Below are 57,671 nucleotides of genomic sequence, written 5' to 3' on the forward strand. Positions count from 1 at the left end.
TTGACACAGTATCTTACCCTCTTTCCCTCCCCGACGGCCTTCCGATCTGCCCGCGCGCGGCGGCCGCGCCGGCGAGCTTGTGGATCAGCACGGTGCCGGCGATCCCGCGCCGCTGGCCGCGCTCGACGCGGCCGCGCAGCGATACGTCGTCGGCGACGATGACCGTCTCGACCGGAATGCCTTCGGCGCGCGCGAGTTCGGCGGCGAGCCCGAAATTGAGCCGGTCGCCCGTGTAGTTCTTCACGATCAGCAAGGCGCCGTTCGGGCCGGCGCTCGCGCGGATCGCGGCGAGCACGGCGTCGGTGGACGGCGACGTGAATACTTCGCCGCAGACGGCCGCGCTCAGCATTCCTTCGCCGACATAGCCGCCGTGCGCGGGCTCGTGGCCGCTGCCGCCACCGGACAGGATGGCGACGGGGCGTTGCGCGGGCTCGGGCAGCGGCTGGCGGACGAGCACGTGCTCGTCGCCGAGGATCGCGACATGCGGCGACTGCCGCGCGATGCCTTCCAGCATTTCTCGCACGACATCGGACGGGCGGTTGACAAGCTTTTTCATGGCGACGGATTCCGGACGGGTGAACGAGGCTCGGCCGGGCCTACACGGGCGCCGGACGGCCTTTCGTGTTGCGGAGGATCGTGCGGGCGCCTTGTCGTCGGGGGCAGGTGGCCATGTATGGGATGACCGTATGCAGGGGCGAGACGAGGCGCACGCTTCGCGCCACGATACATCAGGTTCGGACGTTGCTGCACGGATCGCGGCGCGATCGTGCCGGAGCGGGGCGACGGCGCGCTCCCATACGTGGCTACTTCATCGCCGCGATTTCCTTCGCGCGAATCAGCCGTGCGCGCAGCACGTTGCGGCTGATGCCGAGCAGCCGTGCGGCCTGGATCTGGTTGCGGTGGCTGAATTCGAATGCGACGCGCATCACGGTGTCCTCGATGCGTTCGAACAGGTTGCCGTGATCTTCGTCGAACAGCTCGCGCAGCGCGCGTTCAAATGCGGCCTGTGCGCCGGCGGCCGGGTCGGGTTCCGGCGCTGACGTATTCAAGGCGGCCGTCGGCACACCCGGCGACGCAATGTGCAGGTCGGCCTCCTGCAGCGAATCGTTGCGGCTCACGAGCAGCGCGTGATGGATCACGTTCTCGAGTTCGCGGATGTTGCCGGGCCAGCCGTGTGCCTCGAGCCGGCGCTCGGCGCGCGGGTCGATGCTGCGCGGCCCGTAGCCAAGGCGGCTCCGGTAGTCGTCGAAGAAGTGGCGCGCGAGCGGCAGGATGTCGCCCGGGCGCTCGCGCAGCGTCGGCACCGCGAGCTGCACGACGTTGAGCCGGTAGAACAGGTCGCCGCGAAACTGCCCGTTCGCGACGGCCTGCTGCAGATCCACGTTGGTCGCGGCGACCACGCGCACGTCGATCGGCACGCCCGTGCGCGAGCCGAGCCGCACGACCTCGCGCTCCTGCAGCACGCGCAGCAGCTTGACCTGCATCGACAGCGGCAGGTCGCCGATCTCGTCGAGAAACAGCGTGCCGCCGTTCGCGGCTTCGAACCACCCGGGCTTTGCGCTGAACGCGCCGGTAAACGCGCCTTTCTCGTGGCCGAACAGTTCGCTCTCGACGAGCGTTTCGGAGAACGCGCCGCAGTTCACCGCGATGAACGGCCCGCCATTGCGGCGGCTGAGGCCATGCACGTGGCGCGCGATCAGTTCCTTGCCGGTGCCGGTCTCGCCGACGATCAGCACGTTCGCATCGCTCGGCGCGACCAGGCGAATCCGTTCGAGCAGCGCGACCGAGCGCGGATCGACGAACACCTGCGCGCGGGCGCGAATGGACGTCGCCAGCGCGGACCGGTCGGGCAGCGTGAGGACGGGCGCGGCATCGGGCCACGCATCGGAAGGAGAGTGGTTCACGAGTAGAAGCCCGGCGTCGGATAGGTTCGCTTGAGCGCCCATTCGCCGATCTCGCGAATCTTGTACGCGAGCGGGTCGTGGAGCGTGTGGGTGCGCAGGTTGCGCCAGTGCCGGTCGAGCCGCAGCGCGCCGTGCGTCGCGCGGGCACCGGCGACGTCGAACATGCGCGTGCAGAGATCGAGCCCGGTGCGCGCGGCCGACACCTTCGCAGCGGCCGTGGCGAGCGCAACCTGGCCGCGCTCCGCCTGCGTGAGCGCCGCATCGCGCGACCATGCGGCGTCGAGCCGGTCCGCCGCGCGGTCGGCGAGCACGCGCGCGGCTTCGAGCCCGACCCAGAATTCGCCGTACTGGCCGAGGATGTACGGATCGTCGCCGGTGCTCGCGACCTGCGCGCCGGGCCACGGCCGCGCTTCGTGCAGCGTGTAGTGCCGCGCGTCATTGAACGCGGCTTCGGCGATGCCGAGATACACGTTCGTCAGCACGAGCTGCGCGACGAGCGGGCGCAGGCACGCGAACGGCGTCGACAGCGGGCCGGGGTCCGTCAGCAGCTCGTGGTCCTCGACGCGCACTTTCTCGAACGTGACCGTGCCGCTGTCGGTCTGGCGCTGGCCGATGTTGTTCCAGTCGTCGGCGATCGAGATACCGCTGCGCTGCGTCGGCACGGCCGCGATCAGGAACGCGCGCGTGTCGGCGTCGTGCGCGGACGCGATCAGCATCTGCGAATCGAGCGCGCCCGAACAGAAGCTCTTCTGGCCGCTGAATTCGTGCCAGGCGCCGTGCGCGCGGCTGAGCGTGCGCTCGTCGAGCGGATTCAGCGCGTTGCCCCAGAACCACTGCTGGCGCGCGGTGCGTTCGAACCACGATTCCCACTGCGCGGGCGCGCCGAACAGCCGCACGGTCGCGAGCATCAGGTGATGGAAACCGAACACGTGCGCGAGCGAACTGTCGGCCGCCGCGAGCACGCGGACGACGTCGAGCGTCGTGCGCCAGCTCGCGCCGAGGCCGCCATAGGCAGACGGGATGCTCAGCGCGAGCAGGCCGCTGTCGCGCAGCTGGTCGCGCTCGGCCTTCGGCGTGCCGCCCTGCTGGTCGCGTTCGGCCGCGGTGCGTGCAAAGCCGGCCGCCAGGCGCTCGGCGGTTTGCAGGGCGTCAGGAGGAACCGGTTCGTCGCGGGACGGCGCGACGACGCGCAGGCCTTCCGCGCGGGGCGATACGGAAATGGGTGTCATGGCGATGAAGGCGTCGGGTTGCTGCACGAAAACGGTCGGGTCGCATAGCGCGTTGCTGACCGGGTGCTGCGTGATCAGCAGAGTGTTCAACGTTTTGCGCAACGCAGGAAACATCGATTTCTGATAACCAATGCGGGAATGCTGCGCTGGACGCAGCCGGGCACGGAGATGTCGCGCAACGTAGCGATCGGCGGCACGCAGGGTGACGATGCAGCAGTCATGTCGGCGCTATTGCAAGTGCGGGACGCGTCACGCTGGCGCATGAACGCGAAAAGCTGGCGCGAATGCATGCCAATGGACGCCACGCACTAGCCGGAATCCGTGTTGAAGCGGAAAGGCGCGAGTGCCGCACGCCGCGCTGCTGATCACGCAGCAGCGCATCAGCAGCGTTGTTTCCCCGAGTTCATCGCGCTGCGGAATATGGTTGTGATGCCATGGTTGGCACGCTTATCAACGTGCGGCGATCGTCTGGGACGCCATGGCAGGCCGTCGATCGCGATGCATTTCGTCATGCAGACGATCGTTTTCGCTCTCGGTCATCGAAATGGCACGCTCCTTGCTGATCCATGACGTAACGGGTGCGTCGGCGCCCGACTCGACAATGGGAATGCAACCGATGAGCAATGCAATCAACGTGGTCGCGATATCGGGCGGCCTGCAGCGGCCGTCGCGCACGCTGGCGCTGACCGACGCGATCGTTTCGGCGCTCGGCGCCGCACTGCCGGTCGAAACACGGCTGATCGAACTCGGTGAAATCGGCGGCCGGCTGGCCGGTGCGCTGACGCGCGCGCAGGTGCCGGCCGACCTCGATGCGCAGATCCGCGCGATCGAGACGGCCGACGCGCTCGTCGTCGCGAGCCCCGTCTATCGCGCGTCGTACACGGGCCTCTTCAAGCACCTGTTCGACCTCGTACATCACGAAGCGCTGATCGACGTGCCCGTGCTGCTCGCGGCCACCGGCGGCAGCGAGCGTCATGCGCTCGTGATCGACCATCAGCTCCGCCCGCTGTTCAGCTTCTTCCAGGCCCGCACGCTGCCGATCGGCGTGTACGCATCCGAAAGCGATTTCGACCAGTACCAGATCACGAACCCGGCGCTGCGCGCGCGTATCGCACTCGCCGTCGATCGCGCGGTGCCGCAACTGCGCCCGCATGCGCTTTCCGTCGCGGCTGCGTAGGCCGCCTGCGTTTCCTCTCCCGACCAGGACACACTCATGAGCCATACCGATTCTTCCGCCGACGGCGTCAAGTTCGCCTACTGGGTGCCGAACGTCAGCGGCGGCCTCGTCGTCAGCACGATCGAGCAGCGCACCGACTGGAGCCTCGAATACAACCAGCAGCTCGCGCGCACCGCCGAGGCGGCCGGCTTCGAGTACGCACTGAGCCAGATCCGTTTCACGGCCGGCTACGGCGCGGAATACCAGCACGAGTCGGTGTCGTTCAGCCAGGCGCTGCTGCATGCGACGACGAAACTCAAGGTGCTCGCCGCGATCCTGCCGGGGCCGTGGCATCCGGCCGTGGTCGCGAAGCAGCTCGCGACGATCGACCACATCTCGAACGGGCGCATCGCGATCAACGTCGTGAGCGGCTGGTTCAAGGGCGAGTTCACCGCGATCGGCGAGCCGTGGCTCGAGCACGACGAACGCTATCGGCGCTCGAAGGAATTCATCCAGGCGCTGAAGGGCATCTGGACGCAGGACAACTTCACGTTCAAGGGCGACTTCTATCGCTTCAACGACTACACGCTGAGCCCGAAGCCGGTGCAGAAGCCGCATCCGGAGATCTTCCAGGGCGGCAGCTCGCGGGCGGCGCGCGACAACGCGGCCAGCGTGTCGGACTGGTACTTCACGAACGGCAATACGGCGGAGAACCTGAAGGCGCAGATCGACGACATTCGTGCGAAGGCGGCGGCGAACAACCATCGCGTGCGCATCGGCGTCAACGCGTTCGTGATCGCGCGCGATACCGAGGAAGAGGCGAAGGCCGTGCTCGACGACATCATCCGGCACGCGCACGTCGAGGCCGTGCATGCGTTCGGAGACGCCGTGAAGCAGGCCGGCAGCGCGTCGCCGGAGGGCGAAGGCAACTGGGCGAAGTCGACGTTCGAAGATCTCGTGCAGTACAACGACGGCTTCCGGACGAACCTGATCGGCACGCCGCAGCAGATCGCCGAGCGCATCGTCGCGCTGAAGGCGATCGGCGTCGATCTCGTGCTCACGGGGTTCCTGCATTTCATCGAGGAAGTCGAGTACTTCGGCAAGCGCGTGCTGCCGCTCGTGCGCGAACTCGAGGCGCAGCGGCAGGCCGTTGCCGCGTAACGCGGAGGCCGGTGCGCGGCAGGCAGTCACGCCCGCTGAGCGCGGGCTGATCGCAGGGGTGACACCGACGATTCTTGCGGGTCATCCTGATTTGACGTTTCGGATACCGAAACAGGAGGCCGGCGGATGCTTCTCGGCACCGCCGGCCGGTTCATGAGCTTTGCCGGAAAAACCATGTCTACGGAAATCATCGAAGAAAACGTGCAACCGCAAGCGGGCGCTACGCCCGTTCCCGTCATCGGCTCGGATGCCGAGGCACTCGACGTCGCGCACCAGGTCGCGGCCCGACTGGCCGAGCACGCCGCGTTGCGCGACCGCGAGCGCAAGCTGCCGTTCGACGAGATCGAGCTGTTTTCGTCGAGCGGCCTGTGGGGCATTACCGTGCCGCGCGAATACGGCGGCGCGGAAGTGTCGAACGTGACGCTCGCGGAAGTGATCGCGATCGTTTCGCAGGCGGACCCGTCGCTCGGCCAGATCCCGCAGAACCACTATTGCCTGATCGAGGACATCCGCCTCGAAGGCAGCGACGCGCAGAAGCGCTTCTTCTTCGATCTCGTTCTCAAGGGCACGCGCTATGGGAACGCGTTCTCCGAGGCGGGCGGCAAGAACGTGCTCGACATTCAGACGCGGGTGCGCCGCGACGGCGATGCGTTCGTGCTGAACGGCCGCAAGTTCTATTCGACCGGCACGCTGTTCGCGCACTGGATTCCGGTGCTCGCGCTCGACGAGTCGGACCAGGCCGTGCTCGCATTCGTGCGGCAGGGCGCGCCGGGGCTGACCGTCGTGGATGACTGGAGCGGCTTCGGGCAGCGCACGACCGCGAGCGGCACGGTGATCGTCGAGAACGTGCGCGTGAGCCCGTTCGAAATCTTCCACACGCAGCGTTCGTACGACCGCCCGACTTTCGCGGGCCCGTTCGCTCAGATCACGACCGCCGCGATCGATCTCGGGATCGCGCGCGCCGCGCTGCAGGACACGATCGCGTTCGTGCAGGAGCATGCGCGCCCGTGGATCGACAGTGGCGTCGATCGCGCGAGCGAGGATCCGCTGACGGTCGCGCAGATCGGCGATATCGCATACCGCGTGCACGCGGCCGAAGCGCTGCTTGCGCGCTCGGGGCGCTTCGTCGACGCGGCGAAGCACGCGCCAAGCGAGGAAACGGTCGCGCAGGCCGCGATCGCGGTGGGCGAGGCGAAGATCGCGACGACCGAGGTGTCGCTGCTCGCGGCGAGCAAGCTGTTCGAGCTCGGCGGCAGCAAGTCGACGCTCGCGAAATACAACTTCGATCGTCACTGGCGCAACGCCCGCGTGCATACGCTGCACGACCCGGTGCGCTGGAAGTATCACGCGATCGGCAACTACTACCTCAACGGCGTGAAGCCCGCGCGCCATTCCTGGAATTGACCGGCTCGCGCCGGCGTATTCAACGCAACGAAACATGGGCAAGGAATTCGGGTGGCCGCACCGGCACCCGCCACCGCCGCGTAGTTGGCCCATGCGTCACCGCTTCATTCCTGACGAGGTAAACCAATGAGTCATCCAGCCAGCACCGCGCAGGCACTCCCTGCGCAAAGCGCCGTGCCGCAGGCAGGCGGCCTGCGGCGCAACTACCTGAGCCTGCCCGAACTGATCGCGCAGTCGATCGGCCTCGTCGGCGTGTCGGGCGGGATCGGCGTACTGATTCCCGCCGTTTTCGCGACGGCCGGCAACGGGACCTGGCTCGCGTACCTGTTCGCGATCGTCGCGCTGCTGTTCGCGTCGTGGAGCATCTCGGTGTTCGCACGCGACTCGGCGTCGCCGGGCGCGCTGTATGCGTACGTGTCGGCCGGCATCGGGCCGGTCTGGGGCGCGATCTGCGGCTGGTCGCTGCTGATTGCCTATGCGGTGGCTGCCGCGGGCATCCTGCAAGGAACGATCAACACGTTTCTGGTGCTGGGCCGCGAAACCGGGCTGCTCGGCAGCGCGACGCCGCTCGGCGCGGTGCTCGGGCTGACGGTCGTCACCGCGTTCGCTGCGTGGTACATCGCGTTTCGCGACATCCGGCTGTCCACGCGCTTCACGCTGTTCGTCGAACTCGCGACGCTGCTGCTGATCGCCGTCGTCGTGATCGGGACGATCGCGTTCGGCGGGCATCCGGTCGATCGCGCGCAACTGACGCTCGAAGGCGTGAAGCCGACGCAACTGCAGCTCGGGATGGTGCTCGCGTTCTTCAGCTTCACGGGGTTCGAGAGTGCGACCGTGCTTGGCGCCGAGGCGCGCGACCCGTTCCGCGCAATTCCGCGCGCGGTGCTGATCAGTGTCGTCGGGCCGGCCATCCTGTTCGTGATCGGCGCGTACGGGATGGTGAGCGCGTTTCACGGGCAGACGCCGCCGCTCGATCAGGTCGACGGGCCGCTCGCGGTGCTCGCACATCGGCTCGGCGCCGGCTGGGTCGGCGTGCTGATCGACGCGGGCGTGGCGTTGAGTTTCTTCGCGGCGTTCTTCTCGTCGATCAATGCGGCGGCGCGGATCGTCTATACGTTCGGGCGGCAGGGCGTGCTGCATGCGTCGACGGGCCAGGCGCACGAGCGGAATGCGACGCCGCATGTCGCGGTGGCGCTGATTACGGTGCTGGCGCTGGTCACTGCACTGGTGTTCACCGCGCGCGGCACCGCGTTGCTCGATTCGTATGGCTATCTCAGCTCGATCGCGACGTACGGCTGGCTGCTTGCGTACGTGCTGGTGGCGATCGGCGCGCCGCTTTACTTGCGCCGGCAGAGTCGGCTGCGCGCGCGGCATGTGGCGATCAGCGTCGTCGCGGTCGTGCTGCTCGCGATTCCGCTGGCCGGCAGCGTGTATCCGGTGCCGGCGGGCGTCTATGCGTGGCTGCCTTATGTGTTCGTCGTGCTGCTGGCGATCGGGCTCGGGTGGTTCCTGGTGCTGCGCGTCCGGTTTCCGGAACGGTTGCGCGAGCTGGAGGCCGAGTTGCTGACGAAGTGACCGAGTCGCATCGACGGCGTGCTTCCTGCATGACGGCCGGTGGGCGACGTCGCCCACCGGCCGCTTCCGTTTCAGTTCAGAGGCGCGCTTGCGGCCGTCAGGCCATTCCCGCCATCTTCGACGCATCGATCACCATCTGCACGCCGAGCCCGCCGAGAATGAGCCCCATCGCCCAGCGCTGCGCGAGCATCAGCGTCGGCCGCCCGTGCAGGAACGTCGCGATGCTGCTCGAACCGATCGCCACCAGCCCGTTCGCGGAAGCGAACGCGGCGATCAGCAGCGAACCGAGAAACAGCGATTGCCCGAGCACGCTGCCGTTCCGGTAGTCGATGAACTGCGGCAACAACGAAATGAACAGCATCGCGAGCTTCGGGTTCAGCACGCTGGTCGTCGCGCCCATCGCGAGCAGCCGCAGCGGGCGCTCGCTCGGCAATGCCTGCACCTCGAACGGCGAGCGGCCGCCGGGCCTGACGGCCTGCCACGCGAGATACAACAGGTATGCCGCCCCGACCACGGCCAGCCCGCTGCCCGCATAGGGCACGCTCATGAACAGCGTCGTGATGCCGAACGCCGCGCCGAACATGTAGAACAGGTAGCCGATCATCACGCCGCCGAGCGAGATGAGCCCCGCCGTGCGTCCTTGCGCGATCGAGCGCGACATCACGTAGACCATGTTCGGCCCGGGCGTGACCGCGAGCATGCCGCCGATGACGAGAAATCCGTAGAGCGATCCGGACGTATGCATGTCTGATGATTCCTGCAACGAGTGAGAGCTGACGGAATGCATTGTCCGACCGTGGAGGAGAACAGTAAAACGGGATAAACTGAATCGATTGATCAGTTTTTCTGAATGCGATGAAAAAGCTCGACCTCGATGTGCTCGCGATGGTGGTGGCCGTGGCGGAATCCGGATCGTTCGCGCAGGGCGCACAGGCCGTGCACCGGTCGCCGTCGGCGGTGAGCATGCAGATCAAGGCGCTGGAAGATGCGCTCGGCAAGCCGCTGTTCATCCGCGACACGCGCAACGTGACGCCGACCGACGACGGCACGATGCTCGCCGAATACGGCCGCCGGATGCTGGCGATGCGCGACGAGGCCTGGGCGTCGGTCGTGCGCCCGGAAATCCGCGGCCGCGTGACGATCGGCGTGCCCGACGATTACATTTCGTCGCTGCTGCCGCAGGTGCTCGGCAAATTCGCCGCGATGCATCCGCGTGTGGAAATACGCGTGATCGGCCAGCCGAGCAGCGCGCTCGTGCCGATGCTGAAGGACAACACGGTCGACCTCGCGTGCCTCACGCGGATCAAGGGCGTGACCGGCGAGCTGATCCGGCTCGAACCGCTCGTCTGGGCCGGGTCGCCGAAGCGCAACGTCTGGGAAGAGCGGCCGCTGCCGGTGGCTTTTTTCACGCACGGCGGCAGCGCGGCGCGCGATCACGCGGTCAAGGCGCTGAACCGGCAGAAGATCCCGTACCGGATGTCGTACGAAAGCCCGAGCCACCTCGGCCTGCTCAGCATGGTGGAGGCCGGGCTCGCGGTTGCGCCGCTGGCGCGCTGCTGCGTTCCGGATCATCTCGTGCAGCTGTCGGAAAGCCACGGGCTGCCGCCGCTCGGTGAAATGGAGGTCGTGCTCGCGCGCAGCGCGCAGTCCGCGCGTCCGCCGTGCGATTACCTGGCCGAACAGATTCTCGGCGAATGGCGCACCTGAGCGCCCCGCCAGCCGCCGCGTTTCAGCACGACTTCAGCAGCCATTCGCGGAACGCGACGAGCGACGGCAGCGTCTCGTTCCCCGGCGGGTAGACGAGGTAGTAGCTGCGCTGGCTGGTGATCGCGTCGCCGATCGACACGAGCTCGTTGCGGCTCAGTTCGTCCTCCACCAGCACCTTCGGCACCAGCCCGATTCCCATCCCGGCCCGCACCGCCTGGATCAGGTGCGACGTCAGCTCGAAGCTCGGGCCGATGCGCATCTGCCGATGGTCGAGGCGGTAGTGCGAAAACCATTCCGCCCATGCCTGCTGGTTGCTCGTCACGCCGAGCAGCGTCTGCTTTGCGGCCCACGCCGGCGTGCGTGCGTCCGCCTTGCGGCGGCTTCCGCTGCCGGTGTCCGGCGGCGCGATCGCGATCAGGAACTCGTTGTACAGCCGGTGCGCGTGCAGGCCCGGCCAGTCGCCCGCGCCGACGGTAATCGCCGCATCGAGGTCGTCGTTGAGGAAATCGACGCCGCCGATCCGCGAATGAAGGTGCACGGTCACGCCCGGATGCGCGGTGTAGAAGTCGTGCAGGTGCGGCAGCAGCCACTTCGAGCCGAAGGTGGGCAGCGTCGCGAGCCGCAGCGTGCCGGCGCCCGCCTGGTGCGACATCGCCTGCAGCGTCGCGCCGCGGATGCGCCCCAGGGCGCCGCTCAGCTCGGCGAAGTAGCGGCGCCCGACCTCGGTCAGCTTGACCGAGCGGCCCTCGCGCCGGAACAGCGGCACGCCGAGCTGATCCTCGAGGGTCTGAACCTGCCGGCTGATCGCGCTCTGGCTCAGCGACAGTTCCTCGGCGGCACGCGTGTAGCTTTCATGCCGCGCGGCGGCCTCGAACACGAGCAGCAACGACATCGACGGGGTGAGGCGACGGTAATTCATGAGTTTTATGCAATATTCGCCGGAGCAGAATTCGTTTGTTTCTCGCGAAGCATCCAAAGATACTGGAATTCCCGGTCGCGTGGAAACTTGCTAAAAAATCATGTTTCGGCCACGCGAGCCGGCCGGTTCCACCCACACTGCCGCTTTTGCCCCATGTCGATCGCCTCGTTGCCCCATCCCGCCAGCCCGCCCGCGCATACGTATCGTGACTTTCTCGCCGCGCTGCGGGCCGCCGGATTCGCCGGGGAAATCCGCGCGGACCATGCGAACCGGACGGTTCAGGCCACCGACAACTCGATCTACCAGCGCCTGCCGCAAGCGGTGATCTGCCCCGCGCATGCTGACGACGTGCGGCTGCTGGCGCGGCTGCTCGCCGAGCCCGCGCATCGCGACGTCGCGGTGGCCGCGCGCGGCGGCGGCACGGGCACCAATGGGCAGTCGCTGACCGACGGCGTGGTCGTCGACCTGTCGCGCAACATGAACCGGATCCTCGAAATCGATGTCGAGCAGCGCTGGGTGCGCGTGCAGGCGGGCGTCGTCAAGGATCAGCTCAATGCGGCGCTGAAGCCGCACGGGCTGTTTTTCGCGCCGGAACTGTCGACGTCGAATCGCGCGACCGTCGGCGGGATGATCAACACCGACGCGAGCGGGCAGGGCAGCTGCACGTACGGCAAGACGCGTGACCACGTGCTCGAGCTCGATTTCGTGCTGATGGGCGGCGAGCAGCTGCACAGCGACGCGCTCGCGGACGACGAGCTGGAGCGCCGCTGCGCGCGCGAGGACCGCATCGGCAAGGTTTACCGCACCGCGCGGCGCATCAGCGACGACAAGGCGGCGCTGATCGAAGCGAAGTTTCCGAAGCTGAACCGCTGCCTGACCGGCTACGACCTCGCGCACCTGCGCGAACCCGATGGCCGCTTCAACCTGAACAGCGTGCTGTGCGGCGCGGAAGGCTCGCTCGGCTTCGTCGTCGAGGCGAAGCTCAACGTGCTGCCGATCCCGAAGTACTCGGTGCTGGTCAACGTGCGCTATGCGGGTTTCATGGATGCACTGCGCGACGCGCGCGCGTTGCTCGCGCACGAGCCGCTGTCGATCGAGACGGTCGACTCGAAGGTGCTGATGCTCGCGATGAAGGACTTCGTGTGGAGCAGCGTGGCCGAGTATTTCCCGCAGGACGACGCTCGGCCGACGCTCGGCATCAACCTGATCGAATTCAGCGGCGACGACGCGGATGACGTCGATGCGCGCGTGCGCGCATTCGTCGACCATCTGCGCACCGATACCAGCGTGGAGCGCCTGGGCCACACGCTCGCGGCCGGCGACGACGCGGTGAAGCGCGTGTATGCGATGCGCAAGCGTGCGGTCGGCCTGCTCGGCAACGTGCAGGGCGAGGCGCGCCCGCAGCCGTTCGTCGAGGACACCGCGGTGCCGCCCGAAAACCTCCCCGCGTACATCGCCGAATTCCGCGCGCTGCTCGACGGCCACGGGCTGCAATACGGGATGTTCGGGCACGTCGATGCGGGCGTGCTGCACGTGCGGCCGGCGCTCGACATGAAGGACCCGAAGCAGGCGGCGCTGGTGCGGCCCGTGTCGGATGCGGTGGCCGAGCTCACGCAGCGGCATGGTGGCCTGCTATGGGGCGAGCACGGCAAGGGCGTGCGCTCCGAATATGCGCCGGCGTTTTTCGGCGAGCTGTATCCGTCGCTGCAGCAACTGAAGGCCGCGTTCGATCCGCACAACCAGTTCAACCCGGGCAAGATCGCGACGCCGCCGGACCACACGATGCGGCTGCTGAAGATCGACGAAGTGCCGACGCGCGGCGACCACGACCGGCAGATCGACGAGCGCGTGTGGCAGAGCTACGGCACCGCGATGCACTGCAACGGCAACGGCGCGTGCTACAACTTCGATCCGGACGATGCGATGTGCCCGTCGTGGAAGGCGACGCGCGAACGCGTGCAATCGCCGAAGGGGCGTGCGTCGCTGATGCGCGAATGGTTGCGCCTGCAAGGGCAGGCCGGCGTCGACGTTGTCGCGGCGGCGCGTGCGCGGCAGCCGTTCCTGAGCGGCCTCGCGACGCGCTGGCGCAACAGCCGCGCGGCGCGCAACGGCGAAGCCGATTTTTCGCACGAAGTGTATGACGCGATGGCCGGGTGCCTCGCGTGCAAGTCGTGCGCGGGGCAGTGCCCGGTGAAGGTGAACGTGCCCGAGTTTCGCTCGCGCTTCCTCGAGCTGTATCACCAGCGCTACCTGCGGCCGTTGCGCGATTACCTGATCGGCTCGCTCGAATTCACGATGCCGTGGATGGCGCGGGTGCCCGCGCTGTACAACGGGCTGATGCGGGCGGGATGGGTGCGCGCGGTGCTGGAGCGGCACGTCGGGATGGTCGACAGCCCGCTGCTGAGCCGCTTCGATCTCGCGGCGGTGATCCGTCAATGGCACGTGAAGCCGGCCGACCCGCAGGCACTCGCCGCGCTGAGCGACGCGCAGCGCGCCCGCAGCGTCGTCATCGTGCAGGACACGTTCACGCGCTTTTTCGATACCGAGCAACTGGCGACGCTGATCGAGCTGGCGGCGCGCACGGGCTTTCAGGTGTGGCTCGCGCCGCTCGCGCCGAACGGCAAGGCGCTGCACGTGCAGGGCTTTTTGCGGGCGTTCGAGAAGGCGGCGATCCGCAATGCGACGCAACTGGCCGCGCTGGCACGCTCGGGCGTCGCGCTGGTCGGCCTCGATCCGGCGATGACGCTCACGTACCGGCAGGAATACCTGAAGGTGACCGGGCTCACCGATGTGCCGAAGGTCGCGCTGCCGCAGGAATGGTTGCTGCAGGCACTGCCGGAAGCCGGTGTCGGTGGCGACGGCGTGCCGATGTCGTACCGGTTGCTGCCGCACTGCACCGAGAAAACCAATGCGCCCGACAGCGGCAAGCAATGGGCGCAGGTGTTCGCGCGACGCGGGCTGCGGTTGAAGGTTGAGGCGACCGGGTGCTGCGGGATGTCGGGCACCTACGGGCACGAGGCGCGCAATCTCGCGACGTCGAAGACGATCTACTCGCAGTCGTGGGCGGCGCACGTGGACGGGCCGGAGGACGAAGGCGAGGCGCTGGCGACCGGCTATTCGTGCCGCAGCCAGGTGAAGCGGATGTCGTCGAAGCAGGTGCGCCATCCGTTGCAGGCGCTGCTCGATCACGTGCGGGCAGTGGGGTGAGGGTCGGTTGATGTGTCCGGGCGACCCATGCGCCGGATGCCCGGCACGTGGGCCGTCGCTCGTTCGACGCCGGGTTCGCGACGGTCCGCGCGGCTTCAGGGGATACCCTGAATGGCAGCAACGTCACAACATCTGCCCCATTCGTTATATGCGTGCGCGCTGCGTCGACTCGATACTCTCGGCACATACCGGTGCTGAACATGAGACGAGTCAATCACTTACCTGCCGATGACGCATCCTGCGGCTGGTTTCACCTGAGCCGGCAACGGCAACCCGCCGCGTCGCACGCGGGCAAGACGTCGGCCCGCTGGGTCGTCGTCGGTGCCGGGCTGACGGGCCTGGCGGCCGCACGCCGGATCGCGCAGCATTACCCGGACGATCCGGTGGTCCTGCTGGAAGCTCAGGAAGTCGGGTATGGCGCTTCCGGGCGCAATTCCGGGTTTGCGATCGACCTGCCGCATGACATCGGCGCATCCGACTACATCGGAGATCCGGCCACGGCAAGGATGAACCTCAAGCTCAACCAGGCTGCGCAGGGCATTCTCAAGGGGCTGGTGGCCGAACACGGGATCGATTGCGACATGCGGCCCGTGGGCAAGTACCAGGCGGCCGTCGAGCCGCGCGGCATCGCGGTGCTGGATGCCTACCGGCGAGGGCTCGACAAGCTCGGCGAGCACAGCGAAGTGCTGTCGGAAGCCGAACTGCCGGAGCGTATCGGCACGCATTTCTACAAGAAGGGCCTGTTTACGCCGGGTACGGTCCTGCTGCAGCCGGCCGCGCTGGTGAAGGGGTTGGCGGATAGCCTGCCGGAGAACGTCGCGCTGCACGAGCACACGCCGATTTCTGCCGTCGATTACGGCAGCAGGATCACGCTCGCGCATGCGCACGGTGAAATCGTCGCGGACAAGCTGCTGCTGACCAACAACGCGTTTGCGTCGAGCTTCGGCTTCCTGAAGCGCCGGCTGCTGCCCGTCTTCACCTACGCGAGCATCACGCGTGTGCTGACCGACGAAGAGCAGGCGAGGCTGGGTGGCTCGCCGGTGTGGGGCATCATCCCGGCCGACCCGTTCGGCAGCACGTTGCGGCGCACGTCGGACAATCGGCTGCTGGTGCGCAACAGCTTCAGCTTCAATCCGGACGGCCGCAGCAGCGAACGCTTCCTGCACCGCGTGCGGCAACATCACCGCTCGTCGTTCGAGCGGCGCTTTCCCATGTTGCCGGACGTGGGATTCGAATACACGTGGGGCGGCGCGATGTGCCTGTCTCGCAATCACCTGGCGCATTTCGGCCAGCTGGCGCCGAACGTCTATGGCGCACTGTGCTGCGGCGGATTGGGCATCACGCGCGGGACCATTACCGGCACGCTGCTGGCCGACTGGCTGGCGGGAGAGCGCAACGAGCTCATCGAGTTCCTGCTGTCGTCCCCCGGCCCCAACCTGAATCCACCGGAACCGTTCCTGTCCATCGGCGCAAACCTGAACCTGATGTGGGGACAGTGTCGCGCCGGCAAGGAGAGCTGAACGACCGACACGGGAGAAATCGTCGTGATCAGACTGGGTATTCTCGGTGTGGGTGACCTCACCGAAAAGATGGTGCGCGGCTTGCTGCACGATACGGGCAGGATCGAAATCCTGCTGTCGCCACGCAGCCGAGAAAAGGCGCAGGCGCTCGCGCAGGAGCGCGGGTGCCGGGTCATGACCGACAACCAGGCCGTGGTCGATGCGGCCGACGTCCTGCTCGTGGGTGTGCGCCCGGCGCAGCTGGCCGAGCTCGCGCGGGAAGTCACGCCGAGGTGCGACCAGACGCTGATCTCGGTGGTCAGCGGTGTATCGGTGGGCGAGCTGCAACGGCTGTTCGGCATCGACCGGTGCGTTCGCGCGATGCTGTCCTATGCAGCCGAGATCAACCGCTCGACGGTCGCGCTCTATCCGTCCGACGCCGATGCGCAGGCCCTGTTGCGCCCGCTCGGCAACCTGATCTCGCTGGCGAGCGAGACCGAGTTCGAGCTGGCCACGGTCAGCGCGTGCATGAACGGCTGGTTCTACTTCCTGCTTCACGACCTGCAGCACTGGCTGGTCGAGAAGGGGCTACCGTCCGGACATGCGCGAGCGCTGGTCCTGAGCAGCGTCGAGGATTGCGTCGCGTATGCGCGCCATCGCGATGCGTTGCCGATCCGCGAACTCGGCCGTTCGATTGCGACGCCCGGCACGTTCACCGAACAGGGCCTCGAGATGCTGGGGCTGCATCAGGCCAATGCGGCATGGAATGCCGCGTGCGAAGTCGTATTCGATGCACTGCTGGCCGGGTCGTTGACCGACCGCGAGAGTGCGCCTCCGGTGTCCTGACGACGCGGATTCGGGCAATACCATCCCGGAACGCGCGCAGCATTCACGTTACGCAGTACAAAGTGTTTAATTCAACCGAAATGAAAGGATCGAGCATGACCCAGGGTCTTATTGTTGTTCGACAGGCGGAAGCGGCAGCGATCGGCGAACCCGCACCTGCCAGGCTGCCGATCGGTGAGATCGTTGCCCTGCAAGGCACGGCCCAGCATCAGGACGCGGCCGATACGGAGGCGAGCATCGGTGTTTGGGAAAGCTCGCCAGGCCAATTCCGCCGTCACCTGAAGAACCGCGAATTCAGCCATATCGTCAGCGGCTGGTGCACGTTCACGCCGGAAGGTGGAGAGCCGGTCGAGCTGCGCGCGGGCGATGCCGTGCTGTTTCCGGCGAATTGCGAAGGCGTCTGGGATATTCGAGAGACGCTGCGCAAGACGTACGTGCTGTTCTGACGGGGGCCGGACATGGGTGAGATCAGGCGATTCGCCGTTGGCCCGCGCGCCAGCGGCATCTTGGTTTCCGGCGATCGCATCGAAACGTCGGGCATCGTGGCCGCGCCCGGCGTGGCGTTCGACATTGCGGCACAGACGCGCTCCGTGCTGGAGCAGCTCGAAGGGCTGCTTCATGAGGCTGGCGCCGGCAGGCAGAACGTGACCCGCGTGCAGATCTGGCTGGCTGACATGAAGGATTTCGATGCAATGAACCGCGTGTACGACGCATGGATCGGCAGCGCCGACCAGCCGGCACGCGCCTGCGTCGGCGCATCGCTCGCGCACGCGGACTACCTGATCGAGATTCAGGCGACGGGCACGCTGTAGTCGGGCGTTGCCCGAGCGCGGGCGATTCGGCACGACGCACCGGTCGTGTCGGCGAGCGGCATGCCGCTCGCCGATGCGGCAATCGAAACGACGGAGCGGGAGCGGGATACTGCCCGGACCGCCGCCAGGCTTACAGCCCGCGCTTGTTCAGCAGGCGATCCGCGATCATCAGGTCGAGATGGGCGCCGCCCCCGTTCTTGAACGCCGTAATGTCGGACGCGGTTCGCGATACCGGCACGCGTCCGGTCACGAGATCGTAGAGATCGCCGAGGACGGGGTCGGGCGGCACCGCGCCCGAAGCGATCGGGGCCGCGATTTCGCCGATATGGCGGGTCGTCTCGCGGCTGTCGACATACAGCCGGGCCGACGCGATCAACGCATCGTCGGCTTCGCGCATGTCGGCCGTGAACGCGCCGATCAGGTCGACATGCGTGCCGGGGCGGATCCAGGCGCCGGGAACGATCGGCTGACGTGCCAGGGTCGCGGTCGATACGATGTCCGCGGTTGCGAGCGCCGAACGTAGATCGGCGACCGCGGTTACCTCGACCGGCAACGTGGCCAGTTGCGCGCACAGCGCGTGCGCCTGGTCGATCCGGCGTGCCCAGATCGAGATGCGCCGCAGTGCGGGGAACACCACGCTGTACGCACGGGCGAGGTTGCCGGCCACGATGCCGGCGCCGACGATGACCAGATGGCGGCTGTCCGGCCGCGCGAGCAACGTGGCGCCCAGCACGGAGTCGGCGGCGGTCTTGAGATCGGTGACGAGTCGGCTGTCTATGACCCCGCGCAGCACACCCGTGTCCTGTGCATAAAGCAGCACGGCGCCGTGCGTGTTCGGCAGTCCTCGCGCCGCGTTTTCGTTGAAGATGGTCTCGGCCTTCACGCCGTACCCGATCCCTTCGATGCGTGCGGCACGAGACAGCATCATCGCGTCGGCGGGTCCGAACAGCAGATCGTGCATGTCGGCCCTCGGCAGCAGATGGCCGTCGCGCAGCGCGTCGACAGCTTCGGGCCAGCTGAGTGCATCGCCGGCATTGTCGTGATTGATCAGGCTGGGGGGCATGGCAGGCACCTGCGTGATTGATTCGGAGGGGATTCGATCGCGCAGTATCGACCGTCGGCACGACGGTCGCATAGAAGGAACCGGACAATCGCCGGAATATCACCGCCGTCGGCGTTGTTCTTCGTGTGCGCAAACGGGTCCGGAGCGGACCTGGTGGCGAGTACAGACGGTTAAGTGGATACCCTGAGTGGCAGAAACGTTCTGGCAATTGCCCCATTTCTTATATGCGGGTGCCGGGCCGGGAATCGATACTCGCCACACCCAGGAGATGCCGCTGTCGCCGCGATCCGGTCGCGTGGCGGCAGGTGTCCGGCAGAGGCAGACCTACCGGTTTCGCTGCAATCTCCGGATTCAGTCATCAGGTATCCATAGCATCTGATCGAGGGAATTCACCGCAGCCGGAGCCGTCGGAAACTCGATACGTTCCGGCACGCCGGGCCCGCCATTCAACATAGGTTTTGCATGAAAGGAGACAACATGTCCCAGAACTTCAGGATATCGCTCGAGGATTTGCCGCTGAACAGCTTTCACAGGAAGTTGACGGTCTACTCGTCCGCCGCGCCGTTTCTCGACGGTTATGTGCTGAGCATCATCGGTGTCGTGATGCTGCAGCTCACCGATGCGCTCAAGCTCGGCGCGCTGCAGCAGGGCCTGATCGCCGCGTCGCCGCTGATCGGGATGTTCTTCGGCGGATTCGTCGGCGGGTTGTTTACCGACAAGCTCGGCCGGAAAGTGCTGTACCTGCTGGTACTGGTCGCGCTGGCGTTGTTCTCGCTGTCGCAATTCTGGGTGACGTCGGCGCTGCAGCTCACGATCCTGCGTCTGCTGCTCGGCATCGCCATCGGCGCCGACCATCCGCTCGCGACGTCGCTGCTTGCGGAGTTCCTGCCGAAGAAGCAGCGCGGCTCGCTGCTGGCGAGTCTCGTGATGATGTGGTTCGTCGGGGCGGGTGCGGCCTACGTCATCGGCGAAATCGTGTTGCGCGTGGGCGGCCCCGATGCATGGCGCTGGGCGCTGGCGAGCGCCGTGGTGCCGGCCGTGCTGTTCCTGATCATGCGGGCCGGCACGCCCGAATCGGCCCGCTGGCTGCTGAGCAAGGGCCGCGTTGCCGAAGCGGATCACGTGATCAAGCGCGTGTACGGCGAACAGTACTCGGTCCAGAACCTGCCCGAGAAGCAACCGGAAAGCAAGGCGTCGGTCTGGTCGCTGTTTCACTCGGCCTACGGCAAGCGGATCTTCTTCGTCAGCGTGTTCTGGACCTGCTCGATCGTGCCGCAGTTCGCCGTCTACGCGTTCGCGCCTACCATTCTCAAGACGATGGGGCTGACGGGCGAGTGGGCATCCTACGGCGCGGTGGCGATCACGCTGATGTTCGTGATCGGCTGCTTCCTGGCGGTCCGGCTCGTGAATCCGCTCGGCCGCCGCAAGCTGCTGATTCACAGTTTCCTGTGGTCGGGCCTCGCACTGTTGATGCTGGGCGTGTTTCCGGAGGGCCCGGCGATGCTCACGCTGCTGCTGTTCGGTGCGTACGCGCTGTTCATCGGTGGCGCGCAAGTGCTTCAATACGTGTATCCGAACGAGCTGTTCCCGACCGAAATCCGCGGCTCGGCCGTCGGCCTCGTGACGTCGCTGTCGAGAATCGGCGCGGCGATAGGCACTTACCTGGTTCCGATGTCGCTGACGTCGATCGGCATTGCTCATACGATGTACGTGGCGTTCGGCATTTCCGTGGTCGGCCTGTGGGTCACGATGATGATGGCGCCGGAAACGCGTGCGATGGACCTGCATCACGCGGGCTCGCTCAGCCACTGAGTGCGCGCCGCAAGCATTCCCCTGTCGACCGGATGTCGATGCGGCCGGTGTTCCTCCGGCTCCGGCATCCGGTCCTGTTTCACCCAAACACCCAATCCGAGGTGGCAAGATGGCATTCAAGAGAACGATTCACGCGGTCGACACGCATGCGGGTACGCCGATGCGCGTCATTACGGGCGGTGTGCCGCATATTCCCGGCAGCACCGTCTACGAGAAGATGAAGTGGCTGGAGGAAAACGACGACCAGTTGCGCAAGCTGATGCTGCGGGAGCCGCGCGGCTATCCCGCGCATTGCTGCAACATCATCGTGCCGCCGTCGCATCCGGAGGCCGATGCCGGCTACATCATCATGGAGCAGATCGAGTATCCGGTGATGTCGGGCGGCAACACGATATCGGTCGTGACGGTCCTGCTAGAAATGGGGATGCTGCCGATGCAGGAGCCGGTCACGGAACTCGTGCTGGAGGCGCCGGCCGGCCTGATCCGCGTCAAGGCCGAGTGCAGCGGCGGCAAGGTGAAGAGCGTCACGTTCCGGAACGTGCCCGCGTTCGCCGCGCATCTCGATGCCGTGATCGACGTGCCGCATCTCGGCAAGGTGACGGTCGACGTCGGCTGGGGCGGAATGTTCTATGTGATCGCCGACGTCCGGCAGTTCAAGGGCCTGCAGCTGATCCCGCAGCACGGGGCGGAGATCGCGCGCGTCTCGTCGATGATCCGGCAAGCCGCCATTGAACAGTTGCCGGTCGTGCATCCCGATTACCCGGGCGTGGGGATCACGATCTCGCAGCTGTCCGGCCCGACGGATGATCCGAAAGCCGACTGGCGCAACGTGGTGACGATGGCGTCGGGCGCGTTCTCGTGGGACGACCCGGCCACCTGGACCGGCGCGCTCGATCGCTGCCCGTGCGGCACCGGCACCTCCGCGAAGATGGCGGTGCTGCATGCGAAGGGCGAATTGCCGCTGAACCAGGACTTCCGCCACCAGGGGATCGTCGGCAACGTGTATACGGGGCGGCTCGTCGAAGAGACGACCATCGGCGACAAGCCGGCCGTGGTGCCGACCGTGACCGGGACGAGCTGGATCTACGGGTTGAATACCTTCGTGCTGGATCACGACGATCCGTTCACCGAAGGATTTACGATCGGCGACATCTGGGCCTGACGGCGCGGCAGGTGGCCCGGCGTGAAGCCGGGCCGCGCCGCCGGATCAGGTCGTCCCCAGCAGCCGCTCCACTTCGTGCCGGCGTTTCCGGTAAACGGAAGGCGTCTCGCCGTACTGCTTGCGGAACCACAGGATGAAGTGCGACGCATCCGAAAATCCGCACTCGATCGCTATCGTCGTTACGTTGCGGCTCGTGTCCGCCAGCTGCTTGCGCGCATGCTCGAGCCGGAGCTTTCTCCAGTAGTTCGCGGGCGCGTCGTTCGTGTTGTTGAGAAACGCACGATGCAGCTGCCGCGGGCTGGTGCCTGCGTGATCCGCGACTTCCTTCAGCGTGGCCGTCGAGCCGAGATTGGCCCGCATGAAGACAATCGCCTTGCGCACGATTTCGTTCTGGTACACGTGCGGCTCGCTGTCGCGTTCGCGCTCGGGCGCGGTGTCGAGCGCCGCATCCGCCAGCAGGTACTTGAGCCCCTTCTGCGCGCGGATCTCGCCGCAATGACGCCGGATCATGTTGGCGGCTAGATCGATCGCGGTGCCGCCGGGACACGTGATGATGCCCTCGTCGTCCACGTAGCTCTTGTCGATCAGCGCGGTGGCGCGCGGGAAACGTTCGGTGAACTCGTCGCGAATCGTGAAGTGGATCGCGCAGCGCCGGCCGTCGAGCAGCCCCGCCTTGCCGAGCACGAACGAAGCCGAGCACAGCGCGATGATCGGGATGCCGGCCGCGTGGACCTTGCGCAGCGCATCGAGCAGCCAGCCCGGCGGATTGCGCGTTTCGCCGAGCAGCCCGCCGGCAATCACGATGTAGTCATAGGATTCGAGTGCCTCCAGCCGCTTGGTGGGCAGGATCGGCATGCCGCAGCTCGCCGAGACCGGCTGGTCGTTGACGGTCATCCAGTCCCACTGGCAGTAGATCTGCCGGCTGCGGAACGATTTGTCCGCGGCGAATCGCAGCGAGTCGACCAGGCCGGCCACCGGGACCAGCGTGAACTGATTCATCAGGATGAAGCCGACTCGCAGGTCGGGCCGACCGGGCGGCACCTCTTCGGCATCCTGGCTTGCGTCTCCATACTCTTCGTCTTCTGTATTCATCGCTCATCCCCGAAAAAGATGAGATTCCGGCATGCCGTATGGAGCGAAGTGTACGAGTTTGCCGTTGTCCTGTATGTGGCAAAAACACCTAAAAATATAACGGGACGGACAGCCTGAAAGGGGCCGGAAACGTTCCCGGCGCGTCACCGGCCGACGCGATGAAATGCGCTTCCTGCCCTAGGGAAATTCCTAGGCGGCGCCGTGCGCGGCATTCTAGGAATTGTCCTTCCCGTGATAGCCCGGCCGATCCGGCAACCGGAAAATCTGCCCCTGTATTGATTGATTTCTATCGGGGCAAAAAATCATGTACCGAGGTTTCTGGTATGCGCAGGCGCTGGATCGCGAATGTGCATTGGCGCCGGCACTCGAGGAATCGACGCAGGCCGACGTGTGCATCATCGGCGGCGGCTACCTGGCGCTGTGGTCCGCGATCCGGATGAAGAAGGCAAAACCCGGCCTGGATATCGTGGTGATCGAGAAGGATCGCTGCGGCTCCGGCGCGAGCGGGCGCAATGGCGGCTTCGTCAACAACTGGTGGGCGAAGTATCTGTCGCTGATGAGTATCTGCGGCGAAGCCGAAGCGCGTCGGATCTGCGAGGCTGCGGAATCGGCCATCGACGAAATCGGCGAATTCTGCCGCGAGCACGACGTCGATGCACAGTTCCGCAAGGACGGCTGGCTGTGGACCGCGAGCAATCCGCGTCAGCACAACTCGTGGCTGGTGCTGACCGAGAGCCTGGAGAAGTACGGCGTGAACCCGTTCCGGGCGCTGTCGCCGGAAGAGGTGAGGGACAAGTCCGGCTCGCCGCGCATCCTGTCGGGTATTTTCGATCCCAATGCGGCGACCGTGCAGCCGGCGCTGCTGGCGCGCGGCCTGCGCCGCGTGGCGATCGAACTGGGGGTGCGTGTCTACGAGAAGACGCCGATGACTCGCCTCGAGCGCAGCAAGCCGCCGGTGGTGTACACCCCGCGCGGCAAGATCACGGCGCGCAAGGTGGTCATCGCGATGAATGCTTGGGGCGCGCAATTCCCCGAGCTCAAGCGGATGTTCGTGGTCATGTCGAGCGACATGATCGCGACCGCGCCGATGAAGTCGCGACTCGATGCGACGGGCTTCAGGACCGGTGTGTGCGTGAGCGATTCGCGCACGGTACTCAACTACTGGCGCAACACGCCGGACGGCCGCATCGTGTTCGGCAAGCCGCTGGGCCAGTTCGCGTTCGCGTCGAAGATCGGCGCGCTGTACGACAAACCGTGCCCTGCGGTTGACGGCGTGACCGCCGAAATGCGCTCGTTCTATCCGCAACTGGCCGATGTACCCGTCGTCAACAGCTGGACGGGGCCGCTCGATCGCGCGATGAAGGGCCTGCCCAATTTCGGCTATCTCGGCGGCCATCGCGACATCGTGTTCGGCATCGGCTTTTCCGGCGCGGGCGTGGGCCCCACGGTGTTCGCAAGCCGCATCATCAAGTCGCTCGTCGAGGAAGCCAACGACGAGTGGGCCAATTGCGGTCTCGTCAACCAGCACATGAAGCTGCTGCCGCCGGAGCCGTTCCGTTTCATCGGCGCGCGCATGGTGCGCAACGCGCTGGTGCGCAAGGAGTCGCTGGAAGATGTCGACCGCGACGCCGGCGCACTCACCAATTTCCTCACGTCGCTGGCGCCTGCCGGCTATGCACCCAAGAAAGTCGTCAGCAAGGGATGACCATGTCGCATCACGTCGTTTTTCTCGACCATGAAGGTATCGCGCCTTCGGTGAAAGTGCCGCAGCTGCCGTTCGAGCATACGTGGACCAGCTACAGCTATACGTCGCCGCAGGACCTGGTCGCGCGGCTGCGGGACGCAACCGTCGCGCTGACCTGCAGCGTGCCGCTGCGTGCGGAGCATCTGCGTCAGTTGCCGAAACTCAGGATGATTTCGCTGGCGCTGACCGGTACCGATATCGTCGATCTCGACTACTGCCACGAGCACGACATCGTGGTGACGAACGTGCCCGGGTATGCAGCCAACACGGTGGCCGAGCACGTGATCGCGATGATGTTCGAGCTGCTGCGCAGGCCGTGCAGCTATCACAGGACGATGCAGAGGATCCATCGTCGCGAACAGGCACAGAAAAACATCTACTTCGATTTCCGCATCCGCGACGTGGCCGGCAAGACGCTCGGGATCATCGGCAACGGCGTGATCGCCCACCGGCTTGCCGAGCTCGCACGCGGCCTCGACATGAACGTCCTGTTCTACGACAAGGGCGGCGAGTTTCGCGGCGTACGCTTCGTGTCGCTCGCGCAACTGCTCGCGTGCAGCGACGTGCTGTCCGTCAACGTGCCGCTGACCGACGAAACGCGCGACATGCTCGGTGAACGGGAACTCGCGCAGATGAAGCGTGACGCAATCCTGATCAACACCGCGCGCGGCGGCATCGTCAACGAGGCGGCGCTGATCGACGCGATGCTCGGCGGCCGGCTCGGTGGCGCGGCCTTGGACGTGCTGGTGAACGAGCCGGTCGATGTCGACGACCCGGTCTTTCAACTGATCGACCTGGACAACTTCATCCTGAATCCGCACGTTGCGTGGAGCAGCGAAGACGCGATGCAGGGCCTGATCGACAAGGCGCTCGGCAACATCGTTCAGTTCGCGAACGGCGAGACGCCGCAATTTGCCATCCAGAAGGTAACCGCATGACTTCCATCATCAAGACCAGTTTCGTCGACGGCGCGTTCGTCGAGCCCGACAGTCAGGCCGATTGCCTCGAGAACCGCAATCCGTCGAACCCCGCCGAGATCGTCGATCGCTTTTCCCGCACCGATGCGGTGCTTGCCGAGAAGGCGATCCAGGCTGCAGCGAAAGCAAGCCGCACATGGCGCCGGAGCAACCCGCAGGTGCGCGCCACTATCCTCGATCGCATCGGCAGCGAAATTCTTGCGCGCCGCCAGGAGCTGGCCGAACTGCTGGCGCGCGAGGAAGGCAAGATCGTGCGCGAGGCGCTGGGCGAAGTGGACCGGGCCGGCCACTCGTTCAAGTTCTACGCGCAGGAAGCACTGCGCGCGAACGGCGAGAAATACGATTCCGTGCGCGAAGGCGTGGGCATCGACGTGTTCACGCAGCCGGTCGGCGTGGTGGGCATCATCAGCCCATGGAACTTCCCGATCGCGATCCCGGCGTGGAAGATCGCGCCGGCGCTCGCGTACGGTAATGCGGTCGTGTTCAAGCCGGCCGAGCTGGTGCCTTCGTCGGCGTGGGCGCTGGCGGAAATCATTTCGCGCTCCGGGTTGCCGGCCGGCGTCTTCAACATGCTGATCGGGCCGGGCCGCACCGTTGGCGACGCCATTCTGCGTTCGCCGCAGGTTGACGCGATCACGTTCACCGGTTCCGAAGGCACCGGACGGCAGGTCGCGCGGATCGCGGCCGAGCGGCTGGTGCGCGTGCAACTGGAAATGGGCGGCAAGAACCCGCTCGTCGTGCTGGACGACGCCGATCTGGACGTCGCCGTCGAGGTGGCGCTGAACGGTTCGTTTCATTCGACCGGCCAGCGTTGCACGGCCAGCTCGCGGGTGATCGTGACGGCCGGCATTCACGACGCGTTCGTCGAACGGCTCGCCGAGCGCACTCGTGCGCTGCGTGTGGGCGATGCGCTGAGTGCCGACACCGATATCGGGCCGGTGGTCGATCCGGGCCAGCTCAGGCAGAACCTTGCGTATGTCGAATCGGGGCTGCAGGAGGGCGCAACGCTGATGTGCGGCGGCAATCATCTGGACAACGACAAGGATGCCTATCATTTCTCGCCCGCGTTGTTTATCGATGTGCAGCCGCACATGCGTATCTACCGCGAGGAGATCTTCGGGCCGGTGCTGGCCGTGCTGAAGGTCGCGGATTACGACGCGGCGCTGGCAGCCGCGGAGGACACGCCGTTCGGCCTGTCCGCCGGCATCGTCACGACGTCGTTGAAGCATGCGGAGGACTTCAAGCGCCGCTCGTCGGCCGGCATGGTGATGGTGAACTTGCCGACGGCGGGCGTGGACTATCACGTTCCGTTCGGCGGCAACCGCGGGTCGAGTCTCGGCCCGCGCGAGCAAGGAACGTATGCGCGCCAGTTCTTCACGCGGGTGAAGACCGCGTATCAGCTTTCCTGAACGTCCGCTAGGGGTCTTTCGAATGTCCGTCACTGCTTCGCGCACCAAGCCGCTTGTCGTGGTCAAGCTGGGCTCCACCTTCTCCGGGCTGTCGTCGGAACGGGGGGATTTCGAGCACTGGTTTCGCGATGCAGTGGCCGACGGAGATCTTCCCGTGCGGATTCTGGACGCCGCAGCCCGCCCGGCGCTGCCGGAACCCGATGCGCTGGCCGGCGTGATATTGACAGGATCCAGCAGCATGGTGACGGACCGCTTGCCATGGAGCGAGCGCTTGCGCCCGTGGCTAGCGCGGATCGTCGCCGAGGGCTTGCCGGTACTGGGCGTTTGCTACGGGCATCAGCTTTTGGCCGATGCGCTGGGTGGTGAGGTCGGCCAGCGTTCGCAGGGGGTCGAGATCGGGACGGTATCGGTGACGCGCAATGCGGGTTCCGACGGCGATCCGCTGTTCGGCGCACTACCGCGACAGTTTCCCGCGCATTGCGTGCACTGGCAGTCCGTTTTGCGCCTGCCGGCGAATGCGTGTGTGCTTGCCGGCTCGGCGGCCGATTCGCACCAGGCGTACCGGGTGGGTGAGCGGGCGTGGGGCGTGCAATTTCATCCGGAGTTTTCCGAACTCGCCATGCGTTTTTATATCGACGCGTATGTGGACGAGCTAACGCAGGACGGTCGTGACCCGGCATACCTGCACGCCGAGGTTCAGCCGACGGCAGACAGTGCGCGCCTGCTGCTCGCATTTGCAAAGCTTTGTCGCTCGCGTACGTGAGCGTGGGGTCGTCGGCCGAGTCGGGACGACGTTTTTAGTTGAAGTCGAATTGAAATCTGGCCGACGGCAAGCGCCTTGCCGATTCCTTCAGTCACCGGAGTTGAACTCATGCTCAATATTCGTCAGAGAGTGCTTGCCACGACCGTCAGCGTCATCGCCTTATCCGTCGCTTGTAGCCAGGCCAATGCACAGCAGGTAGTCAGGATCGGCGTATCGAGCCCACTTACCGGGATCAATGCCGCCAACGGCAAGGATCTCGAGAATGGCGTGCGTCTCGCGGTCGAGGAGGCCAATGCACAGCACATCAAGCTAGCCGGTCAGGACGTCCGCTTCGAGGTCGATTCGGTGGATGACCAGTCCGATCCGCGCATTGGCGTTCAGGTCGCGCAGAAGCTCGTGGATGACGGTGTAGTCGCGGTTGTCGGGTACTACAACTCGGGCGTTGCGTTGCCGTCCGCACCGGTCTTCGCGAAGGCCGGCATCCCGCTGATCGATCCGGCTGCGACCAATCCAGCCATCACGCGCCAGGGTTTGAAGACCGTGTTCCGCATCATCGCGACGGACACCCAGAATTCCGGCAATGCGGGCAAGTATGCGGTGACGGTCATGAAGGCCCGGCGGATCGGGGTGATGGACGACCGCACCGCATTCGGCCAAGGGGCGGTCGAGGAATTCAAGAAGGCCGTCGCGGCTGCAGGCGGCACGATCGTCGCGGCAGAGTACACGAACGACAAGGCGGTCGAGTTCAGCGCGCAGCTGACGAACCTCAAGGCGGCGAACGTAGACATGCTGTTCTACGGCGGTGGCGACAATCAGGCGGCACTGATCACGAAGCGGATGCGCCAGCTCGGCATGCGCACGCAGTTCGTCGGCAGTGGCGGCATCGCGGACAGCATTTTCGTCAACGTGGCCGGACCTGCCGCTGAAGGCGCGATGGCGTGGGAATACGGCCGGCCGATCGGCACGCTGCCGCAGGGCAAGGCGTTCGAGCAGAAGTTCAAGAAGCGGTTCGGCGCGGACATCCTCACCTATGCGCCGTTTGCGTACGATTGCGCGTGGGTGGCGATCAACGCGATGAAGCAGGCCAATTCCGCGAAGCCTGCGGAGTTCGTGCCGGCGCTGCGTGCCACGCACTACGAGGGCATTACGGGAAAGATCGCGTTCGACGCGAATGGCGATCTGAAGAATCCGACGTCGACGCTTTATCAGGTAAAGAGCGGCCGCTGGGCGCCTGTGACGACGATCGGGGCGGAGTAGCGCCGGCTGGGTCGCGTGATCGTGTCGGGCGGCCATGTCTGTGCCGCTGTCGACGCAATCCGCGATTCACGCGTCGGTTTTCCGCGCACGCGATTTGCCCGCCGCAGGAAACATGCTGCCACCACGTGGCCGATTCGGTTCGATCCGCATCTGCCGGATCACGCGCCGGAAATCGATCTCGTACGCGGCCAGCGTGCTGATCAGCTTCGTGATGACCGCGACACCGAGAAGACCAATGCGCCCGACAGCGGCAAGCAATGGACGCAGGTGTTCGCTGAAGGTTGAGGCGGCCGGATGCTGCGGGATGTCGGGCACCTACGGGCACGAGGCGCGCAATCGCGAGACCTTGTCGGCCGGCTGCCTTATCGCCGGTTCCTCGCTTCATCGACCATCGAGCACCATCGCTCCAGCGGATGCCGGGCGAGCAGCGCTGCGCAATGAATCGCAAGCGCCGGCAAGCGGAGCAGGAAACCCTTCCATCGATCGGCCATCGTGTTCTCCGGTGTCCCGTATGCGAAGCGGGCGATGTGTGTCGCCCGCGCCCTCTATAGTCCGAGCGCCGTTTTCACGGTGGCCAGCCCGTTCCTGCCGTCGAAACTTGTGACTCCGTCGAGCCAGCCGTCGAGCACGTCGGGATGTTGCCGGAGGTACGCCCTTGCCGCGTCATCCGGCCGCGTCTTGTTCATCACGTCGAGCATCAACCGGTTTTCCATGTCGGTCGTAAAGCGCAGGTTCGAGACCAGCCGCCCCGCATTCGGGCAGCGTTGGGCAAAGCCGTTCGCCGTCAGCGTATACACGCGGGCTTCCCCATAGTTCGGGCCGAACGACGCATCGCCGCCGGCGAGATACTGGATCGGCACCTGGATGTTCATCGGGTGCGGCGCCCAGCCGATGAATACCACCCACTTCTTTTCGCGTACCGCGCGCTGGACGGTGACCAGCATGCCGGCTTCGCTCGATTCGACGAGTTTGAATCCGCGCAGGCCGTGCTCGTTGTTGTCGATCATCCGCTGAATCGTGGCGTTCGCGCTGCTGCCCGGTTCGATGCCGTAGATCTTTCCGTCGAGTTCGGCGCGGTGCTTCGCGATGTCGTCGAACGACCGGAGCCCGCCCTGGTACGCGTAGTCGACCGTCGCGAGCGTTTCCTTCGCGCCGGACAGGTTCGGCGGCTCGAGCTTCACGAACGCATGCGAATCGAGGAACGGCTGGATCTGCTTGTCCTGAATGGGCCACCAGTAGCCGAGCGACACGTCGATCTGCCGGCTCTTCAGTCCGGCGAAGGAGATCGGTACGGACGACAGCGTCGTCGTCGGGCGATAGCCGAGACTCTCGAGCAGCAGCGACGCCAGCGCCGTGGTGACCGTAATGTCGGTCCAGCCGATATTCGAGAGCCGCACCGGTCGGCACGCCGCGTCGTCTTGCGCGGAAGCCATGCCGGGCAGCGACGACGCGATGGCCAGCGTCGTGAGCATGCGAGCCATTCTGGATTTCATGTTCGGGCCGGAAGAAAGGGGTGAGGGGCAAGGGTTTCGAAAGGCACCCGGGTTCACGCGTGAAAAGTGGAACCGCGCTGCACACCATGCTAGCGAAGCCGCCGGAACGGGAAACCGCCAATTGCGACATCAAGTTATGAAAATCGGCCGGCTCGTGCCGCTGCCGCGCATGCGGTGGTCCAGCCCAAGTTTTTTTGGGGCAAATGGCTTTTTTTTCATCGTTTGCGAAGGCCATGACCGATGCGTAACTTCAGCACCGAAGCGCAATTTGCCGAATCGAAAATCCCGTCCCCCTTTCAGGAGCATGCAATGAGCGAATGTCTCGCGCAGCAGGACCTCGAGATCGCCGGCCGTGCATTCAATGCGAAGGACGTCGCCGCCTCGTCGACGCTGAATGCGAAGTGCTACACGGACCCGAAGTACTTTGACGCGGAACTGGACGCCGTTTTCCGCCGATCGTGGCAGTGGGTGTGTCATGCGGAAAAGGTGCGCGAGCCGGGCGCCTACTACGTGGCCGACGTGGCCGGGCGGAGCATCGCCGTGGTGCGCGACCGGGCCGGCAGCCTGCGCGCGTTCTACAACGTCTGCAAGCACCGCGCGCATCACCTGCTTGCCGGCGAAGGCAAGGCACGCGTGATCACGTGCCCTTATCACGCGTGGAGCTACAACCTCGATGGCGGCCTGCGCCAGGCGCCGATGACGGAGACGCTGATCGACTTCAGGAAAGAGGATATCTGCCTGTCGCAAGTGCAGGTCGAGGAATTCTGCGGGTTCGTGTACGTGAACATGGACCCGGCCGCCGCGTCGCTCGCGTCGCAAAGCGGGGACCTGAAAGCCGAGATCGACCGGTTCGCGCCGGACGTCGGCACGCTGACGTTCGCGCGCCGTCTGCAGTTCGATATCCGGTCGAACTGGAAGAATGTCGTCGACAACTTCCTCGAGTGCTACCACTGCCCGACCGCCCACAAGGATTTCGTGAGCCTGCTGCAGTTCGACACCTACAAGGTGACGACGCACGGGATCTACTCGAGCCACATGGCGAAAGGCGGCAACGCCGGCAACACCGCGTACAGCGTGGAAGGTGCGACCTGCGACGACCACGCGGTGTGGTGGGTCTGGCCCAACACGTGCCTGCTGCGCTATCCGGGCCGCGCGAATTTCCTCGTGCTGAACATCATCCCGGTGGCGCCCGATCGCACGATCGAGACCTACGACTTCTACTTCGAATCCGCCGAGCCGACGCCGCAGGAGATCGAGGCGATCAACTACGTCCGCGACGTGCTGCAGCAGGAGGACATCGACCTGGTCGAAAGCGTGCAGCGCGGCATGAGCACGCCCGCGTTCGAAAGCGGCCGGATCGTAAGCGATCCGCAGCAGTCGGGCATGAGCGAGCACGCGCTGCATCACTTCCACGGGCTGGTGCTGAAGGCCTATCAGGATGCGCTGAAGTAACGCGGTCGTGGCATGCCGTCGCGCGCCGGCACCTCGCCGGACCGATGGCGGCGCGCTCGAATCGTCTTGCGAATACCGGTGTGTCGAGACAAACGCGAATGCGATCGCGACGACACCGGCCAACCTGCACAAGTGAAGGTCATCTCCATGTCGAACAGCATCATCATCACCTGCGCGGTCACGGGCGGCATCCACACGCCGACCATGTCGCCCCACCTGCCCATCACGCCCGCGCAGATCGCGGCGGAATCGATCGCGGCGGCCGAAGCCGGCGCATCGATCATCCATCTGCATGCACGCGACCCGGAAACGGGGCGGCCGACGCCCGACCCGAAAGTGTTCATGCAGTTCCTGCCCGTCATCAAGGCGAACTGCGACGCGATCATCAACGTGTCGACCGGCGGCGGCCTGGGCATGACGCTCGAACAGCGTCTCGAAGCGGCCCTCGTCGCGAAGCCCGAGATGGCGTCGCTCAACTGCGGGTCGCTCAATTTCGGCATCTTCCCGATGCTGCAGAAACACGCCGAATGGCAGCACGACTGGGAGCCCGCGTTTCTCGACATGACGCGCGACTTCGTGTTCAAGAACACGTTCAAGGACATCGAATACACGCTGCGCGAACTCGGCGACACGCACGGGACGCGCTTCGAGTTCGAGTGCTACGACCTCGGCCACCTGTACAACCTCGCGTATTTCGTCGACAAGGGGCTGCTGAAGCCGCCGTTCTTCATCCAGATGATCTTCGGGATCCTCGGCGGGATGGGGGCCGATACGGACAACCTGAGCCATCTGCACAGCATCGCGCAACGGCTGTTCGGAGACGGCTTCGAATGGTCCGTCCTCGCGGCCGGGCGCAACCAGATGAAATTCGCGACGCAGTCCGCCGTGATGGGCGGCAACGTGCGCGTCGGGCTCGAGGACAACCTGTACATCGATCGCGGCCAGCTGGCGGCGTCGAATGCCGACCAGGTCCGCAAGATCCGGCGCATCGTCGAGGAGCTCGGCTTCACGGTCGCGACGCCCGCCGAGGCGCGCGTGCGGCTGGGCCTGAAGGGCCGCGACCAGGTCGGGTTCTGAGCGCGGTCGCACATCTTTCCGGATCTCAAACAGGTCGATTAGTCATGCAAACGATGAACCTGATCAATGGTGAGCGGGTAGCGGGTGACGGAGAAGCGTTTCCGGTCGTCAACCCGGCGACGGGCGACACCGTCGTCACGATGCGCGATGCGTCGGCCGAGCAGGTCGATGCGGCCGTCGCGGCGGCGGCCGCGGCATTCCCGTCGTGGTCCGCGACACCGCCGGGCGCGCGGGCGGCGCGCCTGCTGGCACTGGCGGATGCGATCGAGGAACGCGCGGACGCGTTCGCGGCGCTCGAATCGCTGAACTGCGGCAAGCCGCTGCACGCGGTGAAGGCGGACGAGCTGCCGTTGACCGTCGACGTGTTTCGTTTCATGGCCGGCGCCGCGCGTTGCGTGTCGGCATCCAGCGCGGGCGAGTACGTGGCCGGGTTCACGTCGATGATCCGGCGCGACGCGGTCGGCGTGGTGGGATCGATCGCGCCGTGGAACTATCCGCTGATGATGGCGGCGTGGAAGCTGGCGCCGGCGCTGGCGGCCGGCTGCCCGGTCGTCCTGAAGCCGTCGGAGCTCACGCCGCTGACGTCGCTGCGGGTCGCGGAACTGGCGGCCGAGCTCTTTCCGCGCGGGGTCGTCAACGTGGTCGTCGGCCGTGGCGCGACGACGGGCGATGCGCTGATCAACCATCGTCAGCTCGATCTCGTGTCGCTGACCGGCGGCCCCGCGACGGCGAGCCGGATTCTCGAAGCGTCGTCGCGCAAGCTGATGCATACGCACATGGAGCTGGGCGGGAAGGCGCCGGTCATCGTGTTCGACGACGCGAACCTGGACGCGGCCGTCGAAGGCATTCGCAACGCGGCGTTCTTCAACGCCGGGCAGGATTGCGCGCAGCCTTGCAGGCTCTACGTCGAGGACGGGATCTACGACACCTTCGTCGCGAACCTGGCGAATCGCGTCGCGTCGATCCGGCTCGGCGCACCGGACGATACACGTACCGAAATGGGGCCGGTGATCTCCGAAGGCCATCGCCGGCGCATCGCCGGTTTCGTGGACCGCGCGCGTGACCTGCGTCATGTGGAGATACTCACCGGCGGGCGCGATGTCGCCGGCGGCGGCTACTTCTACGAGCCGACGATCGTCGCGCATGCGCGGCAGGACGACGAGATCGTTCAGCGTGAGGTGTTCGGCCCGGTCATCTCCATCACGCGGTTCAGCGGCGCGGAACAGGCGATTCATTACGCGAACGACAGCCCGTATGGCCTCGCGTCGTCGATCTGGACACGCGACGTGGGCAAGGCGATGACGGTCGCGTCACGCCTGCGTTGCGGCATCACGTGGATCAACGCGCATGGCGTGGCCACCGCCGAAATGCCGCACGGCGGCATGAAGGCTTCCGGATACGGGAGCGACATGTCCGTCTACGCGCTCGAGAACTACACGACGGTGCGGCACGTACAGATCGCACACGTGTAGCGGTCTATTTTCGGCGAGCGGGTAGCGCCTGCCGACGGACCGGCGGCGACCCGGCATCCACTCACCAGATCCAGAGGTAACGATGACGCAACATCAAAGCGGTGCGCTGGACCGGCAAGTGCTGATCGTGCGGGCGGTGGCCGACGAGGCCAACGGTATCCGCAGCTACGAACTGGCCACGGAGGACGACGCGGACCTGCCGGCCTACGAGCCGGGCGCGCACGTGGCCGTCCACCTCGAAAACGGCATCACGCGACAGTATTCACTCTACGAAGCAGCCGGGCTCCGGAGAACCTACCGGATTGCCGTGCTGAAGGATCCGGCAAGCCGTGGCGGCTCGCGCTTTCTGCATGAACAGGTGGGCGTCGGTGAGCGAGTGCGGATCAGCGGGCCATACAACCATTTTCCGATGACGGCCGGCGCGACGTCGTCGCTGCTGATCGCGGGCGGCATCGGGATCACGCCGATCCTGTCGATGGCGGCTCGCCTGTTCAGCGAAGGGCAGCCGTTCGCGTTGCATTACTGCGCGCGGCGCGAGCAGGACGCGGCGTTCGTCGATCTCCTGCGGCGCGGTGTGCCGTTCGCGGCGCACGTGCACCTGCATTTCGACGGAGGCGATCCGGGCAAGGGGCTCGACGTCCGGTCGCTTCTCTCAGGCGTGACGGAAGGCCGCCATCTCTATTGCTGCGGCCCCGGCGGCCTGATGAATGCGGTGGAAGCCGCGGCGTCGCACTGGCCGGCGGGTACCGTGCATTTCGAGCGCTTTGCCGCCGAGACGGCGGACGCAGCGGAGAACACGGCCTTCCGGATCCATCTGTGCAAATCCGGCCTGGACCTGGACGTGCCCGCCGACAAGAGCGTGCTGCAGGTGCTGAAGCACGCGGGGTTCGACATCAGCACGGTCTGCGAGCAGGGCGTGTGCGGCGCATGCCTGACCGACGTGGTCGACGGCGTGCCGGAGCACCGCGATCAGATCCTGACCGACGACGAGAAGCGCGCGAACGACGTGATGGCGGTGTGTTGTTCCCGGTCGAGATCGCCTCGACTGGTGCTGGACCTGTAATGACGCCCGGCGGGCGGATCTCGACCGCCGGTCTCCCGATACTCGAATTCAGGATGGAAGAGCACGATGAGCACGCAGCATGACATGCCCCATGGCATCGAAGTCGTTGGCATTCTCGGCGCCGGCACGATCGGCGCAAGCTGGGCCGCGCTGTTTCTGGCGGCCGGGCTGGAGGTCGACGTATACGATCCGTCGCCGGAAGGGGAGGCGTTCGTTCGCGACTATGTGCGTCACGCGTGGCCGAGCCTGGAGCGGCTCGGGTTGGCCCGGCGGGGTGACCCGGGACGGTTGCGCTTCGTGTCGACGCCCGAGGAAGCCGTGGCCCGCGCGCAGTTCGTGCAGGAAAGCGTGCCCGAGCGGATCGAGATCAAGCATGCGCTGTACCGGCGCATCGAGGATCATCTCGATCCTCGCGCGATCGTCTGCTCCAGCGCATCGGGCCTGCTCGTGAAGGAAATGCAGGCGGGCTGGAAGAACCCGGGCCGCTTCATCCTCGGGCATCCGTTCAATCCGCCTCATCTGATTCCGCTGGTCGAGCTGCTGGGCAACGAGAAGACCGAGTCCGGCGTGCTGGAACTCGCCGAGCAGTTCTACGCCGCCTGCGGAAAGATCACGATCCGGGTCAACAAGGAAGTGCCGGGCCACGTCGCGAACCGGTTGCAGGCGGCACTGTGGCGGGAAGCGATTCATCTGGTGGTCGAAGGGGTCGCGACGGTCGGCGACGTCGACAAGGCCGTTTCTGCCGGCCCGGGCCTGCGATGGTCGGTGATGGGGCCGCACATGCTGTTCAACCTCGGCAGCGGCGGCCACGGGCTCGGCGTCTTCTGCGAGCGTTTTGCGCCGTCGTTCCATCGCTGGTGGGACGATCTCGGCCATCCGACGCTCGATCCGGAGACGATCCGGAAACTGGTCGACGGCGTGAAGGCGGAAGAAGACGGCCGGCAATTCCACGACCTGGCGGCGGAGCGCGACCGCAAGATCGTCGAAGCGAGCAAGGCGATCACGGATGCGGCGTACCCGACCCGCGCGATCGATGTGGTGGGCGAGCGGAAGGTCGCGGCCCGATGAAACCCGCCGGGCGCCGGCACGAAGCCGCCGCCCGGCATACGTCGACGACACGTCGAAGGATGGCGCCAGATGCAAGCGGAACTCGTGGTCCATGAAGGGCAGGTACGCGCGGAGTGGATCGACTACAACGGGCACATGAACGACGCGTGCTACGTGCGCGTGTTCAGCGAGTCGATCGACCGCTGGCTGGACGGCATCGGGATGGACGACGCGTTCCGATCGCGCGAGCGGGTGTCGGTCTATACGCTGCAAACCGTCGTGCATTACCTGAAGGAAATCGGGCTGGGCGCGCCGTTCGTCGTCACGGCCCGCGTGCTCGAGCACGACAGCAGGAAATGTCGGGTTTTCCTGACCATGCGGCACCCGATCGACGCCGAACACTTTGCTACGATGGAAGCCCTTTTGCTGCACGTGGACATGACGCTTCGGCGCAGCACGGCGTTTCGCGAGCAGACGCTGGCGCGGCTCGACGCGCTGTTTGCCGCGCAGCGAGATGCCCCGTTGCCGGCGCAAGCGGGTCGAGGCCTTTCACTGGTGAAAGGACAGTGATGTTCGCGTCGATGAACCGGCTCGACTCAGGCGGCAATGCACGTTGCGCCGGTCCGGCGGCCCGCCCGCTTCGACGCGCCGCAATACGACCGACTTCCGTCCCGAGAGAAGCCCCCGACATGGTTAGCCGCTTGAAGCACCTCCCGCCGCTGTCGTATCTCACCGCGTTCGAGGCAGCGGCCCGGCATGAGAGTTTCACGAGTGCCGCCGAGGAACTGTGCGTGACCCAGAGCGCGATCAGCCGGCAGATACGGCTGCTCGAGGAAACGCTGGGCTGCGCGTTGTTCGTGCGGTCTCACAAGGCGGTGTCGCTCACCGACGGCGGGCGGAAGTTCCAGCGGACCGTCAATGCGGCGCTGGATCTGCTGGCCGCCGCCGCGTACGAATTGCGCGTGCAGGCGTCGACGTCGACGGTCACGGTGTCGGCGGATCTCGCGATCGCGTCGCACTGGCTGATTCCGCGCCTGCCGAAGTTTCGGGCCGAGCATCCGGAGATCATCATTCACGTCGATGCGTCGGATGAGGACACGCGCAACATCCGGGAAGGCGCGGACCTGGCGATCCAGTTCGGCGACGGCTACTGGCCGGCCTGCAACGCGCGGTTCCTGCTCGAGGAAGAGATCTTCCCGGTGTGCACGCCGGCGTATCTGGCCCGACTCGCGCCGATGGCGCACACGCGGGATCTGCTGAGCGCGACGTTGATCCATCTCGAGACGCGTCATTGGGACTGGATGGACTGGGCGACCTGGTTCGCGCATCACGACATCGCGCTGACCGAGCCGCGGCAGGACCTCTACATCAACAACTATCCGGCAGTCCTGCAGGCCGCGATGGGCGGGCAGGGCATCGCGATGGGATGGCGCTATCTGGCCGACGACATGCTGGCGACCGGGGTGCTGGTGCGGCCGATCGAGACCTCGGTGCGGACCGGCCGCGGGTTTTATCTGCTGCATCCGAGCGATACGTTGTTGAGCCCGGAGGCGCGGATCTTCTGCGACTGGATCGTCGGGCAATGCGCGGAATAGGGATGGCCGGCGGCGCGTGAAAGCGGGCGCCGACCGGCGGGCATGATGCCGGTTGAATAGAGGTTGAGAGGATCGATGCGATGAAATCGACATTCAGTCATTTCGGATTCCTGATATTGGAAAAGTATTCGATGATTGCGCTGACGAGTGCGATCGAGGCATTGCGAATGGCCAACCAGCTGCTCGGCTTCTCCCGCTACGACTGGACCATTTACTCGGTCGACGAAACGGCGATTCGCGCCAGCAACGGCATCGTCGCGGGGCCGGCGTGCCCGCTGGACCTTGCCGCGTGCGTGCCCGACGTGATGTTCGTCTGCGGCGGATGGGACGTACGCGACGCCGTGGACGACGGGACCAAACGGCTGCTCCGGACCCTGGCCGCGCGCGGCGTCGCGGTGGGCGGGCTGTGCACGGGAGCCTATGCGCTGATGGCCAGCGGCCTGCTCGACGGCTATCGCTGCGCGGTTCACTGGGAGGTGCTGTCCGAGCTGCATGACGAGTTTCCGGACGTCCGCTTCGTCGACGAACTCTTCGCCATCGACCGCGATCGCGTCACCTGCACCGGTGGAACGGCGCCGCTGGACATGATGCTGCACCTGATCGCGTCGGATCTCGGTCCGCCGATGGCCCGGCATATCTCGGAGCAATTCTCGATCGAGCGGGTCAGGGCCGTGACCGATCCGCAGCCGATTCCGATCGCGTCACGGGTGGGCTTTTCGCGCGAGGAACTGATCGAGACGGTGCGGCTGATGGAGGCGAATATCGAGGAGCCGCTCACGGTGCCGGACCTGGCCCGGTTGTCCGGCGTGTCGATGCGCCACCTGCAGCGCGTCTTCAGGGACGCATTGGACGTGACGCCGCACGAGTACTACGTCGGCCTGCGCTTGAAGCGTGCGCGGAAACTGATCCGCTACTCGAACATGTCGATCGCGACCGTCACGAAGACCTGCGGATTCCAGAGCGTCACGCATTTCAGCAAGGCCTTTCGCACTTTCTTCGGACACGCACCGAGTCACGAACGCCGGGCCCGCGAATCCGCCGGTGCGCTGGCCTGATCCCGATCATTTCAACGACGCAACCCGAGGTATCACCATGAATCGAACTGGTATGGCGGCGCGGGTCGCCGCGCTGTGCATGTCCGCGGCAGTCCATTCCGCCGGCGCGGCGGAGCCGGCGGCCTGCAGAAACGTGCGAATGGCCGATGTCGGCTGGAGCGACATCGCGGCCACGACCGGGCTGGCTTCCACGATGCTGTCCGCGCTGGGCTACAACCCGTCGAAGACGATCGCATCGGTGCCGATCGCGTTTGCGGGGGTCAAGAGCAAGCAGATCGACATTTTCCTCGGTTACTGGTCGCCGTCGATGGATCCGATCATCGCGCCGTTCGTCAAGAGCGGCTCGATCAAGGTCCTTCCCGAGCCGAACCTGAAAGGCGCGAAATTCACGCTGGCGGTGCCGGACTACGTGTATCAGGCGGGGCTCAGGACGTTCGCGGATCTGCCGAAGTATGCGGACAAGCTGCAGTACCGCATCTACGGGATCGAGCCGGGGAACGACGGCAACCAGCTGATCGGCAAGATGATCCGGGAGAACAAGGACGGGATCGGCAAGTTCAAGCTGGTGGAATCGAGCGAGGCAGGCATGCTCGTCGAGCTCAACCGGGCCGTTCGCGACAAGCAGTGGATCGTGTTTCTCGCGTGGGAGCCTCATCCGATGAATGCGTAACACAGGATCAACTACCTGTCCGGCGGCGATGACGTGTTCGGCCCGAACTACGGCGAGGCGAAGGTGTTCACGGTCGAGCCGCCGGATTACGAGGCGCGGTGCCCGAACGTCGCGAAGTTCGCGTCGAACCTGCATTTCACGACCGAGCTCGAGAATCATTTGATGATTCCGATCATGAACCATCAGGATCCGAACCAGGCCGCGACGGAATGGCTGAAACGGAACACGTCGATGCTGGACACATGGCTGGCCGGCGTCACGACGTTCGACGGCAAGCCGGCGCTACCGGCGGTGAAAGGGTATCTCGCTGCGCACTAGCAGCGGTTCGACGCAGGCAGGCGAGTGGGCGGCGCGGCGCGGAGGCGCGGTTTCGCGTCTTCCGCGCGGCAGGGGGCGACGGTGCGGCCGCAGGATCGCGTTCGACGCGAACGGCGGTGCCGGGATTCCTGCGGCGATACGCGTTCAAGTGACGCGCGGTAACCGGGCGCCGGCTACGGCCATCGGCGCGGAACCAACCTTCCGCGGGTTACGACTCGTCGTCGCGGGTCGTTTCGGAACGTGTTTTTTCCACCGCAGGAAACGTGCCGCCGCCGCGCGGCCGTTTCGGCTCGATCCGCATCTGCCGGATCACGCGCCGGAAATCGATCTCGTGCGCAGCCATCGTGCCGATCAGTTTCGCGATGACCGCGAGGTGGGACGGGACCGTGCCCTTGCTCGAATAGTTCGTGATCGAGCTTTCGTTCATCTTGATCAGGCGGGCGAACTCGCGCGCCGTCAGCTGTGCCTTCTTCAACTCCTGTTGAAATTCCGCATACGCCATTGCACACATGATGCTTCGTCTCCGTGAATCAGAAATCGGCCCGCGCGGCGCCGGCGCCGACGGGTGGCGTCCCCGTCGTGCCAGCGCCGCGGCGGGTTACATCTTCACCTGGTCGACGAAGGTCTTCTTGCCGCTCTTGTAGCCGTAGATCGAGATGATCCCGTGCGTCAGGTCGCCCTTCGAATCGAACGTCGTCGTGCCGATCACGCCGTCGTACTTCGTTGCCGGCATCGCGGCGAGGATCTTCGCCGGATCGGTCGAGTTCGCGCGCTTCATCGCGTCGACCGCGATGTAGACCGCGTCATACGCGAACGGCGCATCGAACTTGATGCCCTGGTTGAAGCGCTTCTGGTACTTCGCGAGGAAGTCCGCGCCGCCCGGCATCTTCTCGAGCGCAGCGCCCGCCTGCGAGCACGTCACGTTGTCGGCCGCCGGGCCGGCCAGGTCGGCCAGCGAGTCGGTGCACACGCCGTCGCCCGACAGGATCTTCGCGCGCAGGCCGAGCTGCTTCGCCTGCTTCGCGAGCGGGCCGCCGGTCGCGTCCATGCCGCCGTACATGATCGCGTCCGGGTTCTCGCCCTTGACCTTGGTCAGGATCGCGCGGAAGTCGACCGCCTTGTCGTTGGTCGCGTCGTGCGACAGCACCTTCAGGCCGAGCGCCTTCGCCTTCTTTTCGAACTCGTTCGCGAGGCCCTGGCCGTACGCGGTCGAATCGTCGATCACCGCCACGGTCTTCACGCCCTTCGACTGCGCGTAGCTCGCGAGTGCCGGGCCCTGCTGCGCATCGGTCGCGACGACGCGGTAGGTCGTCTTGAAGCCTTGCTGCGTGTAGGTCGGGTTCGTGGCCGACGGCGAGATCTGCACGATGCCCGCGTCGCTGTAGATCTTCGACGCCGGGATCGACGTGCCCGAGTTCAGGTGGCCGATGACGGCGACGACCTTGTCGTCGACGAGCTTCTGCGCGACCTGGGTGGCCTGGCGCGGGTCGGCCGCGTCATCCTGCGCATCGAGTTGCAGCGTGATCTTCTTGCCGCCGATCGTGAGGCCCTTCGCATTGATTTCCTCGACCGCGAGGCGCGCACCGTTCTCGTTGTCCTTGCCGAGGTGCGAGATGCCGCCCGTCGTCGGTTCGACGCTGCCGATCTTGACGACCTGGTCGGCCATCGCGGTCGACGCGGCCGCGAATGCGGCGGCAGCCAGTGCGACGGTGATCAGGGGTTTGCAGCGCATGCCGACAGTGCTTCGTTCCATCTGCCATCTCCGATTTGAATGTCTTTCTATTGACGTCTCGACCGGCCGACGGCGAGGTCGGGGCGATCGGACGAGTCTCCATACCCATCATGGGCTTCACTTGCATCGCGTCCGGCCCCTCGACATGCCGCCCGGACGAGCGGGCGAATCGGGGCCTGATACGGTGCAATTCGTATGAATATATATGAAGCCGATTTTGCGCGCTGCAGCGAATCGCGTAGCGGGGCGGGCGCAGTACGGCCGGCGCGTGAAATTCGGAGGCGCCGGATGCCGGAAATCGTGCGCCGCGGCAGGCCACAGGCTGCGATTCGCTGTCGACGGCCTTACGGCCGCATCCATTATTCGGCCGGTGGCCCGAGCGAAGCCATGCACACTGACGTGCGGTCAATCCGGAACTGTTCGGTCGTTTTGTCTGCACAGTTTGGACGATTTCGATTGCGCATCCGGTTGCGGGGCCCTGCTTCATCGGGAGCGATGCCCTTGTTTTAACGCAACTAACGGTCTGGTCCGGTAGCGTCAGCGAACTGGTGCGAGTCGATGGCCCTCGTGAAGAATTCCGCTTTGCAGATGCCGGGGTTCATTCCGGCCAGCTCGCTTGCGGATCGCCGGGCCGATCGCGCCGGGCCGAAGCGCCTGCGATCCTACGAACGTCCGCGCAACGCCACGAAGATCACGCCGGCAATCGCCAGCAGGCCGCCGCACACCGTCTCGATACCGGGCCGCTCGCCCGTCAGCGCCATCGACAGGACCGTCGCGACCGCCGGCGTCAGATAGAGGAAGTTGGCGGCGCGCGCCGCGCCGAAGTAGCCGAGTGCGAACGTCCAGGTCGCGTAACCGAGCGCGGCGGGGAAGATGCCGAGCGTCAGCACGGCCAGCGTCGTGTCGCGCGACCCGCTGCCCAGCGCCACGAGTGCGCCCGGCAGCCACGGTGCGAGCAGCAGTGCGCCGGCCAGCAGCGTGTACGCGGTGCAGGCCAGCGCGCCGTACACCGGAATCAGCCGCCGTTGCAGCACGAAATAGCTGGCCGAACACAGGGCCGCGCCGAGAATCAGCGTGCTGCCCGCGCCGAGGACGAGGCCGCCCGGTTGCCCGCGCGCGATCACCGCGATGCCGGCGAGGCTGACCAGCGACCCGAGCCAGCCCCAGCGATTGAAGCGCTCGCCCAGAAACACGGCGGCCAGCAGCGCCGTGAAGATCGGCAGCGTGTTCACGATGAAGCTCGCCGCGCCGGCCGAGACGGTCTGTTCGCCGGTATTGAGCAGCGCGTTGTAGAGCGCGATGCCGAGAAAGCCGCACAGCAGGAAGCGCAGTGCGTCGCCGCGTGTCGGCACGCGCGGCCGCCGCACGATCAGCCACGCGACGATCAGCACGGCCGCGGTGGCGAAGCGCGCCGCCGCGAGCTGCAGCGGCGTCAGGCCATGCAGGCCGATCCGGATGAACGGGAAAGCGGACGCCCACGAAACGATCGTGAAGGCGACCGCGCCGGCCGCGATCAGCGGCTGTCGCGCAGGGCGCGACGACGGGGTGGAGAGCGTGTTCATGCGGCAATGATGCGGCGTGGCAAGATGCTAAGCTAGCGCACAGATCAGCACGCAGATATGACCATGACTCACAGCTCGAGCCGGCGGCCGGCCGATGCTTCAACCCGCGCGAAGCGCGCACCAGCGGGGTCGCCCGCCGCCGTGCCGGCGCCGGGTTCGCGGCCGCCGCTCGCGAGCCTCGAGACGGTGTGCACGGTCGCGCGCGAGGGTTCGTTCCTGGCTGCGGCCGACGTCTCCGGCGTGACGCACGGCGCGATCAGCCGGCGGGTGGCCGCTGTCGAAAACTGGCTCGGCCTGAGGCTGTTCGAACGTCATGCGCGCGGCGTGCGTCTCACGCCGGACGGCCAGCGCTTCGTCGGCCGGATCGAGCAGGCGTTCGCGATCATCGACAGTGCGGCCGATCAGTGGCGCTCGCCACGTACGCCGCGGCTGGTCAGGATGAGCGTGGTGCCGGCCTTCGCGCAGCTCTGGCTGTTCGAGCGCCAGCATGCGCTCGAGAGCGAGGCGCCCGCATTGCGGATCGAACTCGGCATCGATCTGCGCAACGTGGATATCGCCGGCGGCGAAGCGGACCTGTCGGTCCGGTACGGGCGCGGCAACTGGCGTCAGCTCGAAACCCGCGCGTTCATGCCGGAACGGCTCTATCCGGTCGCGCATCCGCGGCTCGCCGCGCAACTGGCGAAGGAGCGCCGCCGGCGCGGCGATGCCGCGTTGCTCGACCTGCCGTTGCTGCACGATTCCGATGTGACCGGCTGGCGCACGTGGTTCGATGCATTGGGCGTGCCGTTCAAGCCGCGCGCGCAGGATCGCCGTTTCGAGGATTACAACCTCGTGCTGGCGGCCGCCGAGGCCGGGCTCGGCGTGGCGCTGGCGCGGGTACCGCTCGCCGACACGTATCTCAAGCGCAGCGAACTCGTGCGCGTGAGCCGGCACGAGGTCGATTCGGTGCTCAGGTATTACTTCGTGCATGCGAAGGGGGAGAATCGGCCTGAGGTGCTGGCGTTGATGGAGCGGATGCGGGCGGCGGTGGGGGCTGGCGGCTAGCGGCTAGCCCCGGCCGGTGTATCGTGACGACCCCCGCCACGGAACGCGCGTGGGGGCGAAGAAAGTGTTGTGCGATACGCGGCACTAGGCTCGGGCCGCCGGATCGACGACAATGCGACCGCGAAAAACGATGAGGTGGAGAGATGAACCAGATTCAAAAAGGTATGTATCCGTGCGGATGCAAGCGAGGTCAGCAATGAACAAGCCGGACAAGTCGTCGAAAGCGCGTGCCGCGCTCGACCAGCTGTTTTCGGGCATGGCGCCCGCGGATGCGACGCGTGCGGAGCGTCCGGGCAATCCGTTCGAAGCGAGTGCAGACGAAGCATCCGCCGGCACGGGCGGTCGCGGCGGGATCGAAGTCACGCTGTCGACCCGGATCCAGTTGCGCGGCTATCCGAATGCGAATGCATTCATGAAGCGCATGGCCGAAGCCTGGGGGCTGGAGTGGGGGATGTACGACAGCGTCAAGGCCATCGCGACGCTGCCCGTCGGATGGCGGGCGCGCCGGCTTCCGGAAGTCACGCAGATCGTCGACGGACACGACGTGCTGCGCGCGGAGAGCAGCCTGCAGGGCGGCGAGATGTCGTATCTGAAAGTGCATCCGCGGTACTACATTGATGCACGCAAGGGATTTGGCTGGGGCAAGTCGTCGAAGGCGTCCGACGATCCGGATCTCGACGGCCCTGACTGGAACTGCTTCGTGATCGATCGCGAAAAGTCCATCGAAGTGCACGAACTGACGACCTCGTCGCTGAAAGCCGACATGGACAACGCGCGGGCGACGTTGCTGAAATGGCTGGACGAGAACTATCCGAAACATCGCGATCCTTTCGCGTACTGGTCGGATTGCGAAGGGGCGTCGTAATTTTGCGTGGCCGCCCGGTGCGGTATTGCGGGCATACGCGGGGCGACCGGCGCCGGAGCGGATGGGGCGCATGCCGCCTCGATGCATCGGCCGGTTGCGACAGGGGCAATAGGGGCAACAGAGGCGCCCAGTGAAACGAGTCAGCCTGGTCCCGGTTCTCTGGGCCGCGTTCGGTGCGGCTGTCGGTTCGACCGTCGTCGAGTTGCTGCTCTGGCCGATCGCCGGCGACGACGCGATCGGGAACCTGTTGCGCGACACACGCTTCACGGCGGCCATCGTGATGGGGCGCGGCGTGCTCGGCGCGTCCGCCGGCTTCGATCCGCTCGTCATGGCGGTCGCGACCCTCGTCCATCTGGCACTGTCGCTGATCTACGCGGCCGTGCTGGCGAAGGCGATTCGCAACCTGTCGCTCGCGGCCGCGCTCCTCGCGGGCGGCGCGTTCGGCCTCATCCTGTACGGCGTCAACCTGTACGCGTTCACCGCGATCTTCCCGTGGTTCATCCCGGTTCGTGGCGCGATCACGCTCGTCGCCCATCTGGTATTCGGGGTCACGGCAGCGGCTGCCTGGCGCTTCGCCTGGCGCTAGGTCGGGCGTCGCGGGTTCCCGCGTCGATCATTCGCACCAGACCCCTGGAATAACCCGGTGCGCCGCATCGTTTAGCCGTCAGGAGACCCAGTACGAAGCGGCGGCACGTGAGCGCCGCGTGGTGAATCGTGCGCGGGCAATCCGATCGGCCGCGTGCCGCCAGCGGCGCGCGCGATCGAGTGGTCGGGGGCAATCAGGCAGGAGCCGATCATGTGCAACTGGTTTCGATCCGGGATAGGCATCGTCTGTCTCGGCTGTTCCGCGGCGGTCTTTGCGCAAACGTACGACGATCTGGCGGACGAGACGACGAACTGCCGGGCGGTCGTCGCGCGAGCGAACATCGACGGCACGGAGCAGCAAATCGTCGGGCGTGCGTGCCTGCAGGACGACGGCACATGGCAGTTCGTGCAGAGTCCCGACGGTAGCGTTCTATGGTATCCGGCGGCGGACTATCCGTATGCCGACCTGTGGTACTGGGGGCCGCCGCTCTTCATCGGCGCGGGCGTGGGTTTCGTGTTCGTCGATCGTTTTCACCACTTCCACCATTTCCACCACTTCGATCACGTCGTCCACTTCAACGGGACGGAGCATCGCCGCTTCGGCGTGCCGATCGGCGCCGGTTTTCACCACGGCGCGTTCCCGGCGGGTACCGCCGGTCACGAATTCGGCGGCACGCATCCGGTCGGCGGCATGAGCGGATTCGGTGGAATGCGGCGACATTGACGCGGCATTTACAGGATCGACGCGAGCCTTGGCACCCGAAGCAGAAGACCGGCGATCAGATAGCAGGCGACGCAAGCCACGCAGCCGGTCACGGTGAACTTCAGGAACGGTGCCGCCGGCACGTTTTGCCACGCGAGGGCCGCACCGACCAGCACGGGCGGATGGATGATGTAGATCGTGTAGGCGCGTCGCGCCAGCGGCTGCCATAACCCCGTCAGCCGCTCGAAGCGTTGCTGAAAGCGGCTCGCGAGAAACAGTATCGTTCCCCATGCGACGAGCGGTTCCCAGAACGCGTAGACCACGTCGACCGGATGGCCACGCAAGGCGGGAACGTGCTTCGCGAGCAGGTAGGCGATCGGCAGGACCGGGAGCGTCAGCAGCGCGATGCGCGACCACCGGGCGACCTGCCGCGGCGGAAGATGCTCGAGCCAGCGTGCGCGCGCTGCCCGGCAACCCGCTGCGTACAGCACGACGTAGCTGGCGAAATACCCGAGCTGCAGCCCCCATACGTTGACACCTACCGGCCATCGGGATCGCAACGCCAGCGCCGCGAGACCCGTCAGCAATGCCGCCGCGGCCAGGGTCGTGTCAGAGGGGAACGGATGCCGGACCGGTCGGCTCGCGGTGCGCGCGAACGCGGCACTCCAGAGTGCCGCAGCAGCACTGAAAATCAGCAACGCCCTGGCGAACCACATCGGACCGTTGTCGAACGTGCCGTGGATCCACAGGCGGCCGAGCATATCCGCAAACGGGTGGCCGGCAGCGGACTGCGCCAGCGCGATCGTCGCGGGGCCGATCAGCAACCCGTACACCAGCAGCGGCAAGCCGAGCCTGAGAAACCGGTCGGCCAGGAAGCGGGTGGTGCCCTTGCGATCGATGGAGCCCGGCGTGTAGTAGCCCGCCAGGAAAAAGAACAGGCCCATGAAGAATGCCTGGTTGATCGCGCAGAAGAGCGTCAGCAGCGCGGATTCCACCGACGGCCCCGCGGCCACTTCGTGGTAGTACCAGCCGCCGAGCGCACCGTACGTGATCGCGCAGTGGTGAAACACGACCAGCAACGTCAGGCAGGCGCGCAACGCGTCGAGGCCGGCATTGCGATGCGCGGCAACCGCCTGGTCCGTGCGGAACGCAACATCGACCGCAATGTCCTGAGCGCTCATTGCATTGCCTGTAGGGTTGGTCAGTCATACCCGCATCGCGCACATCGGGCGGGCGTACAGGTCGGCAACATACGCCGTTGTCATTACAACCTTCCTACAAGCCGTTCTGCTGCCGGCGCGATGCCCGATTGCCTAATCGAGCCGCCCGCGCAAGTCGTCGAACGGAATCATCACGTGCGTGCGATACGCGGGCCGCGTTTTCAGCCGTTCGTACCACGCTTGCACGTGCGGGATGTCCGGCCGTGCGATGTCGAGTTCGAAGTAGCGATACAGGTGCGTGCCGGCCGCGATGTCGGCGAGTGTGATTGAATCGCCCGCGAGAAACGGCTGCCCGGCCAGCGCCGTATCGAGCGCCTGGAAGTGCTGCGCGCACTGCGCGATGCTTTGCTCGACGCGCGCCGTGTCGCGCTGCTCGGGCGGCGTCCGGAAGTAGCCCCGGAACACGCCGTTCAGGAACGTCGGCTGCAGCGTGGTTTGCGACCAGTCCATCCAGCGGTCGGCGCGCGACTGTTCGGCCGGGTCGTCGTGCCAGAAGCCGGGGCGCCCGTAACGCGCGGCGAGGTAGCGCAGGATGCTGTGCGATTCCCAGACGACCGTGCCGCCGTCGTCGATCAGCGGCACGCGCCCGTGCGGGTTCATCGCGAGAAAAGCCGGTGTGTCGAGCACGCCGAACTGTCCGCCGGCCGGCACGTGCCGATGCGCGAGCGCGAGCTCGTCGACGAGCCACATCACCTTCTGGACGTTGAATGCATTGCGGCGCCCCCAAACGGTCAGCATGCCGGCCTCCTTGTGTCGTGCGGAACGGGATCGCGAGAGTGTAAACGCAGCAGGCGCGCACCGCGGTGCGCGCCTGCCGGCTGTCGTCGTTGTCGTTATCGCCGTGCGGCGATGCGATCAGAACTTGTGGCGAATCCCGACGATCGCGAGTTCCTGCGTATCGGTGCCGGAGTTCACCCCGTACGAGCCGACCGACGCGGCGGCCTTCACGACCGCGCCGTTCGCGTTGAGCGTGTTGCCGCTCGCCTTCTGGTAGCCGAACAGCGCATACAGGTCGGTGCGCTTCGACAGCGCGTAGTCCGCGCCGAGGTTGACCTGGTTGTAGTGCGCGGAACTCGGGCCCGTCAGCGACGTGTAGTTGTAGCCGACGCCCGCGCGCAGCGCCGGCGAGAACTGCCAGTTGAAGAACGCCGAGCCGTTGTTGAACTTCGCGTTCTGGCTGAACGCCGACAGCGTGTCCGCGCCGTACTGCGTGTTCGAATACGCGAGGCCGAAGGTGGCGGGCCCGGCCACGTACTGGCCGGCCACGCGCACGATCTGGATCGACTTCGCGCTCGAGAAGCCCTGGTTGATCACGGTGTTGAACAGCGTGTCCGAGCTGCTCGACCAGTTGCGCACGCCGTTCGCGACGGTGGAGCCGCCGTTCGCGTAGAAGAAGCCGGCACCGAGCGACAGCGGGCCGTTCGCGTAGCTTGCGCCGAAGCTGTACGTGCGGCCGCTGCCGGTGGCGCCCGCGACGCCGCCGAACCCGTACAGGCCTTCGAACTGGAAGCCCGAGATCAGCGGGCTCGTGTACTTCACCGAGTTGCTGACGCGCAGGCTGTTGTCGTAGTTGTCGAGGTCGCCCGGCGTCGCGAACACGCCGCCGAAGTAGTTGTCCTGCGTGAGGCCTTGCACGAGATCGACGACCGGATCGTACTGGCGGCCGAGCGTGACGGTGCCGTACGTGCTGCTCGAGAGGCCGACGACGGCCTTGCGGCCGAATTCGCGCGAGCCCTGGCCGAGCGCGCCCGTGCCGATGTTGAAGCCGTTCTCGAGCTGGAACAGCGCGGCCAGGCCGCCGCCGAGATCCTCGGTGCCGCGCAGCCCCCAGCGGCTACCCGACAGGTTGCCGCTGCTGAACTTGACTAGGCTCGACGCATTGCTGCCGTTCGCGTTCTGCGCGTTGTGCACGTACGCGATGCCCGCATCGGCGATGCCGTACAGCGTGACGCTGCTTTGTGCGTGCGCGCCGGCGGCGTAGAGCGCGGCCGGTAGCGCGAGCAGTGCGAGTGAACGGACCTGTTTCATTGTTGGATTCCCCCGTTGGTCGATTGGTCTGACGAGTCGGTGAACGATACGGACAGCGCATCGTCAAGGGAACCAATAAATTGTCGGATCGTTATGAGGCGGCGCGAGGATGGGTGCGCGCGCAACCGGCTGGCGGCCGGCGCGCAGGGACGCTATGCGTCGTGCCGCCGCGATGCGTTTCTCAGCACGAGCGTCATCAGTTGCCGGCGCGAATCGACGCCGAGCTTCGCGAACGCGCGCTTCGCGTACGTGTCGACGGTGGACGTCTTGAGCCCCATCGATTGCGCGATGGCCGCCGACGTCATGCCCTGGATGAACGACGCGCAGACGTGCATCTCGCGCGCGGTCAGGCGTTCCTGCCATTCCGGCAGCCATTGCGCGACGAGGTCGAGATCGAGTTCGTCGCGTGGCGTGTCGTCCGCCGAGATCGCGCCGAGCAGGCGCTTGTGCGCGGATGCCAGCGGCAGCACGACTTGCGAAAGCTGCTTCAGCAGGCTCAGCTCCTTCAGCGAAAACGGCGGCAGCCGCCGCGAGCGTGCGATCGAGATCGAGTAGCGCGTGCCGCCCGTCACGCCGGCGATCACGCATTCGTCGTGAATGTCGCCGGCATCGAAGAACAGATGGCGCAGCTCGCTCGCCACGCGCTGCGAGGACACCTGCAGCAGTTGCACGTCGTTTTCGGTTTCGATCGCCGCGTACGTTGCATCGTCGCTCGCGTAGCTGCGGTAGTAGTGGCGCATCACCTGCGCGACCAGCTCGGGCTCGCGGCCGAAGCTGCCGATCCACCCGACGCTGCGCTGGCCGGAAGACGCACTGCGCTCGTAGTCGAGATGCACGGCGTCGAAATCGACGTAGCGCACGAGCGTGTCGTAGACGGCGCGCATGAACTGCGGCGTGCCGACGGCCTGTGCGATGTCGCCCAGCGTTTCGGTCACGAACGCGACGTGGCTCAACGGGAGATCGGGGGCGGGCAGCGCAGCGCTCATGACGTCGTGTGTCGAAGATTTTCAGGTGGCGCTACAGGTATCACGAATATTTTCGACTGCCTACGCGGGAATCTACCCAAACGGCGGGAATCGACGTCGCCGTTTGTCCCGGTTTTCGGGACTGACGCTGGCGGTCGCGATCTCTACATTGACCCTTGTGCTGAACACCGCTCGACGGCGTTGACGCGAGTCCGGACCCGGACCGGGCGCAACGGCCGATCCCCATCACAAGGAGAATCCCCATGCGTATCCGTATCCGTCGTCAACCGGCGTTGCGCGCCGCGCGCGTCACGTCGGCGGCGCTGGCCGTCGCGGCCAGCCTGTCCGTCCATGCCGGCGACACCAACCTGAACGTGTACAACTGGTCGGAGTACGTCGCGAAGGACACGGTACCCACCTTCGAGAAGCAGTCGGGCATCAAGGTGCGCTACGACAGCTACGACAGCGACGATACGCTGCAGACGAAGCTGCTCGCGGGCAGTTCGGGCTACGACATCGTCGTGCCGACGTCGAACTATCTCGCGCAGCAGATCCAGGCCGGCGTGTACCAGAAGCTCGACAAGTCGAAGCTGCCGAATCTCGCGAACCTCGACCCGGTGCTGATGAAGATGGTCGCGAAGGCCGACCCGGGCAACCAGTATGGCGTGCCGTGGGCGTGGGGCACGACGGGGATCGGCTACAACGTCGAGGCGGTCCGGAAGCGGCTCGGCGACGCCGCACCGACCGACAGCTGGGCGCTGCTGTTCGACCCGGCGAACGCGGCGAAGCTGAAAGGCTGCGGCATCTCGCTGCTCGACGCACCGGACGCCGCGTTCGCGGCGGCGCTGCAGTACATGGGCAAGGACCCGGAGAGCAAGAACCCGGCCGACTACCAGGCTGCTTACGACGTGCTGAAGAAGATCCGCCCGTACGTCACGCAGTTCAGCTCGGCCGGCTATGCGGACGACCTGGCGAACAACGACGTGTGCGTCGTGCTCGGCTGGTCCGGCGACGTCGGGATCGCGCGGCGGCGCACGCTGGATGCGAAGCGTTCGTACGAGATCCGCTACGTGAACCCGAAGGAAGGCGGCCTGCTGTGGTTCGACGTGATGGCGATCCCGAAGGATGCGCCGCATCCGGAAGCCGCGCTGAAGTGGATCAACTACATCGAGGATCCGAAGACCAACGCGGCGATCACGAACGAGATCTTCTACCCGAGCGCCAACAAGGCTGCCCGCACGTTCGTGACGCCGGCGATCGTGCAGGACCCGAGCATCTACCTGTCCGACGCGACGATCGCGAAGACGTCGCTCGCGATGCCGCGCAGCGCCGACATCGCGCGAATGCAGAACCGTCTGTGGCTGCAGTTGAAGTCGGGCGGTTGAGGGAGACGACGATGATCCATACGCTCCCTGCCGCACCGGTTGCGGCCGCCGCTCGCCGCGATGCGGGCGCATTCGTGCGCATCGAAAACGTCGTGAAGAAATTCGGCGACAGCACCGCCGTCGACGACGTGAACCTGACGATCGCGAAGAACGAACTGTTCGCGCTGCTCGGCAGCTCCGGCTGCGGCAAGTCGACGTTGCTGCGCATGCTCGCCGGGCTCGAGACGGCCACCTCCGGCAAGATCTTCGTCGATGGCGAAGATCTCGCGTCGCTGCCGCCGTACCGCCGCCCGGTGAACATGATGTTCCAGTCGTACGCGCTGTTCCCGCACATGTCGGTCGAATCGAACGTCGCATTCGGCCTGAAGCAGGAAGGCACGCCGAAGCACGAGATCAGGGAGCGCGTGGCCGATGCGCTCGCGCTCGTGCAGATGAGCAAGTACGCGCAGCGCAAGCCGCACCAGCTCTCCGGCGGCCAGCAGCAGCGCGTCGCGCTGGCCCGCTCGCTGGTCAAGCGCCCGAAGCTGTTGCTGCTCGACGAGCCGATGTCTGCGCTCGACAAGAAGATCCGCCAGAAGACCCAGCTCGAACTCGTGAACATCATCGAGCAGGTCGACGTGACCTGCGTGATGGTCACGCACGATCAGGAAGAGGCGATGACGATGGCCAGCCGCCTCGCGGTGATGAGCGAAGGCAAGATCGTGCAGGTCGGCGCACCGGGTGAAGTCTACGAATTCCCGAACAGCCGCTTCTCGGCCGAATTCATCGGCTCGACCAACCTGTTCGAGGGCCGCGTCGTCGAGGACGAACCCGATCACATCTTCGTCGAAAGTGACGACCTCGAAGCGCGCATGCATGTGAACCACGGCGTCACGGGCCCGCTCGGCATGCCGGTCGGCATCTCGGTGCGCCCGGAACGCATTCACGTGTCGCGCGAGAAACCGGGTTCGAAACACAACTGGGCGCGCGGCGTCGTGACCGACATCGCGTACATGGGCAGCTACTCGCTGTACCACGTGCGCTTGCCGAGCGGCAAGACGGTGGTGTCGAACCTGTCGAGCTCGCACCTGATGAACGACAACGCACCGGCGTGGAACGACGACGTGTTCGTGTCGTGGTCGCCGGCCAGCGGCGTCGTGCTGACGCAGTGAGGGCGCAACGATGAGAACCTCCGCTACCACTCCGTCCGCGTCGGTATCGTCCGGTGCCGCAAGCACCGGCGCCGGCCGCGCCCGCCCGGGACGCTTCGCGATGTTGTCGCGCTTCGTGCCGTCGGGCCGCAACGTCGCGATCGGCGTGCCGTTCCTGTGGCTCGTGATCTTTTTCGCGCTGCCATTCGTGCTGGTGCTGAAGATCAGCTTCGCCGACCAGATGCTCGGCATCCCGCCGTACACCGCGCTCGCGCGGATGGAGGCGGGCACCGTGCAGGTCGTGCTGTCGCTGAAACATTACGCGCTGCTGCTGCAGGACGACCTGTACCTGAACACCTACGTCAGCTCGCTGAAGATGGCCGCGGCATCGACGCTGATGTGCCTGCTGGCCGGCTACCCGATCGCGTATTTCATTGCGCGCTCGGCGCCGGCCCGCCGCAACCTGCTGATGATGGCCGTGATGCTGCCGTTCTGGACGTCGTTCCTGATCCGCGTCTATGCGTGGGTCGGGATCATGAAGGATGACGGGCTGCTGAATCACGCGCTGGCGGCGCTCGGCGTGATCGCGACACCGCTGCGGCTGTATCACACCGACGCGGGCGTCTACATCGGGATGGTCTATTCGTATCTGCCTTTCATGGTGATGCCGCTGTATGCACACCTCGTGAAGATGGACCTCACGTTGCTCGAGGCCGCGAACGATCTCGGCGCGACGCCGTGGTCCGCGTTCTGGCGCATCACGCTGCCGCTGTCGAGGAACGGCATCGTCGCGGGCAGCCTGCTCGTGTTCATCCCGGCGGTCGGCGAATACGTGATCCCCGAGCTGCTCGGCGGTGCGAACACGCTGATGCTCGGCCGCGTGATGTGGGACGAGTTCTTCAACAACATGGACTGGCCGATGGCGTCCGCGGTGACGGTGACGATGGTGCTGCTGCTGCTCGTGCCGATGGCGCTGCTCCATTACAGCCAGACCGAAGCGGAGGCCAAACCATGAACCGCGCGAATCGCATCCTGTCCGCGTGCGTGCTGGGCGCGGGCTTCCTGTTCCTGTACATCCCGATCGTCAGCCTGGTCGTCTACTCGTTCAACGCGTCGAAGCTGGTGACGGTGTGGTCGGGTTTCTCGCTGAAGTGGTACGGCGCGCTGCTGCACGACGACGAACTGCTCACGGCCGCATGGCTGTCGCTGAAGATCGCACTGCTGACGGCCACTGCGTCGGTCGCGATCGGCACCTGGGCCGGCTTCGTGCTGGCCCGCATGGGGCGCTTTCGCGGCTTCACGCTGTATGCCGCGATGATCAACGCGCCGCTGGTGATTCCGGAAGTGATCCAGGGCATCTCGCTGCTGCTGCTGTTCGTCGCGATGCAGCAGACCTTCGGCTGGCCGGCCGGGCGCGGCTGTCTGACGATCTGGATCGGCCACGTGATGCTGTGCCTGTCGTTCGTCGCCGTGATCGTGCAGTCGCGCGTGAAGGAGCTCGATCGCTCGATCGAGGAAGCCGCGCTCGATCTCGGCGCGCGGCCATGGAAGGTGTTCTTCGTGATCACGCTGCCGCTGATCGCGCAGGCGCTGGTGTCCGGCTGGCTGCTCGCGTTCACGGTGTCGATCGACGACGTGATCCTGTCCGCGTTCCTGTCGGGCCCCGGATCGACGACGCTGCCGCTGGTCGTGTTCTCCCGCGTGCGGATGGGGCTCAACCCGGAGATGAATGCGCTCGCCACGGTATTCATCACCGTCGTGACGATCGGCGTCGTCGTCGTGAACCGCGCGATGCTGGCCCGCGAGCGGCGGCAGGCGCGCGACACGCGGATGTGGCACGCGGCGTCCTCGGCCGAGGTATCCGGTTCCCCCGCATCGCCGTCCGCCATCCCACCCGCGCGCGCGCCTGCCGCGCCGCCGCTGCACGACCGCATCCCGCATCCCACGAAGTGACGAACAAAGACGAACGACCAGGAGACATTCCATGAAAAAGAAGATGCTCTGCGCGCTGATCGCCGGAGCGCTGCCGGGGCTGGCTGCCGCGAACTCGAGCGCCGACCAGATCCGCACGCTGCAGCAACAGATCGCGGTGCTGCAACGGCAGATGAGCGCGCTGCAATCGCAGCTCGGCACGAAGCCTTCGGCCGTACCGGCGGCGTCGAACACAACGAATGCGTCCAACGCAGCGACCGCCGCGGCGGCTGACCCGTCCACACCCGGCTACGGGCAGGCACCGGCCGTGCTGACCAACGACGATCTGTCGGAAATCCGGCAACAGGTCGCGAACCAGCAGCTGAAGGTCGATTCGCTGACCGATGCCGCGCGCACGGGCCCGATCGCCGGGCTGTCGGTGACGGGCTACCTCGACCCGACCTACGTTTACAACCGGGGGGCCGGCACGTCGTCGTTCCAGTTCGCGAATCACGAGAACGCGTACACCTACTACAACAGCACGTTCGGCGATGTGTTCCTCGACATCAAGAAGACGTTCGGTGTCGGCCCGACCGCGCCGTCCGCGGAAATCACGCTGATGCCGAACCGCGGCGCGGGCCTGTCGATGATGACGGGCAGCGGCGCGAGCGGCCTGGACATCATCAACACGGCCGTCCTGACCGTGCCGCTGTCAGGCACGACGGCGCTCACCGGCGGGCTCGTGACGGGCTTCGCCGGTTACGAGTACCAGCAGTCGAGCCAGATGCTGACGCTCACGCACAACCTGCTGTACGACTTCTCCGATCCGGGCTCGTCGATCGGCGCGGGCCTCAACTACCAGAGCGCGGACGGCCACTGGGCGTGGAAATTCTTCGTCGGCAACGAGCAGTTCCGCAGCGCGGGCGCGGTCACGCAGACCGGCGTCAACGCGCTCGGCGACCCGATCACGACCAGCAACAAGGTGCCGACCTTCACCGCGCGGGTCGACTACCTGCACGGCAGCGCGCTCGACGTCGGCGGCTCGATCAGCATCGGCCGGCAGACGCTGCCGAGCGCGGTCGATCCGGCGACCGGCAACGTGCGCTACGGTGTGGGCGGCAACGCACCGAGCGCGTACGGCGCGTTCTTCTTCGGCGAAGCCGATGCGACCTATACGCTCGCCGACGCGCAGTACAACGCCGAGTTCGACTACGGCCAGCAGCAGCACGGCGCGTTCAACGGCGGGCTCGCGCAGTGGTTCGGGCTGTCGCTGCTCGCGCACCGCAAGTTCAACGCACCGGTGGTCGGCCGCATGGGCGCGACGCTGCGCTACGACCTGCTCGTGAACCGGAAGAACGGCGGCGGCGGATCGTCGATCGGCCTGAACGGCAACGGGATGGATCCGTACAACGGCTTCGGCATCGATGCGGACTGCCTCGCGATGTCGAAGGCGAACGGCGGCGTCGGCTTCGAGTGCAAGGGCGCGACGCGGCAGGCTGCCGCGTTCGACCTGCTGTTCTACCCGACCCAGCAAGTGACGGTGAAGGTCGAATACCGGCACGACTGGGCGAGCAATAAGGTCTTCCTGCGTCACGACGGGTCGTACGAAAAGTCGAACGACCTGCTCGCCACCCAACTCATCTACGCGTTCTGACGCGACGCCGTTCGCGAGTCTTGCACATGCTCAAGTTCGAAAACCAGCAACATGTTCAGTCCTACTATGCAGCGACGGCCAACAACCGCGCACGGCATCCGTCGCTCGACGGGGCCGTGACGGCCGACGTCTGCGTGATCGGCGGCGGGCTCACCGGCCTGTCCGCGGCACTCGAGCTCGCCGAGCGCGGCCATTCGGTCGTGCTCGTCGAAGCGTCGAGGATCGGCTGGGGCGCGAGCGGGCGCAACGGCGGCCAGCTGATCGCCGGGTACGCGTGCGACATCGATACGTTCTCGGCCTACCTGCCGGAAGACGACGTGCGGCGCGTCTGGGCGATGGGGCTGGAGTCGGTCGAGATCGTCCGGCAGCGGGTCGAGCGGTACGGCATCGATTGCGACCTGACCTCCGGCTTCGTGACTGCCGCGAACAAGCCGCGCCATCTCGATGGGCTGCGTGCGTGGCGCGATACCGCGGCGAGCCGCTTCGGCTATCGCGGCTACGAATTCATCGAGCGCGCCGACATGCATCGCTTCGTCGCGTCGGACCGCTACGTCGGCGGCCTCCGCTACGAAGGCAGCGGCCACCTGCATCCGCTGAACTACACGCTCGGCCTCGCACGGGCGGCGCGCGAGGCCGGCGTGACGATCCACGAGGACACACCCGCGATTTCGCTCGATCGCGCCGCGCCGTATCACCGCGTGACGTGCGCACGCGGACACGTGGATGCCCGTCATGTCGTGCTGGCCTGCAATGCGTACCTGGGGCAGCTGGCGCCGGCACTCGCGCGCAAGATCATTCCGGTCGCGACGTACCTGATCGCGACGGAGCCGCTCGGCGACGCGCGCGCGGCCGAGACGATGCCGGCCGATGCGGCGATCTGCGATACCAATTCGGCGCTCGACTATTTCCGGCTGACGCGCGACCGCCGGCTGCTGTGGGGCGGCAAG

The 57,671-nt window shown here is 66.0% G+C and carries 50 protein-coding genes and 3 pseudogenes (1 of these 53 running past the window's edge); 37 read left to right on the forward strand and 16 right to left on the reverse strand.

Features of this window, described 5'->3' with window-relative positions; all coding sequences use genetic code 11:
* Positions 1-49: 49 nt before the first annotated feature.
* From G3O00_RS07285 to G3O00_RS07295, 3 genes and pseudogenes are all read right to left on the reverse strand, one after another.
* A pseudogene (locus G3O00_RS07285) lies at positions 50-556 on the reverse strand (dihydroxyacetone kinase subunit DhaK); the annotation flags it as partial.
* Positions 557-803: 247 nt separating this feature from the next.
* A complete protein-coding gene (locus G3O00_RS07290) occupies positions 804-1,904 on the reverse strand; it encodes a sigma-54 dependent transcriptional regulator (RefSeq protein WP_206142572.1) in 1,101 nt (366 codons plus the stop codon).
* Positions 1,901-3,247, reverse strand: a complete 1,347-nt coding sequence (locus G3O00_RS07295; RefSeq protein WP_206142573.1) for an acyl-CoA dehydrogenase family protein — start codon at positions 3,245-3,247, stop codon at positions 1,901-1,903. The genes G3O00_RS07290 and G3O00_RS07295 overlap by 4 nt, the downstream gene beginning before the upstream one ends.
* A 24-nt stretch (positions 3,248-3,271) precedes the next feature.
* On the opposite strand from G3O00_RS07295, the gene G3O00_RS07300 reads away from it, so the two are divergent.
* From G3O00_RS07300 to G3O00_RS07320, 5 genes are all read left to right on the forward strand, one after another.
* Positions 3,272-3,445 (forward strand): hypothetical protein, encoded by a 174-nt coding sequence (locus G3O00_RS07300; protein WP_206142574.1) that lies wholly within the window; start codon positions 3,272-3,274, stop codon positions 3,443-3,445.
* A 304-nt stretch (positions 3,446-3,749) separates the two neighbouring features.
* A complete protein-coding gene (msuE, locus tag G3O00_RS07305) occupies positions 3,750-4,310 on the forward strand; it encodes an FMN reductase (protein WP_206142575.1) in 561 nt (186 codons plus the stop codon).
* Positions 4,311-4,346: 36 nt separating this feature from the next.
* Entirely contained in the window at positions 4,347-5,450 is a 1,104-nt protein-coding gene (gene sfnG / locus G3O00_RS07310) for a dimethylsulfone monooxygenase SfnG (protein WP_011350399.1), read from the forward strand.
* Positions 5,451-5,624: 174 nt separating this feature from the next.
* Positions 5,625-6,854 carry an SfnB family sulfur acquisition oxidoreductase gene (locus G3O00_RS07315; RefSeq protein ID WP_206142576.1) on the forward strand — a complete coding sequence of 410 codons (1,230 nt, stop codon included), beginning with the start codon at positions 5,625-5,627 and terminating at the stop codon, positions 6,852-6,854.
* A 126-nt stretch (positions 6,855-6,980) separates the two neighbouring features.
* Positions 6,981-8,429 carry an APC family permease gene (locus G3O00_RS07320; protein WP_206142577.1) on the forward strand — a complete coding sequence of 483 codons (1,449 nt, stop codon included), beginning with the start codon at positions 6,981-6,983 and terminating at the stop codon, positions 8,427-8,429.
* Positions 8,430-8,526: 97 nt separating this feature from the next.
* Here the strand turns inward: G3O00_RS07320 and G3O00_RS07325 are convergent, their stop codons facing one another.
* The gene (locus G3O00_RS07325) at positions 8,527-9,174 is read right to left on the reverse strand and encodes a LysE family translocator (RefSeq protein ID WP_206142578.1); all 648 of its coding nucleotides are present in this window, start codon (positions 9,172-9,174) and stop codon (positions 8,527-8,529) included.
* A gap of 110 nt (positions 9,175-9,284) precedes the next feature.
* Between G3O00_RS07325 and G3O00_RS07330 the strand changes: the two genes are divergently transcribed.
* Entirely contained in the window at positions 9,285-10,136 is an 852-nt protein-coding gene (locus G3O00_RS07330) for a LysR substrate-binding domain-containing protein (RefSeq protein ID WP_011350392.1), read from the forward strand.
* A gap of 22 nt (positions 10,137-10,158) precedes the next feature.
* Here the strand turns inward: G3O00_RS07330 and G3O00_RS07335 are convergent, their stop codons facing one another.
* Entirely contained in the window at positions 10,159-11,055 is an 897-nt protein-coding gene (locus tag G3O00_RS07335; RefSeq protein WP_174928937.1) for a LysR substrate-binding domain-containing protein, read from the reverse strand.
* A gap of 153 nt (positions 11,056-11,208) precedes the next feature.
* Between G3O00_RS07335 and G3O00_RS07340 the strand changes: the two genes are divergently transcribed.
* The 5 genes from G3O00_RS07340 to G3O00_RS07360 all read left to right on the forward strand — a co-directional run bounded on the left by G3O00_RS07340 (position 11,209) and on the right by G3O00_RS07360 (position 17,419).
* Positions 11,209-14,262 carry an FAD-binding and (Fe-S)-binding domain-containing protein gene (locus G3O00_RS07340; protein WP_206142579.1) on the forward strand — a complete coding sequence of 1,018 codons (3,054 nt, stop codon included), beginning with the start codon at positions 11,209-11,211 and terminating at the stop codon, positions 14,260-14,262.
* Between the two features lie 200 nt (positions 14,263-14,462).
* Positions 14,463-15,782: an FAD-binding oxidoreductase gene (locus G3O00_RS07345; RefSeq protein ID WP_206142580.1), complete on the forward strand. Its 1,320-nt coding sequence runs from the start codon at positions 14,463-14,465 to the stop codon at positions 15,780-15,782.
* Positions 15,783-15,806: 24 nt separating this feature from the next.
* Positions 15,807-16,607 carry an NAD(P)-binding domain-containing protein gene (locus G3O00_RS07350; RefSeq protein ID WP_206142581.1) on the forward strand — a complete coding sequence of 267 codons (801 nt, stop codon included), beginning with the start codon at positions 15,807-15,809 and terminating at the stop codon, positions 16,605-16,607.
* A gap of 80 nt (positions 16,608-16,687) precedes the next feature.
* A complete protein-coding gene (locus tag G3O00_RS07355) occupies positions 16,688-17,053 on the forward strand; it encodes a cupin domain-containing protein (RefSeq protein WP_241025016.1) in 366 nt (121 codons plus the stop codon).
* 60 nt (positions 17,054-17,113) lie between these two features.
* Complete coding sequence (locus tag G3O00_RS07360; protein WP_206142582.1) at positions 17,114-17,419, forward strand: RidA family protein; 306 nt, start codon at positions 17,114-17,116, stop codon at positions 17,417-17,419.
* Between the two features lie 130 nt (positions 17,420-17,549).
* Here the strand turns inward: G3O00_RS07360 and G3O00_RS07365 are convergent, their stop codons facing one another.
* Positions 17,550-18,482 (reverse strand): hypothetical protein, encoded by a 933-nt coding sequence (locus G3O00_RS07365; protein WP_206142583.1) that lies wholly within the window; start codon positions 18,480-18,482, stop codon positions 17,550-17,552.
* A gap of 477 nt (positions 18,483-18,959) precedes the next feature.
* On the opposite strand from G3O00_RS07365, the gene G3O00_RS07370 reads away from it, so the two are divergent.
* The gene (locus G3O00_RS07370; RefSeq protein ID WP_206142584.1) at positions 18,960-20,294 is read left to right on the forward strand and encodes an MFS transporter; all 1,335 of its coding nucleotides are present in this window, start codon (positions 18,960-18,962) and stop codon (positions 20,292-20,294) included.
* A 109-nt stretch (positions 20,295-20,403) separates the two neighbouring features.
* Positions 20,404-21,456: a proline racemase family protein gene (locus G3O00_RS07375; RefSeq protein WP_206142585.1), complete on the forward strand. Its 1,053-nt coding sequence runs from the start codon at positions 20,404-20,406 to the stop codon at positions 21,454-21,456.
* A gap of 45 nt (positions 21,457-21,501) precedes the next feature.
* Here the strand turns inward: G3O00_RS07375 and G3O00_RS07380 are convergent, their stop codons facing one another.
* On the reverse strand, positions 21,502-22,548 hold the full coding sequence (locus G3O00_RS07380; protein ID WP_206142586.1) for a GlxA family transcriptional regulator: 1,047 nt from the start codon (positions 22,546-22,548) through the stop codon (positions 21,502-21,504).
* Between the two features lie 304 nt (positions 22,549-22,852).
* Between G3O00_RS07380 and G3O00_RS07385 the strand changes: the two genes are divergently transcribed.
* The 5 genes from G3O00_RS07385 to G3O00_RS07405 all read left to right on the forward strand — a co-directional run bounded on the left by G3O00_RS07385 (position 22,853) and on the right by G3O00_RS07405 (position 28,698).
* On the forward strand, positions 22,853-24,253 hold the full coding sequence (locus G3O00_RS07385; RefSeq protein WP_206142587.1) for an FAD-binding oxidoreductase: 1,401 nt from the start codon (positions 22,853-22,855) through the stop codon (positions 24,251-24,253).
* Between the two features lie 2 nt (positions 24,254-24,255).
* Positions 24,256-25,230 (forward strand): NAD(P)-dependent oxidoreductase, encoded by a 975-nt coding sequence (locus G3O00_RS07390; protein WP_206142588.1) that lies wholly within the window; start codon positions 24,256-24,258, stop codon positions 25,228-25,230.
* Between the two features lie 8 nt (positions 25,231-25,238).
* Positions 25,239-26,678: an aldehyde dehydrogenase family protein gene (locus G3O00_RS07395; RefSeq protein WP_206142610.1), complete on the forward strand. Its 1,440-nt coding sequence runs from the start codon at positions 25,239-25,241 to the stop codon at positions 26,676-26,678.
* A gap of 22 nt (positions 26,679-26,700) precedes the next feature.
* Positions 26,701-27,441, forward strand: coding sequence for a glutamine amidotransferase (locus G3O00_RS07400; RefSeq protein ID WP_206142589.1), 741 nt, complete (start codon positions 26,701-26,703; stop codon positions 27,439-27,441).
* Positions 27,442-27,549: 108 nt separating this feature from the next.
* Positions 27,550-28,698, forward strand: a complete 1,149-nt coding sequence (locus G3O00_RS07405; RefSeq protein ID WP_206142590.1) for a branched-chain amino acid ABC transporter substrate-binding protein — start codon at positions 27,550-27,552, stop codon at positions 28,696-28,698.
* Positions 28,699-28,764: 66 nt separating this feature from the next.
* Here G3O00_RS07405 and G3O00_RS07410 read toward each other — a convergent pair whose 3' ends face one another.
* Complete coding sequence (locus G3O00_RS07410; protein WP_241025021.1) at positions 28,765-28,965, reverse strand: hypothetical protein; 201 nt, start codon at positions 28,963-28,965, stop codon at positions 28,765-28,767.
* 278 nt (positions 28,966-29,243) lie between these two features.
* Positions 29,244-30,191: a choline ABC transporter substrate-binding protein gene (choX, locus tag G3O00_RS07415; RefSeq protein WP_206142591.1), complete on the reverse strand. Its 948-nt coding sequence runs from the start codon at positions 30,189-30,191 to the stop codon at positions 29,244-29,246.
* Positions 30,192-30,500: 309 nt separating this feature from the next.
* Here choX and G3O00_RS07420 point away from each other — a divergent pair, with 309 nt between their 5' ends.
* From G3O00_RS07420 to G3O00_RS07460, 9 genes and pseudogenes are all read left to right on the forward strand, one after another.
* Positions 30,501-31,643 carry an SRPBCC family protein gene (locus G3O00_RS07420; RefSeq protein ID WP_206142592.1) on the forward strand — a complete coding sequence of 381 codons (1,143 nt, stop codon included), beginning with the start codon at positions 30,501-30,503 and terminating at the stop codon, positions 31,641-31,643.
* A gap of 147 nt (positions 31,644-31,790) precedes the next feature.
* The gene (locus G3O00_RS07425; RefSeq protein WP_206142593.1) at positions 31,791-32,720 is read left to right on the forward strand and encodes a 3-keto-5-aminohexanoate cleavage protein; all 930 of its coding nucleotides are present in this window, start codon (positions 31,791-31,793) and stop codon (positions 32,718-32,720) included.
* 44 nt (positions 32,721-32,764) lie between these two features.
* Positions 32,765-34,192, forward strand: a complete 1,428-nt coding sequence (locus G3O00_RS07430) for a gamma-aminobutyraldehyde dehydrogenase (protein ID WP_206142594.1) — start codon at positions 32,765-32,767, stop codon at positions 34,190-34,192.
* Between the two features lie 82 nt (positions 34,193-34,274).
* The gene (locus G3O00_RS07435; protein ID WP_206142595.1) at positions 34,275-35,255 is read left to right on the forward strand and encodes a PDR/VanB family oxidoreductase; all 981 of its coding nucleotides are present in this window, start codon (positions 34,275-34,277) and stop codon (positions 35,253-35,255) included.
* Positions 35,256-35,321: 66 nt separating this feature from the next.
* On the forward strand, positions 35,322-36,323 hold the full coding sequence (locus G3O00_RS07440) for a 3-hydroxyacyl-CoA dehydrogenase NAD-binding domain-containing protein (protein WP_206142596.1): 1,002 nt from the start codon (positions 35,322-35,324) through the stop codon (positions 36,321-36,323).
* Between the two features lie 69 nt (positions 36,324-36,392).
* Positions 36,393-36,872, forward strand: a complete 480-nt coding sequence (locus G3O00_RS07445; protein ID WP_206142597.1) for a thioesterase family protein — start codon at positions 36,393-36,395, stop codon at positions 36,870-36,872.
* Positions 36,873-37,003: 131 nt separating this feature from the next.
* A complete protein-coding gene (locus G3O00_RS07450) occupies positions 37,004-37,897 on the forward strand; it encodes a LysR substrate-binding domain-containing protein (protein ID WP_206142598.1) in 894 nt (297 codons plus the stop codon).
* Between the two features lie 80 nt (positions 37,898-37,977).
* Positions 37,978-38,952, forward strand: coding sequence for a GlxA family transcriptional regulator (locus G3O00_RS07455; RefSeq protein ID WP_206142599.1), 975 nt, complete (start codon positions 37,978-37,980; stop codon positions 38,950-38,952).
* Positions 38,953-38,989: 37 nt separating this feature from the next.
* A pseudogene (locus tag G3O00_RS07460) lies at positions 38,990-39,940 on the forward strand (choline ABC transporter substrate-binding protein).
* 208 nt (positions 39,941-40,148) lie between these two features.
* On the opposite strand, the gene G3O00_RS07465 reads toward G3O00_RS07460, so the two are convergent.
* The 3 genes from G3O00_RS07465 to G3O00_RS07475 all read right to left on the reverse strand — a co-directional run bounded on the left by G3O00_RS07465 (position 40,149) and on the right by G3O00_RS07475 (position 43,234).
* Positions 40,149-40,451, reverse strand: a complete 303-nt coding sequence (locus tag G3O00_RS07465) for a hypothetical protein (protein WP_011350379.1) — start codon at positions 40,449-40,451, stop codon at positions 40,149-40,151.
* Positions 40,452-40,538: 87 nt separating this feature from the next.
* Positions 40,539-41,693 carry a branched-chain amino acid ABC transporter substrate-binding protein gene (locus G3O00_RS07470; RefSeq protein WP_011350378.1) on the reverse strand — a complete coding sequence of 385 codons (1,155 nt, stop codon included), beginning with the start codon at positions 41,691-41,693 and terminating at the stop codon, positions 40,539-40,541.
* A gap of 641 nt (positions 41,694-42,334) precedes the next feature.
* Positions 42,335-43,234, reverse strand: coding sequence for a DMT family transporter (locus G3O00_RS07475; RefSeq protein ID WP_174928951.1), 900 nt, complete (start codon positions 43,232-43,234; stop codon positions 42,335-42,337).
* 57 nt (positions 43,235-43,291) lie between these two features.
* Here G3O00_RS07475 and G3O00_RS07480 point away from each other — a divergent pair, with 57 nt between their 5' ends.
* The 4 genes from G3O00_RS07480 (at position 43,292) to G3O00_RS07495 (ending at position 46,452) form a co-directional block, all read left to right on the forward strand.
* Positions 43,292-44,278, forward strand: coding sequence for a LysR substrate-binding domain-containing protein (locus tag G3O00_RS07480; protein WP_206142600.1), 987 nt, complete (start codon positions 43,292-43,294; stop codon positions 44,276-44,278).
* Between the two features lie 196 nt (positions 44,279-44,474).
* The gene (locus G3O00_RS07485) at positions 44,475-45,143 is read left to right on the forward strand and encodes a hypothetical protein (RefSeq protein WP_011350375.1); all 669 of its coding nucleotides are present in this window, start codon (positions 44,475-44,477) and stop codon (positions 45,141-45,143) included.
* 130 nt (positions 45,144-45,273) lie between these two features.
* Complete coding sequence (locus G3O00_RS07490; protein ID WP_206142601.1) at positions 45,274-45,729, forward strand: sodium:proline symporter; 456 nt, start codon at positions 45,274-45,276, stop codon at positions 45,727-45,729.
* Positions 45,730-45,939: 210 nt separating this feature from the next.
* Positions 45,940-46,452, forward strand: coding sequence for a hypothetical protein (locus tag G3O00_RS07495; RefSeq protein WP_011350373.1), 513 nt, complete (start codon positions 45,940-45,942; stop codon positions 46,450-46,452).
* An 8-nt stretch (positions 46,453-46,460) separates the two neighbouring features.
* Here the strand turns inward: G3O00_RS07495 and G3O00_RS07500 are convergent, their stop codons facing one another.
* The 4 genes from G3O00_RS07500 to G3O00_RS07515 form a co-directional block, all read right to left on the reverse strand.
* A complete protein-coding gene (locus tag G3O00_RS07500) occupies positions 46,461-47,612 on the reverse strand; it encodes an acyltransferase (protein ID WP_206142602.1) in 1,152 nt (383 codons plus the stop codon).
* A gap of 132 nt (positions 47,613-47,744) precedes the next feature.
* Positions 47,745-48,389, reverse strand: a complete 645-nt coding sequence (locus tag G3O00_RS07505; protein ID WP_206142603.1) for a glutathione S-transferase — start codon at positions 48,387-48,389, stop codon at positions 47,745-47,747.
* A 117-nt stretch (positions 48,390-48,506) separates the two neighbouring features.
* Positions 48,507-49,679 carry a porin gene (locus tag G3O00_RS07510; RefSeq protein WP_011350371.1) on the reverse strand — a complete coding sequence of 391 codons (1,173 nt, stop codon included), beginning with the start codon at positions 49,677-49,679 and terminating at the stop codon, positions 48,507-48,509.
* A 152-nt stretch (positions 49,680-49,831) separates the two neighbouring features.
* On the reverse strand, positions 49,832-50,665 hold the full coding sequence (locus G3O00_RS07515) for a helix-turn-helix transcriptional regulator (protein WP_011350370.1): 834 nt from the start codon (positions 50,663-50,665) through the stop codon (positions 49,832-49,834).
* A gap of 242 nt (positions 50,666-50,907) precedes the next feature.
* Here G3O00_RS07515 and G3O00_RS07520 point away from each other — a divergent pair, with 242 nt between their 5' ends.
* The 6 genes and pseudogenes from G3O00_RS07520 to G3O00_RS07545 all read left to right on the forward strand — a co-directional run.
* Positions 50,908-52,029 carry a polyamine ABC transporter substrate-binding protein gene (locus tag G3O00_RS07520; RefSeq protein WP_011350369.1) on the forward strand — a complete coding sequence of 374 codons (1,122 nt, stop codon included), beginning with the start codon at positions 50,908-50,910 and terminating at the stop codon, positions 52,027-52,029.
* Between the two features lie 71 nt (positions 52,030-52,100).
* Positions 52,101-53,180: pseudogene (gene potA, locus G3O00_RS07525) on the forward strand (polyamine ABC transporter ATP-binding protein); the annotation flags it as partial.
* A 10-nt stretch (positions 53,181-53,190) separates the two neighbouring features.
* The gene (locus tag G3O00_RS07530) at positions 53,191-54,174 is read left to right on the forward strand and encodes an ABC transporter permease subunit (RefSeq protein WP_206142605.1); all 984 of its coding nucleotides are present in this window, start codon (positions 53,191-53,193) and stop codon (positions 54,172-54,174) included.
* Positions 54,171-55,112: an ABC transporter permease subunit gene (locus G3O00_RS07535; protein WP_206142606.1), complete on the forward strand. Its 942-nt coding sequence runs from the start codon at positions 54,171-54,173 to the stop codon at positions 55,110-55,112. The genes G3O00_RS07530 and G3O00_RS07535 overlap by 4 nt, the downstream gene beginning before the upstream one ends.
* 31 nt (positions 55,113-55,143) lie before the next feature.
* Positions 55,144-56,724, forward strand: coding sequence for a DUF3138 family protein (locus G3O00_RS07540; RefSeq protein ID WP_206142607.1), 1,581 nt, complete (start codon positions 55,144-55,146; stop codon positions 56,722-56,724).
* Positions 56,725-56,750: 26 nt separating this feature from the next.
* On the forward strand, positions 56,751-57,671 hold the 5' portion of the coding sequence (locus G3O00_RS07545) for an FAD-binding oxidoreductase (protein ID WP_206142608.1). 372 nt of this gene lie beyond the right edge of the window; the window shows 921 of its 1,293 coding nt (coding positions 1-921); its start codon is at positions 56,751-56,753; the stop codon falls past the right edge of the window.

It is taken from the genome of Burkholderia sp. Ac-20384, assembly GCF_017104605.1.
Taxonomy (GTDB): Bacteria; Pseudomonadota; Gammaproteobacteria; order Burkholderiales; family Burkholderiaceae; genus Burkholderia; species Burkholderia lata.

Coding starts and splice junctions, on each gene's coding strand:
- G3O00_RS07500 (WP_206142602.1), bottom strand. CDS start 47,612: ATGAGCGCTCAGGACATTGCGGTCGATGTTGCGTTCCGCACGGACCAG.
- G3O00_RS07405 (WP_206142590.1), top strand. CDS start 27,550: ATGCTCAATATTCGTCAGAGAGTGCTTGCCACGACCGTCAGCGTCATC.
- G3O00_RS07380 (WP_206142586.1), bottom strand. CDS start 22,548: ATGAATACAGAAGACGAAGAGTATGGAGACGCAAGCCAGGATGCCGAA.
- G3O00_RS07370 (WP_206142584.1), top strand. CDS start 18,960: ATGTCCCAGAACTTCAGGATATCGCTCGAGGATTTGCCGCTGAACAGC.
- G3O00_RS07480 (WP_206142600.1), top strand. CDS start 43,292: ATGACCATGACTCACAGCTCGAGCCGGCGGCCGGCCGATGCTTCAACC.
- G3O00_RS07470 (WP_011350378.1), bottom strand. CDS start 41,693: ATGGAACGAAGCACTGTCGGCATGCGCTGCAAACCCCTGATCACCGTC.
- G3O00_RS07345 (WP_206142580.1), top strand. CDS start 14,463: ATGAGACGAGTCAATCACTTACCTGCCGATGACGCATCCTGCGGCTGG.
- G3O00_RS07365 (WP_206142583.1), bottom strand. CDS start 18,482: ATGCCCCCCAGCCTGATCAATCACGACAATGCCGGCGATGCACTCAGC.
- G3O00_RS07425 (WP_206142593.1), top strand. CDS start 31,791: ATGTCGAACAGCATCATCATCACCTGCGCGGTCACGGGCGGCATCCAC.
- G3O00_RS07335 (WP_174928937.1), bottom strand. CDS start 11,055: ATGAATTACCGTCGCCTCACCCCGTCGATGTCGTTGCTGCTCGTGTTC.
- G3O00_RS07300 (WP_206142574.1), top strand. CDS start 3,272: ATGCTGCGCTGGACGCAGCCGGGCACGGAGATGTCGCGCAACGTAGCG.
- G3O00_RS07455 (WP_206142599.1), top strand. CDS start 37,978: ATGAAATCGACATTCAGTCATTTCGGATTCCTGATATTGGAAAAGTAT.
- G3O00_RS07515 (WP_011350370.1), bottom strand. CDS start 50,665: ATGAGCGCTGCGCTGCCCGCCCCCGATCTCCCGTTGAGCCACGTCGCG.
- G3O00_RS07485 (WP_011350375.1), top strand. CDS start 44,475: ATGAACAAGCCGGACAAGTCGTCGAAAGCGCGTGCCGCGCTCGACCAG.
- G3O00_RS07355 (WP_241025016.1), top strand. CDS start 16,688: ATGAAAGGATCGAGCATGACCCAGGGTCTTATTGTTGTTCGACAGGCG.
- G3O00_RS07320 (WP_206142577.1), top strand. CDS start 6,981: ATGAGTCATCCAGCCAGCACCGCGCAGGCACTCCCTGCGCAAAGCGCC.
- G3O00_RS07315 (WP_206142576.1), top strand. CDS start 5,625: ATGTCTACGGAAATCATCGAAGAAAACGTGCAACCGCAAGCGGGCGCT.
- sfnG (WP_011350399.1), top strand. CDS start 4,347: ATGAGCCATACCGATTCTTCCGCCGACGGCGTCAAGTTCGCCTACTGG.
- G3O00_RS07400 (WP_206142589.1), top strand. CDS start 26,701: ATGTCCGTCACTGCTTCGCGCACCAAGCCGCTTGTCGTGGTCAAGCTG.
- choX (WP_206142591.1), bottom strand. CDS start 30,191: ATGAAATCCAGAATGGCTCGCATGCTCACGACGCTGGCCATCGCGTCG.
- G3O00_RS07390 (WP_206142588.1), top strand. CDS start 24,256: ATGTCGCATCACGTCGTTTTTCTCGACCATGAAGGTATCGCGCCTTCG.
- G3O00_RS07530 (WP_206142605.1), top strand. CDS start 53,191: ATGAGAACCTCCGCTACCACTCCGTCCGCGTCGGTATCGTCCGGTGCC.
- G3O00_RS07505 (WP_206142603.1), bottom strand. CDS start 48,389: ATGCTGACCGTTTGGGGGCGCCGCAATGCATTCAACGTCCAGAAGGTG.
- G3O00_RS07495 (WP_011350373.1), top strand. CDS start 45,940: ATGTGCAACTGGTTTCGATCCGGGATAGGCATCGTCTGTCTCGGCTGT.
- G3O00_RS07510 (WP_011350371.1), bottom strand. CDS start 49,679: ATGAAACAGGTCCGTTCACTCGCACTGCTCGCGCTACCGGCCGCGCTC.
- G3O00_RS07295 (WP_206142573.1), bottom strand. CDS start 3,247: ATGTTTCCTGCGTTGCGCAAAACGTTGAACACTCTGCTGATCACGCAG.
- G3O00_RS07375 (WP_206142585.1), top strand. CDS start 20,404: ATGGCATTCAAGAGAACGATTCACGCGGTCGACACGCATGCGGGTACG.
- G3O00_RS07475 (WP_174928951.1), bottom strand. CDS start 43,234: ATGAACACGCTCTCCACCCCGTCGTCGCGCCCTGCGCGACAGCCGCTG.
- G3O00_RS07420 (WP_206142592.1), top strand. CDS start 30,501: ATGAGCGAATGTCTCGCGCAGCAGGACCTCGAGATCGCCGGCCGTGCA.
- G3O00_RS07435 (WP_206142595.1), top strand. CDS start 34,275: ATGACGCAACATCAAAGCGGTGCGCTGGACCGGCAAGTGCTGATCGTG.
- G3O00_RS07535 (WP_206142606.1), top strand. CDS start 54,171: ATGAACCGCGCGAATCGCATCCTGTCCGCGTGCGTGCTGGGCGCGGGC.
- msuE (WP_206142575.1), top strand. CDS start 3,750: ATGAGCAATGCAATCAACGTGGTCGCGATATCGGGCGGCCTGCAGCGG.
- G3O00_RS07385 (WP_206142587.1), top strand. CDS start 22,853: ATGTACCGAGGTTTCTGGTATGCGCAGGCGCTGGATCGCGAATGTGCA.
- G3O00_RS07340 (WP_206142579.1), top strand. CDS start 11,209: ATGTCGATCGCCTCGTTGCCCCATCCCGCCAGCCCGCCCGCGCATACG.
- G3O00_RS07440 (WP_206142596.1), top strand. CDS start 35,322: ATGAGCACGCAGCATGACATGCCCCATGGCATCGAAGTCGTTGGCATT.
- G3O00_RS07465 (WP_011350379.1), bottom strand. CDS start 40,451: ATGTGTGCAATGGCGTATGCGGAATTTCAACAGGAGTTGAAGAAGGCA.
- G3O00_RS07520 (WP_011350369.1), top strand. CDS start 50,908: ATGCGTATCCGTATCCGTCGTCAACCGGCGTTGCGCGCCGCGCGCGTC.
- G3O00_RS07540 (WP_206142607.1), top strand. CDS start 55,144: ATGAAAAAGAAGATGCTCTGCGCGCTGATCGCCGGAGCGCTGCCGGGG.
- G3O00_RS07330 (WP_011350392.1), top strand. CDS start 9,285: ATGAAAAAGCTCGACCTCGATGTGCTCGCGATGGTGGTGGCCGTGGCG.
- G3O00_RS07325 (WP_206142578.1), bottom strand. CDS start 9,174: ATGCATACGTCCGGATCGCTCTACGGATTTCTCGTCATCGGCGGCATG.
- G3O00_RS07430 (WP_206142594.1), top strand. CDS start 32,765: ATGCAAACGATGAACCTGATCAATGGTGAGCGGGTAGCGGGTGACGGA.
- G3O00_RS07445 (WP_206142597.1), top strand. CDS start 36,393: ATGCAAGCGGAACTCGTGGTCCATGAAGGGCAGGTACGCGCGGAGTGG.